The organism is Microbacterium sp. NPDC055683, from assembly GCF_053617895.1.
On the sequence record NZ_JBSHGQ010000007.1, the window covers coordinates 1 to 56,075 of the forward strand.

Consider the following 56,075-nt stretch of genomic DNA (forward strand, 5'->3'; position numbering starts at 1 on the left):
GGTCCCGGGATCCGGGGCCGGCTCGCGGCGTCTCCGCCTGCGTCAGCCGAAGGCGCGCGCAAAGCCGAGGCTGCGCGCGATGACGCCCAGCTGCACCTCCGTCGATCCCTCGCCGAGGGTGAGCACGCGCGCGTCGCGGTAGTGCCGGGCGACCGGGTTCTCGTTCATGAACCCGTACCCGCCCCAGATCTGCGTCGCATCGCCCGCGTTCGCGACGGCGGCCTCCGAGGCGACGAGCTTCGCGAGCGACGCCTCGGTCGTGAAGGGCATGCCGAGGTCGATGCGCCGTGCGGCCTCGTGCATGACCGCGCGCGCCGACGCAACCCTCGCCTGCATGCGCGCGATCGTGAACGCGATGTGCTGGTTGTCGCCGATCGGGCGGCCGAAGACCACGCGCCGTCGCGCGTGCAGCACCGCCTGTTCGAGGCAGCCCTGGGCGACGCCGACGCAGAGCGCGGCGAACGCGACACGGCCCTCGTCGAGCACGCTGAGGAAGTTCGCGAACCCGCGTCCGCGCTCGCCGAGCAGGTTGCCCTCGGGGACGCGCACCCCCTCGAAGACGAGCGGGTGCGTGTCGGACGTGTGCCATCCGACCTTGTCGTAGGCGGGCAGCGCCGTGAACCCCGGCGTCGGGACGGGAACGATGATCGTCGACAGCTCGGGCCGCCGGGCGCCGTCGTCGTCGACGCGCTCGCCCGTCACGGCGGTGACGGTCACGATGCGGGTGAGCGGAGACCCCGAGTTCGTGATGAACTGCTTCGTCCCGTCGATCGTCCACCAGCCGTCCGAGAGCACGGCGGTCGTCCTCGTGCCCCCGGCGTCCGACCCCGCCTCCGCCTCGGTGAGCCCGAAGGCCGCGAGCCCCTCACCGCGCGCGAGGGCAGGCAGGTGCGCGCGGCGCTGCTCCTCGGTGCCGAAGCGGTGGATCGGCATCGCCCCGAGGCCGACGCCCGCCTCGAGCGTCACGGCGATCGACTGGTCGACGCGCGCGAGCTGCTCGACGGCGACGCACAGGTGGAGGTACGACAGTCCCTGCCCTCCGTACTCCTCCGGCAGCGGGAGGCCGAAGAGTCCCATCCGGCCCATCTCCCGGATGATCTCGACGGGAAGGCGCCGCTCGGTGTCGTAGGCGTAGGCGGCGGGCGCGACGACCTCGTCGGCGAAGTCGCGCACACGGCGCGCGAGCTCCTGCAGATCGGGGGCGAGCATGTCCGTGCCGGGAACGGGCGTGCGGGTGGGCGTGATGATCGACATCGTCGTCTCCTTTCACGGTGCGGCGCTCGTGGCGCCGCTGCGGGCGCGCGCGAGGATGCCGCGCGCGTGTCTCAAGACCGGCTCGTCGACCATCCGGCCGTCGAGGCGGAAGGCGCCGCGGCCCTCCGCCGCGGCGAGCACGGCGCGCGCCCAGGCGACGTCGTCGGGCGGCGGGGCGAAGGCCGAGCGGATGGCCGCGGCGTGCGCGGGATGGATGGCGGCCTTCGCCGCGAAGCCGCTCGCGGCCGCGTCCTCCGCCTCCGTCCGGCAGCCCTCGATGTCGTCGATGTCGAGCCGGACCGCGTCGATCGCGGCCTTGCGGGCGGCTCCCGCGGCGAGGAGGACCGCGGACCGGGCGTGCACCGCGACGGCGCGGTAGGCGCCGCCGGGCGTGCGGCTCGAGGTGCCGCCGAGCGACGCGACGAGGTCCTCCGCGCCCCACATCAGCGCGACGACCCGGGGGTGCGTTGCGATCGCGGCGGCGTGCACGACGCCGGCGGCGGTCTCGCACAGGGCGACGACGTCGAGGTCGTCGTCGACGGTGTCGACGTCGGCGGGGCTCTCCGTCTTCGCGAGCATGACGGTGCGGTAGGGCGAGCGTCGGACGGCTGCGAGGTCGGCGGCCAGGCGCCCGGACCGCGCGTCGCACACCCGGACGATCGTGCGGTCGGGGTCGAGCGCGGAGGCGGCGACGGCCGCGCGCGCGGCGTCCTTCGCCCCCGGGGCGACGGCGTCCTCCAGGTCGAGGACGACGGCGTCGGCGCGCTCGGCGGCCTTCTCGAAGCGGTCGGCGCGGTCGCCGGGGCAGAACAGCAGGGCGGGACCGAGGACGGTGCTCATGCGGGCCTGCCCTGCATGAGGACGGCGCGGACGGCCCTCGCCACGACGACGCCGTCCTGGTTGCGGCCCGTGTGCTCGAGGGTCACGACGCCCTGGCCGGGGCGGGAGCGCGACGGCCGGATGTCGACGACGCTCGTCTCGCCGTACAGCGTGTCGCCGTGCCGCATGGGCGCGGGGAACTCGACGGACGAGAACCCGAGGTTCGCGACGATCGTGCCGTTCGTGAGCTGTCCCGTCGACATCCCGACGATCGTGGCGAGCGTGAGCATGGAGTTCACGAGCCGCTCGCCGAACTCCGTCTGCGCGGCCCAGTGCGCGTCGAGATGCAGCGCCTGCGTGTTCATCGTGAGCGTCGTGAACAGCACGTCGTCGGCCTCCGTGATCGTGCGGCCAGGGCGGTGCTCGTAGACGACGCCGATCTCGAACTCGTCGAGCCACAGTCCGCGCTGCGTGATCCTCCGCTCTCCGGTCATGGCCGTTCCTCCTCCGTCGGGGGCTCGACGACGGCGAGCCGCTGTCCTCGGACGACGGCCGCACCGACGACCGTCAGGAGGCGCACCACGCCCGCGACGGGCGCGCGCAGCACGTGCTCCATCTTCATCGCCTCGACGCTCGCGACGGCGTCGCCCGCGGCGACCTCGTCCCCGTCGGCGACGTGCACGGCGACGACGGAGCCCGGCATGGGCGAGACGAGCTCGGGAGACGACGCCCGGCGTGCCCGGCGGACGAGGGCGGGGCGCGAGATCGCGCGGTCGCCGGCCGCACCCGACACCCAGAGCGTCGCGCCGTCCTCGGCGGCACGCACCTCGAGGTCGGCGAGTTCCGCGCGCGGCACGACGGCGCGCGATCCCGCCCGCTCCACGACGACGTCGCGCTCCCGCACCGTGACGACGGCCTCGCCGTCGTCGTCCGCGTAGCGGAGCACCGCTCCCCGTGCACCCGCGAGACGCCATCCGTCGGCGCGCCAGGCGCCGTGGCCGGAGGGGACCTCGTGCACGGCGCACGCGGCGAAGGCGGCGTCGGGGACGGGATCGGCCGAGAGCGCCGGCACCGCGCGGTCGACGAGTCCCGTGTCGAGATCGCCCGCCACGACGGCGGGCAGGTCGAGCAGCCGGCGGAGGAAGCGGATGTTCGTCGTCACGCCGGGGAGCCGCGTCGCGGAGAGCGCCTGCTGCAGGGCGGCGAGCGCGTCCGCGCGCGTCGCGCCGTGGGCGACGACCTTGGCGATCATCGGGTCGTAGTGCGCGCCGACGAGCGATCCCGCTGCCACCCCCGCGTCGACGCGGACGTCAGCGGGCCACCGCACGTCGAGCAGGCGCCCGCCCGTGGGCAGGAACCCGTTCGAGGGGTCCTCCGCGTACACGCGCGCCTCGATGGCGTGACCCGCGAGCCGGATGCCCTCCTGCGTGAGGGCGAGCGGCTCCCCCGCCGCGACACGCAGCTGCTGCTCCACGAGGTCGATGCCCGTGACGAGCTCGGTGACGGCGTGCTCGACCTGCAGGCGCGTGTTCATCTCCATGAAGAACGGCTCGTCGGGGCGGGAGGCCGACACGATGAACTCGACCGTCCCGACGCCCGTGTAGCCTACGGCACGCGCCGTCTCGCAGGCGGCGCGCCCGATGGCCGCCCGCTGCTCCGGGTCGAGCAGGGGGCTCGGAGCCTCCTCGACGATCTTCTGATGCCGGCGCTGCAGCGAGCATTCGCGCTCGCCGAGGTGGATGACGGCGCCGTGCGCGTCGGCGAGCACCTGCACCTCGATGTGCCGGGGCTCGGCGACGAACCGCTCCACGAACAGCGCGTCGTCGCCGAACGCCGCCGCCGCCTCGCGGCGCGCCTGCGCGAGCGCCGCGGGCAGGTCGTCCGCGCGGTCGACCCGGTGCATCCCCTTGCCGCCCCCGCCCGCCGACGGCTTCACGAGCACGGGGTAGCCGACCTCGACGGCGCCCGCGACGAGGTCGGTGTCGGAGAGCCCCGGCCGCGCGATGCCGGGCACGGTGGCGACCCCGCGCGCCTCCACCGCCGCGCGTGCGCGGATCTTGTCGCCCATCGTCTCGATGGCGGGAGCCGGCGGGCCGACGAACACGAGCCCCGCCTCGGCGCACGCCCGGGCGAAGTCGGCGTTCTCGGAGAGGAAGCCGTAGCCGGGGTGCACCGCCTGCGCGCCGGCGGCGAGCGCGGCGCCGATGACGGCCGCACCGTCGAGGTACGACCGGCGCGCGTCGGCCGGCCCGATGCGGATGGCCGTCGTCGCCGCGCGGACGTGCGGCGCGTCGGCGTCGGCGTCGGAGAACACGGCGACCGATTCCACGCCCAGTCGATCGAGCGTGCGGATGATGCGCACCGCGATCTCGCCGCGGTTGGCGATCAGGACCCTGTGGAACACGGCGATCACATCCGGAAGACGCCGTGCCGGATGCCGGGGAGCGGCGCCTGCCCCACGACGTCGAGCGCGAGCCCGAGCACGCGGCGCGTGTCGGCGGGGTCGATCACACCGTCGTCCCACAGCCGGGCGGTGGAGTAGTACGGCGACCCCTGCCGCTCGTACCGCTCCCGGATGGGGGCCTCGAACGCGGCCTGCTCCTCGTCCGACCACGCTCCGCCATCCGCCTCGATCTGCTCGCGCTTGACGGTGGAGAGGACGCTCGCGGCCTGGGGGCCGCCCATGACGGAGACGCGTGCCGTGGGCCACAGCCACAGGAAGCGCGGATCGAACGCCCGTCCGCACATGGAGTAGGTTCCTGCGCCGAACGAGCCGCCCACGACCACCGTGAGCTTCGGCACGCGCGCGCACGAGACGGCCGTCACCATCTTCGCGCCGTGCTTGGCGATGCCCCCGCGCTCGTACTCGGACCCCACCATGAAGCCGGTGATGTTCTGCAGGAAGACGAGGGGGACGCCCCGCTGATCGCAGAGCTCGACGAAGTGGGCTCCCTTCTGCGCGCTCTCGGAGAACAGCACGCCGTTGTTCGCGACGATCCCGACGGGATGGCCGTGCAGGCGCGCGAAGCCCGTGACGAGCGTCGCGCCGAACCCGGTCTTGAACTCGTGGAACGCGCTGCCGTCGACGAGCCGCGCGATGATCTCCCGCACGTCGTAGGGGGTCTGGAGGTCGACGGGAAGCGCGGCGCCCAGTGTGGCCGGGTCGACGAGCGGCTCCTCGGCGGCCACGGTCTCCCACGGCGGCGCGAGGCTCGGAGGCAGGGTGGACACGATGTCGCGCACGATGCCGAGCGCGTGGTCGTCGGAGTCCGCGAGGTGGTCGGCGACGCCCGACACGGTGGTGTGCATCTCGCCGCCGCCGAGGTCCTCCGCCGTGACGACCTCGCCCGTCGCCGCGCGCACGAGGGGCGGCCCTCCGAGGAAGATGGTGCCCTGTGCCGCGACGATGACGGTCTCGTCGCTCATGGCGGGGACGTAGGCCCCTCCCGCCGTCGACGATCCCATCACGCACGCGATCTGCGGGATGCCATCGGCGCTCATCACGGCCTGGTGGTAGAAGATGCGCCCGAAGTGCTCGCGGTCGGGGAACACCTCGTCCTGGAGGGGGAGGAAGGCGCCGCCCGAGTCGACGAGGCTGATGCACGGCAGACGGTTCTCGCGCGCGATCTCCTGCGCGCGCAGGTGCTTCTTCACGGTGAGCGGGAAGTACGTCCCGCCCTTGACCGTCGCGTCGTTGGCGATGATCATGCAGCGCCGCCCGCAGACCAGCCCGATGCCGGTGAGGATGCCGGCGGCGGGCGCCTCGTCGTCGTAGACGCCGCCGGCGGCGAGGGGAGACAGCTCGAGGAACGGGCTGCCCGCGTCGAGCAGGCGGTCGATCCGATCGCGCGGCAGCAGCTTGCCGCGCGCGACGTGCCGCTGCCGCGCGCGTTCCGGGCCTCCCCGCGCCGCCGCGTGGAGGCGCGAGCGCAGATCCTCGACGAGGGCGGCGAGCGCGGCTGCGCGCCGCGCACCCTCCTCGCCCGTCGCGTCGACCGCCGTCGTGAGCCGATCCATGGCGCCCTCCCGTCGTCACCCGCGCGCGAGCGCGAGCCCCGGTCGCTCCAGCATCCGGCCGACGTCCCGGAGGAATCCGCTCGCCTCGCGCCCGTCGACGACGCGGTGGTCGAACGTCACGGTGACGGTGAGCACGTCGCGCAGCGCGACCCCGCCCTCGTGCTCCCACGGCATGCGGCGGACGGCGCCGAGCGCGATGATCGCCGACTGCCCGGGGGCGAGGAGGGGGATGCCGCCGTCGACGCCGAACACGCCCACGTTCGAGAGCGTGAGCGTCGCGGACGTCAGCGCGGCCATCCCGATGGTGCCGGCACGGGCCTCGGCGGCGCACCGGGCGATCGCGGCGGCGAGCGCCCCCGCGTCGAGGCGGCCGGCGTCGTCGACGCTCGCGACGAGGAGCCCGCGGTCGGCGGCGACGGCGATCCCGAGGTTCACCGCCGGGCGGAACTCGATCTCGTCCGTCTCGGGCAGGTAGGCGGCGTTGACGCCCGGCGTGCGCGGCACGGCCAGCACGACCGCGCGCGCCACGAGGGAGAGCAGGGTCGGCGCTCCCTGCTCGTCGGCGAGATCGCGCACGAGGCGCAGCGTCTCGGTGACGTCGACCTGCAGGAAGCACGCCGCCTGCGGCACGGTGAGCGCCGCCGTCATGGTCTTCGCGGTCTGGCGGCGCAGGCCCGTCGCCTTCTCACGGCGGGGGCCGGGGGCCGCCGCGGGCCCGCGCACCGCGCGGTCGAGGTCGGCGCGCGTGACGACCCCGCCCTCCCCCGTCGCGACGACGGCCGCGAGGTCGATCCCGCGCTCCTTCGCGAGCCGCCGCACGGGAGGGTAGGCACGGGCGGCGGAGCGGTCCTCGCGCACGAACGGCGGCTGCGGGAACGTCCGGGGGGCGCGCACGGCGCGCTTCTCTCCCGCGACCGCGACGGAGCCGACGAGCACCGGCACGCGCTCGGGCTCAGGCTGCGACCCCGGCTCCGGCTGCTGCTCGGTGTCGGGCTCGTCCTCGTGCGCGCGGGCCTCGGACGCGGGCGCCGCCGCTGGCGCGGCCGGATCGGTGCCGGGCGCCGCCGGCTCGTACTCGACGAGCGGGGCGCCCACCTCGACGGTGTCGCCCTCCGCCGCGTGCAGACGGCGGATGGTCCCGGCGTACGGGCTGGGGAGGTCGACGACCGCCTTCGCGGTCTCGACCTCCGCGATGACCTGGTTGAGCGCGACCTGGTCGCCTTCCGCGACCTTCCAGCTCACGATCTCGCTCTCCGTGAGGCCCTCTCCGAGGTCCGGCAGGCGGAACACGATGCTCATCGTGCGCCTCCTGCGGGCAGCGAGCGCGACGAGCGGCGGCCGAGCGCGCGGTCGACCGCGTCGAGGATGCGATCGAGGCCGGGGAGGTAGTGCTGCTCGAGCGCAGACGGTGGGTAGGGCGTGTCGTATCCCGTCACGCGCTCGGGCGGAGCCTCCAGCGCGGCGAACGCGCGCTCGGCGACGCACGCGACGAGCTCGCTCGAGACGGACGCCTCGGCCGGCGCCTCATGCGCGACGACGAGACGGCCCGTGCGCTCCACGCTCGCGACCACGGCGTCGACGTCGAGCGGGGAGATCGATCGGAGGTCGATCACCTCGATCTCGATGCCCTCCTCGCGGGCGGCGGCCGCCGCGTCGAGCGCGGTCTGGACGAGCGGCCCGTACACGGCGAGCGTGGCATCGCGCCCGGGGACCAGCACGCGGGCGGTGTCGAGGTCGGCGGTCGCGTCGACGTCGACCTCTCCCTTGGCCCAGTAGCGTGCCTTCGGCTCGAGGAAGAGCACGGGGTCGTCGCTCGCGATCGCGGCGCGCAGCGTCGAATACGCCTCCTGGGCGCTCGAGGCCGTCACGACCCGGATGCCCGGCGTGTGGGCGAAGTAGGCCTCGGGCGACTCCGCGTGGTGCTCGACGGAGCCGATGCCGCCGCCGTAGGGCATCCGGATGGTGAGCGGCATCCGCACGCGTCCGCGCGTGCGGTAGTGCAGCCGCGCCACCTGGGCGACGACCTGGTCGAGCGCAGGGAACACGAATCCGTCGAACTGGATCTCGACGACGGGGCGCGCACCGCGGTAGGCCATCCCCACCGCAGTGCCGACGATCGCGGCCTCGGCGAGCGGCGTGTCGATGACGCGGTCGGCGCCGAAGTGCGCCTGCAACCCGTCGGTGACGCGGAACACGCCGCCGAGCCGTCCGATGTCCTCGCCGAGGAGGACGACATCCGGGTCGGCGTCGAGGGCGTCGCCGAGCGCGCGGCCGATCGCGGCGCCCAGGGTCAGGGTCTCGGGCGCCAGCGTCTCGGGCGCCAGGGTCTCGGGCGCCAGAGTCTCCTCGGTCATCGCGCGCCGCCCTCCACGCTCGCGGCGAAGGCGAGGTGCTCGGCGCGCTGGCGCTCGAGCCGTCGTGTCGGCGCGGTCAGCACGTGATCGAACAGCGTCTCGGGGGCAGGAGCCCCGGCGCGGACGACGGCGTCCCGCAGACGCGCGGCGAGCGCATCGCATCGGATGCCCGCCTCCTCGCGGATCCGGTCGACGGGGGCGCCGATGCGCGCAAGGTGACGCTCGAGGCGATCGAGCGGGTCCGTGGCGCGCCACGCCGCCACCTCGGCGTCGTCGCGGTAGCGGCTGGGGTCGTCGGTCGTCGTGTGCGGGCCCATCCGGTAGGTGACGGCCTCGACGAACGACGGCCCCTCGCCGGAGCGGGCGCGCTCGGCGGCCAGGCGGACGGCGGCGCGGACGGCGAGGACGTCGTTCCCGTCGACGCGGAGGGCGGGGATGCCGAACCCCGTCGCACGCAGCGCGAGCGGGGTCGCGGACTGCACGCGCACGGGTTCGGAGATGGCGTACTGGTTGTTCTGGCAGAGGAGGACGACGGGCGCGCGGAACGAGCTCGCGAAGACCATCGCCTCGTTGACGTCGCCCTCGCTCGTGGCTCCGTCGCCGAAGCAGGCGAGCGCGATGTCGTCGCCTCCCGCGCGGCGGGCGGCCATCGCGTAGCCGGTGGCGTGGAGCGTCTGGGCGCCGATGATGATCTGCGAGGGGGCGAGCCGGTGGACGAGCGGATCCCATCCTGACAGCGCCGCGCCGCGCCACACCGACAGCATCTCGCCGAGGTCGACGCCGCGCAGCAGCGCGAAGGCGTGCTCGCGGTACGAGCCGAAGACGAAGTCGTCGTCGCGGATGGCGCGAGCGGCACCCACCTGCGCGGCCTCCTGCCCGCGCAACGGCGGCCAGAGCACGAGCTCGCCCTGACGGGTGAGGGCGAACGCCTCCTCGTCGAGGCGGCGGACGACGGCCATGTCGACGTAGAGGTCGGTGAGCACCGTCTCGTCGACGTCGCCCAGGTGCGGATCGAGGAGCGGCTCGGATCGGCGGGAGCCGTCGGGGGAGATCAGGCGGAGGGGGGATTCGAGCCCCTCGACGAGCTCGCTCCGGGGAGCGGGGATGGCGATCGACATACGCGGAACCTCCTCGTTCGCGCGGCGCTTCGTGGGCGCCCGGTCGTCCCGGGTGGGGACGGTGCCGTCCTGGTGTGGACAGGCCACACGCTACGCTCCCCGAGCAGACCGAGCAACGGGATCATCCGCCACGACGCAGATTGCTCAACTCCCCCTCGCTCTCGCCCCCTTCTCTCCGCGTTCCTCTCGTCCAACGGATATCCGTTGGACCAGAAGCCACCTGATTCCGCTGAATCCCGTGCGGTCTCGGCAAGCGGATATCCGTTGGCGACAGGTGACACCGTCGGGACCCGTCGACTCCGCCGTGCGAGCGCTACCCGCGCAGGTCGACGTGGTGCAGGGCGCGGGCGGCGTCGGTGATGGATCCGGCGAGCGACGGGTACGCGGCGAACACGCGTGCGACCTGATCGACCGTCAGTCGGCGCTCGACGGCGATCGAGATCGGGTAGATGAGCTCGGATGCCCGGGGCGCGACGATGACGCCGCCGACGATCGTGCCGGAGCCCTGACGCGCGTAGAGCTTCACGAAGCCGTCCTTGACGCCCATCATCTTCGCGCGCGCATTGGAGGCGAGCGGCAGCTTGTGCACCTCGGCGCTCACGGCGCCCTCGTCCACGGCGGGCTGCGTCCATCCGACCGTCGCGATCTCGGGGCTCGTGAAGATGTTCGCCGCGATCTTGTGGGTGTCGAACGGGATGGCGACATCGCCCATGGCGTGGAAGACGGCCGTCCGTCCGAGCATCGATGCGACCGACGCGAGCGGCATCATCGTCGTGCAGTCGCCGACCGCGTACACGTTCGGGACCGACGTGCGGCCGACCTTGTTGATCCGGATGCGCCCGCCCTCGTCGGTCTGCACGCCCGCGCCCTCGAGCCCGATGCCCTGCGTGTTGGGCACCGACCCGACCGCCATGAGGCAGTGCGATCCCTCGACGGTGCGGCCGTCCGAGAGGGTGACGACGACGCCGTCGCCCGTGTTCTCGACCGACTCGGCGCGCGACTTGGCGAGCAGCGCCATCCCGCCGCGCGTGAAGACCTTCTCGAGCACCTTCGCGGCGTCCTGGTCCTCGCCGGGGAGGACCTGGTCGCGGCTCGAGACGAGCGTCACCTTCGCGCCGAGGTTCATGTACGCCGAGGCGAACTCGGCGCCCGTGACGCCCGATCCGACGACGATGAGGTGCTCGGGCACGGCGGGGATGTCGTACAGCTGCTTCCAGGTGAGGATGCGCGCGCCGTCGGGCTTCGCGGACGGCAGCTCGCGCGGCGACGCGCCGACCGAGACGATGATGGTGTCGGCCTCGACACGGTCGAAGTCGGTGCCGCCGGGACCCGTCGACACCACGATGGCCTCGTCGCCCTCGAGCCGCCCGTGGCCCGAGATGATCTTCACGCCCGCCTCGATGAGCTGGGCTCGCATGTCCTCGGACTGCTGGCCGGCCAGCGCCAGGAGCCGCTTGTTGATCGCGAGCAGGTTGATCGCGACCTCGGGCTTGAGTGGCTTGCCGTCGCCCCCCTTCGCGTAGAACTGCACGCCCAGCTCACCCGCGTCGGCGATCGACTGGGCGGCGTCCGCCGTCGCGATGAGGGTCTTGGAGGGGACGACGTCGGTGAGCACGGCGGACCCGCCCACGCCCGTCGACTCCACGAGGGTGACGTCGGCGCCGAGCTGCGCGCCCGCGAGCGCCGCCTCGTAGCCGCCCGGGCCGCCTCCCAGAATCGCGATCCGCTGCGTCCGCTCGAAATCAAAGGCCATGCCCCCATTGTCCTCCTTCCCTGGAGAGGGCACGACCGGCGCGGAGGCGCCGTCGTTATGCTCGTGCCATGACAGAGCACGGCGCCCACCCCCTCGACCCGCCCGCCGATCCCTTCGAGGTCGCGAGCGCCGCGGCCGCCGACATCGCACGCCTCACCGGCGTGGAGCGCCACGACGTCGCCGTCACGCTCGGAAGCGGATGGGGCAAGGCGGCCGAGCTCATCGGCGAGACGATCGCGACCATTCCGGCGACGGACGTCACGGGCTTCTCGAAGCCCGCCCTGGAGGGCCACGTCGGCACCCTCCGGAGCGTCCGGACGCCGTCGGGGCGCAGCGTCCTCGTCATCGGCGCGCGCACGCACTACTACGAGGGCCACGGTGTGCGCCGTGTCGTGCACAGCGTCCGCACGGCGGCCGCCGCCGGGGCGAAGACCATGGTCCTCACGAACGGCGCCGGCGGCATCAAGGACACCTGGACGGCAGGGCAGCCCGTTCTCCTCAGCGACCACATCAACCTCACGGCCGACTCGCCGCTCGAAGGGGCGACGTTCATCGACCTCACCGACCTCTACTCGCGCCGCCTGCGCGACATCGCCCGGTCGGTCGACCCGTCGCTCGACGAGGGCGTGTACTGCCAGTTCCGCGGGCCGCACTACGAGACACCGGCCGAGGTGCAGATGGCGAAGGCGATCGGCGGCCACATCGTCGGCATGTCGACGGCCCTCGAGGCCATCGCGGCACGCCAGGCCGGCATGGAGGTGCTCGGCTTCTCGCTCATCACCAACCTCGCGGCGGGCATCTCGCCCGACCCGCTCAGCCATGCCGAGGTCATCGAGGCAGGTCGGATGGCCGAGGGCCGCATCTCCGCGCTCCTCGCCGAGGTGGTCGGGAAGCTGTGATGGACGCCCTCGCGCAGGCGCGCGCCTGGCTGGCGCAGGATCCCGACCCCGTCACGCGACGCGAGCTGGAGGAGCTCGTGCGCGCGGCGGAGGCGGGCGACGACACCGCGTCGGCCGAGCTCGGCACCCGGTTCGACGGGCGGCTCGCCTTCGGCACGGCCGGGCTGCGCGGCCGCCTCGGGGCGGGGCCCCTCCGGATGAACCGCGTGCTCGTCGCGCAGGCCGCGGCCGGGTTCGCCGCTTACCTCTCGGAGCACGTCGACGGCACGCCGACGGTCGTCATCGGCTACGACGGCCGCCGGAACTCCGAGGTGTTCGCCCGCGACTCGGCCGAGCTGTTCGCGGGTGCGGGCCTCGAGGCCATCCTCCTCCCCCGGCTCCTGCCCACGCCCGTGCTCGCGTTCGCCGTTCGCCACCTCGGCGCCGACGCCGGCGTGATGGTGACCGCGAGCCACAACCCTCCCGATGACAACGGGTACAAGGTCTACCTCGGCGGCGCCGATGAGGGGGCGCAGATCGTGTCGCCGGCCGACCGCGAGATCGCCGCGCACATCCAGCGCATCGCCGACGAGCGTGCGGTGCCCGACCTCCCCCGTTCCGGGGCGTACGAGATCGCCGACGAGTCCGTCGTCGCGGCGTACGAGATCGCGACGGCCGCCGTCGCTCCCGCCCCCGCCTCGGCCGACGGCATGCGCTGGGCGTACACGGCGATGCACGGCGTCGGATGGGAGACCCTCTCGGCCATCGTCGACCGCGCGGGGTACCCGGCGCCCGCGCTCGTCGAGGCGCAGATCGCCCCGGACGGTGCGTTCCCGACCGTGGCGTTCCCGAACCCGGAGGAGCCGGGCGCGATGGATCTCGCGTTCGAGACGGCGGCGGCCTCCGATGCGGAGTTCGTCCTCGCGAACGATCCGGATGCCGACCGGCTCGCCGTGGGCATCCCGACGGCGGACGGATGGCGGCGGCTGACGGGGAACGAGATCGGCCTGCTCCTGGGGCTCCGTGCGGCGCGCGCGGCCGCTGGCCGGCCCGGTGCCTCGCTCGCATGCTCGCTCGTCTCGTCGCCGGGGCTCGGCGCGATCGCGGAGCGCTACGGCCTCGGCTTCCACACGACCCTCACGGGCTTCAAGTGGATCTCGCGCGCGCCCGGCCTCGTGTACGGGTTCGAGGAGGCGCTCGGCTACCTGGTGAACCCCGGCACGGTGCGCGACAAGGACGGCATCTCCGCCGCGGTCGCCGTCCTCGGGCTCGCGGCCGAGGCGCGCGGGCGCGGCACGACGATCGCAGGGCTCCTCGACGAGCTGACGGCCGAGATCGGCCACGACGCGAGCGGGCAGGTGTCGCTGCGTGTCGACGACGTCGCCGTCATCGCCCGCATCATGGCGGGGCTGCGGGCGGAGCCGCCGCGCGCGTTCGGCGGCATCGATGTCACCCGCACGGAGGACCTGCTGCACCCCGCCGACGGCGGCCCGGCTGGCGACATCCTGCGGTACGCGCTCGCCGACGGCTCGCGGGTGATCGTGCGCCCGAGCGGCACGGAGCCGAAGCTGAAGGCGTATCTCGACGTGCGCGGCGAGACGGCGGACGACGCGGCATCCCGCCTCGCCGCGCTCGACGCGGCCGTGCGCGACGTGCTCGACCGGGCGGGGAGCTGACGCTTCCCGACCGGTCGAGCACCGGGCGCTACGCCGTCTGCCGGCGGACGGCCCGGCCGAGACGCGCCGCCGCCTCCTGCAGCACGGCGACGGGCTTGTCGCCGAAGGCGAAGCGCAGGTGGCGATCGGCGCCCGTGCCGGGGCCAGACGGGAAGAACGACCCGCGCTGGTATTCGACGCCCTCCGCGCTCGCATCGTCGGCGAGCCGGTCGGCGTCGATGGCGTCGTCGGCGAGACGCGGCCAGAGGAAGAGCCCGCCCTCGGGCGGCGTGATCTCGAACACGCCGGGCGCCTCCGCCTCGAGAGCCGCGGAGAACGCGTCCGACCGCTCGCGGTACAGCGCCCGCGCACGGTCGAGCGTCGCGTCGAAGATGCCGGGATCGCTCGTGAGCAGTTCGGCGATGACCGCCTGCACGAACGTCGAGCTGTGCGAGTCCTGCCGCGCGCGCAGCGCCGCGACGTCGACGGCGAGGTCCTCCGGCAGCACGAGCCATCCGAGCCGGAGACCGGGGCCGAGGGTCTTCGTGAACGTGTTGACGTGCACGACGTGGCTCGACGTGTTGAAGGGCTCCGCGCTCACGTTCTCGCCGCGGAAGCGCAGCTCGCGGTAGGGGTTGTCGGCGAGCACGAGGAATCCGTAGTGCTCCGCCAGCCGCACGAGCTCGACGCGCTGCTCGGCCGGCAGGGTGCCCTGCGACGGGTTGTGGAAGTCGGGGACGGTGTACAGCGCCGCTGGCCGCTCCCCCGCCTCCAGCAGGGCGGCGAGGTGCGCGACGTCGATCCCCTGCGCCGTGACGGGGACCGGCAGGATGCGCGCGTCCGACAGCTCGGCTCCCCGCAGGAACAGCGGGAAGATCGGGTTGTCGACGGCGATGAGGTCGCCGCGCTCGAGGAGCGCCTGGATGGCCAGCGCCAGCCCGTGGAATCCGCCGTTCGTGACGAGCACGCGCTCCTCCGCGACGCCTTCGCGCGCCGCGATCCAGGAGCGGAGGGCGGGGATGCCCGCCGTCCGCGAGTACTGCAGGGCGGGCACGCCCGGCTCCGCGAGCACGCGCGCCGTCGCGGCCGCGATCTCGTCCGTCGGCAGCGCGCCGGCATCGGGGATGCCTCCGAGCAGCTCGATGGCGTCGGCCCGGCGATCGCGCAGGGTCTGGTCTCCGAAGCCCTTCGGCACGGTGAACGCGCGGACGAGTTCGGGGCGGCGGCGCTCGACGAGCGCTGTGGGGATGGTCATGGATGCTCCCTGCGGTCAGACGGCGCCGGCGAGGGCGCCGCGATGGGCGGACGGGTCGGGGATGGCGTCGACGAGCGCGCGCGTGTACGGCTCGGTCGGCGTGTCGAGCACATCGGCCGCGGCGCCCTCCTCGACGACGCGGCCCCGCTGCAGCACGGTGACGGTGTCGGCGATCTGGCGCACGAGCGCGAGGTCGTGCGAGACGAAGAGGTAGGTGAGCCCGCGCTCGGCCTGGAGGCGGACGAGCACGTCGAGGATCTCGGCCTGCACGCTGACGTCGAGGGCGGATGTGGGCTCGTCGAGCACGATGACGTCAGGGCGCAGCACGAGCGACCGGGCGATCGCGACACGCTGGCGCTGGCCGCCCGAGAGGTCGGATGGCCGGCGCCGGGCGAGGTGCGCGCCGAGGCCGACCGAGGTCAGCGCGTCGGCGACGGCCGCGCCGCGCTCGGCCCGGCTGCCGACCGCGTACCGGTCGAGCGGCTCCCGCACGATGCGGTCGATCCGCCAGGTCGGATCGAGCGAGGTGAACGGGTTCTGGTAGACGAGCTGCAGCTGGCGACGGGCCGTCCGCAGCTCCCCCGATGCGCGGCCGTCCACTCGCTCGCCCGCGACGACCACCTCCCCGGCGTCGGGCTGCTCGAGCCCGAGGAGCAGGCGGACCGCGGTCGTCTTCCCCGATCCCGACTCGCCCACGAGCGCGTGCGTCGTCCCGGCGGCGACCTCGAACGACACGTCGTCGACGGCCGTGAACGGCCTGCCGTCGACCACGAAGCGCTTCGTGACGCCGCGCACCGCGATCCGCGGCTCGCCGCCCGTCGTCCGAGCCGCGCGCAGCGCGTCGTAGCGATGCGGGTGCAGCGCCGGCACGTCGGCCTGCAGATCGCGCGCGTACGCCGACGAGGGGGCGGCGAACACGGCCCGCGCGGGGCCGGCCTCCTGCACGGCGCCGTCCTTCAGGACGACGAGCTCGTCGGCCCGCTCGGCCGCGATGGCGAGGTCGTGCGTGATGAGGAGGAGGCCGACGCCGAGCGACGACCGCAGCTCTCCGAGGAGGTCGAGGATGCGCTTCTGGATGGTGACGTCGAGGGCACTGGTCGGCTCGTCGGCCACGATGAGCGAGGGCTCGGGGAGGACGGCCAGACCGATGAGCACGCGCTGCAGCATGCCGCCGGAGAGCTGGTGCGGGTAGGAGCGCAGGATCCGCTCCGGGTCGTCCAGACCGACGCGCGCGAACGTGCGGACGATGCGGTCCCGGCGGGCGTCGCCATCCGCTCCGTCGAGCAGCGCGGCGGCCTCGTGCGCCTGCGAGCCGATCGTGCGGACGGGGTTGAGCGCGTGCGCCGGGTCCTGCGGCACGAAGCCCAGGGTGCGGCCGCGCAGCGGACGGAACCGTCGCTCGGGGAGCGCGAGGATCTCGCGGCCGTCGAGGACGACGCTCCCCCGCACGCGCGCGGAGTCGGCGGGGAGGAGCCTCAGCACCGACCGGGCGATGGTCGACTTGCCGGATCCCGATTCGCCGATGAGCGCCAGGGTCCGGCCTGCAGCGAGGTCGAAGGAGACGTCGTGGACGACCTCGGTGCGTCCGTACGACACCGACAGCGAGTCGACGCTGAGGAGCGGCGCGGTCATGAGGTGCTCCGTTCGCGGGGCGGGTGGGAGGCGGTCATGCGGTCCTCCTCAGCCAGCGGCTGATGCGGTTGACCGACAGCACGGTCAGGACGATGACGGCGCCGGGGGCGGCGACGAGCCACGGGGCGGTCGCGTAGTCCTTGCCTGCGGAGACGAGGAGACCCCAGTCGGATGCCGGGGGCGGGTCGCCGTAGCCGAGGAAGGCGAGTCCGGCGATGACGAGGATCGACAGGCCGAACTGCAGCACGGCGAGGGTGAGCACAGAGCGCGACGCGTTGGGCAGCACGTGCCCCACGAGCACCTGCAGCGGCGTGCCGCCCTGCAGCGCCGACGCCTCGACGAACACGGACTCCTTCGTGCGGATGACCTCCGCGCGCATGACGCGGGCGAACACCGCGACCGCCGAGACGCCCGTGGCGATCGCGGCGTTGATCGTCTGGAAGCCGAGCGAGCTCACTATGACGACCGCGAGGAGGAAGCTCGGGATCGCCAGGAGCACGTCGACGATGCGGCCGAGGACGACGTCGACCCAGCGGCCCGCGAAGCCGGCGACGAGGCCGATGGCGCCGCCGACGACGACGCCGATGACGACCGCGACGAGGGCGCTCGACACCGACGACGCGGTGCCGTGCACGACGCGGGAGAACACGTCGCGACCGAGGTGGTCGGTGCCGAACCAGTGCGCGGCGCTCGGGGCGAGCAGCTTGTCGGCCGGCACTCCGTTGACGGGATCCTGCGGGGCGAACAGCGCGGGTGCGAGCGACCACGCGAGCACGACGGCGATGACGGCGAACGACAGCACCACGGTCACGGGCACGCGCGTCGCCAGCGCGCGCACGTCGAGCGCGGGGCGGGTGAGGCTGATGGCGGTCATGGGACGAGCGCCTCCTGACGAGGAGCGGGCTCGGCGGCGCGGTCGTCGGCCGTCGTCGCGCGGCGGGCCGCGGGGCCGACGAGCTTCACGCGCGGGTCGAGCAGGGGGTAGACGAGGTCGGCGAGCAGGTTGACGACGACGAACACGACGGCGGCGAGCGACACGATCGCCTGCAGCGCGGGCAGATCCTGTGTCGACACCGAGCGCTGCACGAGGCTCCCGATCCCCGTGCGCCCGAAGATCGTCTCGGTGATGAGCGCCCCGCCGAGAAGTTCGCCCACGGTCAGCGCGAGCACGGTGACGACGGGGAGCGACGACGGGCGGAGCAGGTGCTTCAGGAAGAGCGGCGCCTGCGCGAGCCCGCGCGCCCTCGCCACCGTGGCGTACTCCTGCCGGGCCTCGTGGTCGAGGCCCGCGATGAGCACCTCGGCGATCTGCGCCGACACGGGGATGCCGAGCGCGACGGCCGCGAAGAACGTCGCCCACGCCCCCTCGGGGTCGATGATGCGGAAGACCCCGAGCTGGAAGGCGAAGACCTGGATGAGCAGGAGGCCGATGACGAAGTTCGGGATCGAGAGGAACAGCGAGGGGAACGCGCGCAGCACGCCCTGCCCGTAACGGCGGGGCAGCCGCTGCGTGCCGTAGGCGATGGCGAGGGCGAGCACCACGGCGACGAGCAGGGCCGTGCCCGCGAGCACGAGGGTCGAGGGGAGGACCTCGGCGATGAGCCGCGACACGGGCAGGTTCGACCGCATCGAGATGCCGAGGTCCCCCACGAGGAACCGCGAGAGCGACTGCCACAGCTGCACCCACACGGGCTGGTCGAGTCCGTAGTAGGCCGTGATCCGCGCGATCTCCTCCTCGCTGAACCCGTTCTCGGGGTTGCGGAGGGTGTTGGTGACGGGGTCGCCCGGCAGCACGCTGATCACGATGAACGTGAACACGTAGGCGAGGACGACCACGGCGGCGGCCTGGGCGAGGCGGCGCCCCGCGTAGGCCAGGTACGCGCGGTTCACGGCCGTCACCCCTCGAGCCAGGCGGTGAAGAAGTTCGCGTAGGCGACGCCGTTGTACGTCACGCCCTGGAGCGCGGGGTTCTGCACGTAGATGCGCTGCACGATCTGCGTGAGGGGCGCGAAGTACGCCTGCTCGAGGACGTACTGCTGCAGCTCGTCGACGAGCGCCGCGCGGGTGTCGAGGTCGGTCGCCTGGGCGATGCCGTCGCGGAGGCCGTTGAGGGTCTCGTCGGTCTCTCCGACGCCGAACCAGTTCTCGCCGTTCTCGGCGTCGGTCAGGATGGACGCGACCGTGCCGACGTCGATGAAGCTGCGCGTGACCTCGTAGTTCGACAGGCTCGTGTTGCCCGACACCTTCTCGCCGAATGTCACGACGTCGTACGCCTCGATCGACACGTCGAAGCCGATCGCCGCGAGCTGCTGCGCGACGAGCTCGTCGATCGCCTCGCTCGTGACGAGGTACGGATTCGGGTACAGCGTGAGCGAGAGGCGCTCGCCGTCCTTCTCGCGGACGCCGTCGGCGCCCTCGGTCCATCCCGCGTCGTCGAGCAGCTGCGCGGCGAGCTCGGGGTCGTACGCGAACGCGTCGGAGTGGTCGGTCGCCTCCGGCACGTTGCTCTGGATGAACGACTCCGCCGCCTCCCAGTCCTCGGTGTACACGGTGGAGAGGATCTCGTCGCGGTCGATGCCGTGCTGGAACGCCTGGCGCACGAGCGTGTCGTCGAAGGGGGCGACCGACGCGTTCAGCCGGTATCCGTTGACGAAGCCGAGGTAGCGCGGGGTCGAGACGACGAAGCCCTGGTCGGCGAGGCCGCCGAGCTCCTGCGGCGGGATGTTGTAGGCGACGTCGGCCTGGTTCGACGCGATGGCGCCCGAGCGCGTGGACGACTCCGAGACGAGCTTGTACGTCACCGAGTCGAGGTAGGCCGGGCCGTCGTGCGCGAGCGCCTCGGGGCCCCAGTCGTAGTCGTCGCGCTTGACGAGGACGACGCTGTCGCCCTCCTTCCACGACTCCACGATGAACGGCCCGCTGCCGACGTCGTTCGAGAGGTCGGCCTGCTCCTCCGCCGGCAGCGCGAGCGTCTCGGGCGAGAGCAGGATCGAGCCGTGGTAGCCGAGCGTCGGGATGAACCCCAGCGTCGGGGCGTCGAACGACACCGCGACGGTCGTGTCGTCCACGGCCTCCGCGTGCTCGTACGTCTTGGGGAAGAGCCCGATCGGGTTGATCCCGTTCTCGGGATCGCCGAGCGCCCAGCTGTCGAGGTTCGCCACGACCGCCTCGGCGTCGAGCGGCGTGCCGTCGGAGAACGTCACGTCGTCGCGCAGGTGGAGCGTGAACTCGGTCGCGTCGTCGTTCTGCTCCCAGCTCTCGGCGACCCACGGGCTGACCTCGCCCGCCTCGTCGACGTACACGAGCTTGTCCGTCACGTGCCCCCAGATGTGGCCCTGGAAGCTCGAGATCGAGCTGTTGTTGGGGATCCAGCTGTCGCCGAGCGAGTCGATGAGGAAGACGATGTCGCCGCCCTCCTTCGAGTCGGCGCCGGCGGAGGCGGACTGGTCGGCGGCACCGGCGCAGCCGGCGAGGAGCGAGGCGGCTGCGGCGAGGCCGATGCCGGCGGCGAGCGCGCGCGGGAGGCGGCGGGTCATGATCGTGCGGTTCCTTCGGGTGGGGTGGAGCCTGTGGGAGGGGTCAGAAGGCCGTGCCGGGGTTCAGCAGGGCGTGGGGGTCGAGGGCGTCCTTGAGGGCGCGGTGCAGGGCGACGACGCGCGGCGGCAGCTCGAGCGCCGCGAGTTCGCGCTTCACCCGGCCGATGCCGTGCTCGCCCGTGACGGTGCCGCCGAGGGAGAGCGCGAGACGCGCGATGTCCTCGAGCGCGTCGTGCAGGGCGGCGTCGGGATGGGCGGGGTCGCCGCCCGCGGGGATGGCACGCGTCACGACGGGGTGCAGGTTGCCGTCGCCCGCGTGCGCCACGGCGGCGATGCGCACGCCGTGGGCGCGCTCGATCTCCGCGAACGCTGCGTAGACCTCGGGCAGCCGCGACTTCGGAACGGCGACGTCGCCTCCGACGAACCACTCCCCCTCGCGGAGCCCGCGACCGCTGCGGCGCAGCTCCCACAGCACGGCGGCGTCCTCCTCCGACTCGGCCGTGACGATGCCGCCTGCGGCGCGGAGGGCCGCGCTCAGCTCGGCGGTCTGCTCGTCGATGCCGAAGCCGTCGAGCTCGACGAGGACGAGCGCCGCCCCGCGTGCGCGCAGCGAGGTGCCGCTGTGCCGGTCGATGGCGTCGAGGCTCGGCTCGTCGAGGAACTCGACGACGGCGGGGCGCACGCGCGACGCCGTGATGGCGCCGAGCGCGGCGGCGCCCTCGGCGGTCGACGGGAAGAACGCGCTCAGCGTGCGACGGGCGACGGGAAGCGGCCGTGTGCGCACGGTCGCCGAGACGACGATGCCGAGCGTGCCCTCCGAGCCCGTGAGGAGCGACACGAGGTCGTAGCCCGTGACGCCCTTGAGCGAGCGGTGGCCGATGGACACGAGCTCGCCGTCCGGCAGCACGACGTCGAGGGCGAGGATCGACTCGCGCGTGACGCCGTACTTCGCGCACCGCAGGCCGCCCGCGTTCGTGGCGATGTTCCCGCCGATCGACGAGATGGCGTAGCTGGCGGGGTCGGGGGCGTAGAACAGGCCGTACGGGGCGAGCGCCGCGTTGAGGTCGGCGTTGATGACGCCGGGCTCGACGACCGCGATCTCGTCGGCCGGCGCGATCTCGACGATGCGCGTGAGCCGCTCGGTCGAGACGACGAGCTGATCGGGCGCGGCGACAGCGCCGCCCGAGAGGCCCGATCCCGCTCCGCGAGGGATGATCGCGATCCGCGCGGACGCCGCCGCCCGCACGACGGCCTGCACCTCCGCCGCGCTCGCGGGGAACGCGACGGCCGGCCCGGAGTCGGGAGCGGACGCGCGCGTGCCCGCGTCATGCGCGTAGGGCGCCGTGCCGGCGCCGGGGGCCTCGACGCGAACCCGTGCGGCGCGCAGGGCCTCGAGGAGCGTTCCGATCGCGTCGGCGGTGAGGATGGTCATGGGGCGACTGTGGCAGGGCGCCCGGCGCACTCCAACGCGCGTGTCACGCGGTTGCCGTGTGTGTCGCCGCGTTTCAGGATGCGTCGCGGTGCGTCGGGCGGTGTTGCCCCCCGGCCGCGCAGCGAGGACGCGCGGCGGCCCCGGCGTGCCGACACGCTCCACTCGCTCGACGACCGGAAGCAGCTCGCTGGACGCCGCTGACGCGGCTCAGCTGCCGATGATCGCGACGAGCTCGTCGAGGAAGCCGGCGAAGTCGGTGCCGCGGCGGATGATCCGCTGCACGTCGTCGCGCTCACCGAACACCTCGACGAACTGCTCGAAGACGGTCTGGAACGCCTCGCGGTCGCTCTCGCTGAACGCCGCGAACGCGACCACCTGCACGCGCGAGTCGCCCCACGCGATCGGCGACTCCGCGATGCCGATCGCGATGGCGGTGCGGCGGGCCGTCATGCGCATGGCGTGGGGGACGGCGAGCGCGTCCGTGAAGGCGGTCGACGACATCCGCTCTCGCTCGATGGCGCCGTCGACGTAGCCGTCGTCGATGACGCCGCGCTCGACGAGGAGCGCGCCCAGTCGCCGGATGACGGACTCCTCGTCTCCCTCGATGCCGCGCACGAACGTCTCCGCGTCGAAGTAGCGCTCCAGCTCCGTGCGCAGCCGCGCGAGGCGGCGGGCGCGACGCAGCCGGGCTGCCGCCTGCTGCACGCGGTCGACGTCGGCCTCCGTGAGGAAGGGCCGGATGCGCACGATGCGCTCCGACGGCGTCGGCGGCTCGATCGTTGTGAGCACGAGGTCGCTGTCGATCCCGCGCCAGTCGGGGTCGACGCGGGTCACGACCTCGACGACCTCGACGGCGCCGCCGAGCGACCGGGCGATGCTCGAGCGCAGCAGCTCGTGCAGCTCGTAGTAGCCGGGGCAGACGATCGTCGCCGTGAGACGCGTGCCGCCCGCGCGGGCGCGCTCGAGCTCGCCGCCGACGTGCATCGCGATGTAGGCGATCTCGTCGTCGCGGATGGCCATGCCGAGCCTCTCGGAGAGGTCTCCCGCGATCGATACCGCGACCTCGAAGATCATCGGGTAGGTGGCCTTGATCGACCGCGTCAGCGGATTGCGCGACCACGCCTGCTCCCTGGCGCGCAGCGCGAGGTTCTGCACGTGCAGCGCGAGCCGGAGCGCGAACTCCTCGCCGTCGAGCGCCACGAGGTACTCGCGGGAGACGCGCGAGACCGCGGCGCGCACGGCGGACTCCACGGCGGGGTCGATCCCGCCGGCTCCCGCCTGAGCGGTGCCCGGCACGACGACACGGGTGAGCAGGAGGGACGCGAGGTGCAGGCGGTCGCCGCGGCCCAGCGCGACGCCGAAAGCGGACTCCGCGAGCCTGCCGACGACCTCGGCCAGGCGTTCGTGCTCTGCCTCCGGATCGCCGCGGACGGCGTCCAGCGAGCGCCCCTGGAGCGCCCTGTCGACGGCGATGGAGGCGTGCAGCGCCGCGTCGGCGACGGCGAACTCGTTGACGAAGTAGCCGAGGGCGCCGAGCTCGGCGGCGAGCTCGCCCTTGAACCGGCCGAAGGCGCCGGCCGACACCGTCGTCGCGCCGACGACGCGCCGCAGCGCCTCGACGTCGAAGGCGCCGTCGTCCATCTCGTCGTGCGCGAGGGAGGACAGCAGGCGACGGCGCGCGAGCTCGCTCCCCGCCAGGACGACGCGCGGCCCCGTGCGCTCCAGGGCGAGGTCGGCGCCCGTCCGCACGAGGGCGCGCACGCGGGAGAGGTCGCCCTCGAGCGTCGCCTCGCTCACGTGGAGCGCCGCGGCCGTGTCGTGCACGTCGATGCCGTCGTCCGCGTCGATGAGCGCGTGGATGAGCCGGTGCAGCCGGTCGCGCGGCGTCCCGGGAGCCGAGGCGCCCGCCTCCTTCAGAAGCGCCGCCCCCGTCGGATGCGCCCGGTAGCCCGCGGGGCCCGACGCGATCACGGGATGCCCTGGCACACGCCCGTTGACGGCCGTCACGTAGGAGCGGATGCTGCGGGGCGTCACGCCGAGCACGTCCGAGAGCGCGGCCGCGGTCATCCATCCGCCGTCGCGGAGGAGGATCGCGACGAGACGATCCTGACGCTGCCGCGACATCCGCACCTCCTCCGCACGCGTCCGACAAGTCAACCACGCGCTCCGGCCGCGCCGGCTTTCCGCCCGGGCGGAAGAAAGACCAGTTGTCGCGCACCCGGTCGCTCGCGAGGATGAAGAGTCAGAAGGAGTCGGTCGATGAGGATCTTGGTGGTCTGCGGCGCAGGGGCGTCCAGCACGTTCGTCGCGCATCGCGTCAACCGCGCCGCGCGGGCCGCCGGGCTCCCCTATTCGGCCTTCGCGGGCGCGCAGGCGTCTCTGCCCGTCGACATCGACGCGGCAGACGTCGTGCTCGTGGGCCCGCACCTCGCCGCCTCGCTCGACGCGATCCGCTCCGCCGCCGTCCCGCGCGGCGTCGCGGTCGTGCCGCTGCCCGACGACGTCTTCTCCGACACCGACGGCACGCGCGTGCTCGCGCTCGTACGCGCCGTCGCCGAACCGGACGCGCCGGTCGCGTCCAGCTGATCCGCAAGGGAGTCACCATGTCCGCTGTCAGCCGTACCGTGAAGATCGCCTCGTCGCACGGTCTGCACGCCCGCCCCGCGAAGCTGTTCGCGGAGGCCGCCAAGAACTCCGGCCTGGCCGTGACGATCGCGAAGGGCGACGGCAAGCCCGTCAACGCCGCGAGCATCCTCGGCGTCATCTCCCTCGGCGCCAACACGGGCGACGAGGTGACCCTCACGGTCGAGGGCGAGGGCGCGGAGGCCGTGCTCGACGCGCTCACGACGCAGCTCGAGACCGACACGGACGCCGCCTGATGGCCGAGCTCCGCGGCGTCGGCATCGGACAGGGCGTCGCCCAGGGGCCCATCGCCCGCATGGCGGCGCGTCTCGATCCGCCGCGCGAGGAGAAGAGCACGCGCGGCGCCGACGACGAGAAGGCCGCCGTCGCGGCGGCCGTCGCGGCGGTCGCCGCGGAGCTCAACGCCCGCGGCGAGCGCGCGGGCGGCACCGCCCAGGACGTGCTCGAAGCACAGGCCATGATGGCCGAGGACCCGACGCTCGAGGAGGGCGTGCACGCGCGCATCGACGCGGGCAGCACAGGAGAGTGGGCGGTCCATGCCGCCTTCGCCGAGTTCGCCGAGACGCTGCAGGCCATGGGCGGGTACCTCGGAGAGCGGGCGGCCGACCTCGCCGACGTCGCGCAGCGCGTCATCGCGCATCTGCGCGGCGTGGCAGCGCCCGGGGTGCCCGATCCCGGCCATCCGTTCGTGCTCGTCGCGCCCGACCTGGCGCCCGCCGACACGGCGCTCCTCGATCTCGACAAGGTGCTCGCCGTCGTCACGACCGAGGGCGGCCCGACGTCGCACACGGCCATCCTCGCCGGCGACAAGGGCATCGTCGCCGTCGTCGGCACGGGTGAGAGCGATCTCCTCGTCGACGGCGCCTACGTCGTCGTCGACGCGGCCGCCGGCCTCGTCGTCGTCGACCCCGACGACACGCAGCGCGCGGAGGCGTCCGCACGCGCCGACGCGCGCAGGGCCGCCTCCGAGGCGCCCGTCACGCCCGGGGCCCTCGCCGACGGCACGGCCGTGCCGCTGCTCGCCAACCTCGGTAACCCCGACGGGGCCGCCGAGGCGGTCGCGCTGGGAGCGGAGGGGGTGGGGCTCTTCCGCACGGAGTTCCTCTTCCTCAGCTCCGAGGCGGCGCCCACGGTCGAGGAACAGACCGCGTCGTACACGCGCCTGCTCCAGGCGTTCCCCGGCCGGAAGGTCGTCGTGCGCGCGCTCGACGCCGGCGCCGACAAGCCGCTGAAGTTCCTCACGGACGAGGGCGAGGAGAACCCCGCGCTCGGACGCCGGGGCCTTCGCGCGCTGCGCCACCACGAGGAGGTCCTCCGCGACCAGCTCACGGCGCTCGCCGCGGCCGACGCGGCGACCGAGGCCGACCTGTGGGTCATGGCGCCCATGGTCGCGACGGTCGAGGAGGCCGAGTACTTCACGCGCATCGCACGCGAGCACGGCATCCGCACGGCCGGCGTCATGGTCGAGGTGCCCTCCGTCGCGCTCCTCGCCGACAGGGTGTTCGAGGTGACCGACTTCGGCTCGGTCGGGACGAACGACCTCGTGCAGTACACGATGGCGGCCGACCGCATGCTCGGCACGGTCGCCTCGTACCAGGACCCCTGGCATCCCGCCGTGCTGCGCCTGGTCGCCGAGATCGGCCGTGCGGGAGCCGCGCACGGCAAGCCCGTCGGGATCTGCGGGCAGGCCGCGGCCGACCCGCTCCTCGCCGTCGTCCTCGTCGGACTCGGCGCGACGACCCTGTCGATGTCGCCGCGCGCCCTCGTCGACGTGCGCGCCGAGCTGCTGAAGCACACGCTCGACGACGCCCGCCGCCTCGCCGAGGCGGCCCTCGCCGCCTCCGACGCGGCATCCGCCCGCGACGCGGCACGCGCCGCATCGTCCGTCTGACGCACCACCCGAGCAGAGAGAACACATCCATGTCTGACACGGCAACCGCGGCGAAGACGCCCGGATCGCTCCGCGTCGGAGTGCAGAAGGTCGGTACCTTCCTCTCCGGCATGATCATGCCCAACATCCCCGCGCTCATCGCCTGGGGCATCTTCACGGCGTTCTTCATCGACGTGGGATGGACGCCGAATCCGGCGCTCAACTCGGTCGTCGGGCCGATGATCCACTACCTGCTGCCCATCGTCATCGCCTACCAGGGCGGCCGGATGATCTACGAGACGCGCGGCGCGGTCGTCGGCGCCATCGCCACCTTCGGCGCGATCGCGGGCTCGGACTGGCTCATCGGCCTGCAGAACGTGGAGCTCGAGGCGGCCGGCGAGAAGCCGATCAGCACCATCCACATGTTCATCGGCGCCATGATCATGGGGCCGCTCGCGGCGTGGGTCATGAAGAAGCTCGACGCGCTGTGGGAGGGCCGCATCAAGGCGGGCTTCGAGATGCTCGTCAACATGTTCTCGGCCGGCATCTTCGGCTTCATCGCCGCCGTGTTCGCGTTCTACGTCATCGCGCCGATCGTGAACTGGATCATGAACGTGCTCGGCGGGGCGGTCGGCTGGCTGGTCGACAACGGCCTGCTTCCGCTCACGAGCATCCTCATCGAGCCGGCGAAGGTGTTCTTCCTCAACAACGCCATCAACCACGGCGTGCTCACGCCGCTCGGCACCGCCGAGTCGAGCGAGTCGGGCAAGTCGATCCTCTTCCTCCTCGAGGCGAACCCCGGCGTCGGCCTCGGACTCCTCCTCGCGTTCACGTTCTTCGGCGTCGGAGCGGCACGCGCCTCGGCCCCCGGTGCCGCCATCATCCAGTTCTTCGGCGGCATCCACGAGGTGTACTTCCCCTACGTCCTCATGAAGCCGGCCCTGCTGCTCGCCGTCATCGCCGGCGGCGCGACGGGCGTCGCGACGAACGTGGTGTTCCGCTCCGGCCTCGTGGCCCCGGCGGCACCGGGATCGATCTTCGCGGTGCTCGCCCAGACGGCGCGCGACAGCTACCTCGGCGTCATCCTCGCCGTCGTCCTCTCCGCCGCCGTGACGTTCGTCATCGCGGCGGTCATCCTCCGCGCGAGCCGCAGGCGCGACCTCGCCGCCGAGGCCGCGGGCGTCGACGGCTTCGGGGCCGCCGTGGCGCAGACGCAGGCGAACAAGGGCAAGGAGTCGAGCGTGCTCGGAGGCCTCGCAGGCGGTGCCACCGCCGTCGCGACGCGGCCCATCGAGCGCGTCGTCTTCGCGTGCGATGCGGGCATGGGCTCGTCGGCGATGGGCGCGAGCGTCCTGCGCACCAAGATCAAGCAGGCGGGCATCCCGGGCGTCACCGTGACGAACAAGGCGATCGCCGCCCTCGACGGCACGGCCGACCTCGTCATCACGCAGGCACAGCTCACCGACCGCGCGAAGCAGAAGGCCGCGGGCGCCGTGCACGTCTCGGTCGACAACTTCATGAACTCGCCGCGCTACGACGAGGTCGTGGAGCTGCTGCGCGCCCAGGCGGCAGGCGAGACCGCTCCCGCGGCCGAGGAGCCCGTCGTCGTCCCCACGACGACCGGCCCGATCGGCTCGGGGCGCACGCGTTCCGACGACGGCGTGCTCACGCGCGGCAGCGTGCGCATCCACCGCGGCTCCGCGACGCGCGATGAGGCCCTCCAGGAGGCCACGGACATCCTCGTGAGCGCGGGCGCCGTGACGCCGGCCTACGTCGACGCCATGCGCGCCCGCGAGGAGACGGTGTCCACGTACATGGGCAACGAGCTCGCCATCCCTCACGGCACGAACGACGCGAAGGACGCCATCCTCGGCTCTGCGCTCTCGGTCGTCCGCTATGACGGAGGCGTCGACTGGGACGGCGACGAGGTGACCTTCGTCGTCGGCATCGCCGGGGAGGGCGGCGAGCATCTCACGATCCTCGCCAACGTCGCGGAGCTGTTCGGCGACGACGACCGGATCGCGCAGCTGAAGGCCGCGACGACGGCGGACGAGCTGTACGACCTGTTCCAGAGCGTGAACGGAGACGCGTGATGAAGGCCGTCCACTTCGGCGCCGGCAACATCGGCCGCGGCTTCGTGGGGCTGCTGCTCCACGAGGGCGGGTACGAGGTCGTCTTCTCGGATGTCGCCGCGTCGCTCGTCGACGCGCTCTCGGCGGCGGAGTCGTACACGGTGCACGAGGCCGGGCCGGGCGGCGTCGACCGCGTCGTCACGGGCTTCCGCGCCGTGAACAGCTCGCAGGACGCGCATGCCGTGGCCGATGAGGTCGCGACGGCCAACGTCGTCACGACCGCCGTCGGACCGACCGTGCTGCGGTTCATCGCGCCGCACATCCTCGCGGGACTGGCCCTGCGCGACCCCGACGCGCCGCCGCTGCAGGTGATGGCGTGCGAGAACGCGATCGGCGCCACCGATCAGCTGCGCGCGGAGATCGCGGAGCTGGCGGGCCCCGGCTGGGACGCGCTGGAGGGGCGCGCCGTGTTCGCGAACACGGCGGTCGACCGCATCGTGCCGGGCCAGCCGGCGGGCGCGGGGATCGACGTGACCGTGGAGCCGTTCTTCGAGTGGGCGATCGAGCAGGGGCCGTTCGAGGGCGACCTGCCGAGCATCCCCGGGGCGCACTTCGTCGACGACCTCGCGCCGTACATCGAGCGGAAGCTCTTCACCGTGAACACGGGGCACGCCGCCACGGCGTACCACGGCGCCGTCGCGGGCATCGAGCGGATCGCCGATGCCCTCGCGGTGCCCGAGGTCGCCGCGGCGGTCGAGGCGGCGCTCGCCGAGACCTCGGCGCTGCTCGCGGTGAAGCACGGCTTCGCCCCGGAGGAGCTCGCGGCCTACCGCGAGACCATCCTCGGGCGGTTCCGGAACCCGGCGCTGCCCGACACGGTGCAGCGCGTCGGGCGCCAGCCGCTGCGCAAGCTGTCGCGGCACGAGCGCTTCGTCGGCCCCGCGGCGGAAGCCGTCGAGCGCGGCCTCCGTGCGGACGCGCTCGTCGCGGCGATGGGCGCCGCGCTGCGGTTCGAGGACGCCGAGGACGCTCAGGCGGTCGAGCTGCAGGGGCTGCTGGCCATGCTCGACGCCGACGCGTTCACCGCCGAGGTGACGGGGCTCGACGCGGGGCACCCGCTGTACCCGGCCGTCCGCGCCGAGGTCGCCGCCCGCCAGTCCGCCCTCGCGGGCTGAGGCGCCCCCTATCCCCCGCGCGCTTCTCGTCCAACGCCTCTCGTCCAACGGATATCCGTTGGATGAGAGGCCATCCGATTCGGCGACATCGCGTGTGCTTTCGCCAGTCGGATGGCCGTTCGGCGCGGAGGGTCGGGGGGCGCCTCGCGCGTAGGCTTGAGCGGTGAGCAGCAGGCGCGGGCGACGGATCGCCGCATGGATCGGAGGCGTCGTCGGCGGCCTCGTCGTCGTGGCCGTGGCGGGCATCCTCATTTGGAGCCAGGTGGGCGTCATGGGTGCGGAGGCCGAACCGCTCGCCTCCGTTCAGGAGGACCCGGCGATCGTCGCGGAGGACGCCTCCGGCGCGATCGTGCTCTCCCCCGCCGACAGCGGCTCCGGCGAGGCGGGCGATGTCGGCCTCGTCTTCGTGCCGGGAGCGAAGGTCGACCCGTGGGCGTACGCCGCGAAGCTCTCCGATCTCGTCGCCGAAGAGGGGATGACGGTCGTCATCACCCGACCGTGGCTCAACCTCGCGTTCTTCGACCTGCGCCCGCTCTCGGATTTCACCTCCCTCGCACCCGAGGTCGGCACCTGGATGGTCGGAGGCCACTCCCTCGGCGGGGTGCGCTCGTGCCAGCTCGCCGCCGACGCCGACGCCCTCGTGCTGTTCGGGTCGTACTGCGCGAACGACCTCGCCGATTCCGGCCTCCCGGTCCTGTCGATCTCCGGATCCGAGGACGGCCTCTCCACGCCGGACAAGATCGCCGACGCCCGCCCGCTCCTCCCGGCGGACGCCGAGCTCGTCGAGATCGCCGGCGCGAACCACGCCTCGTTCGGCGACTACGGGCCCCAGGCCGGCGACGGCACGGCGACCATCCCGGACGACGAGATGACGGCGCAGATCACAGAGCTCGTCGGGGCGCTCGCCGCCACGCTCGACTGACGGGCCCCGGGCCCCGGCTCTCCCCTCCCCTGGCGATCGGACATCCGTTCGCCGAATCCGCACCGCAGTGCGCGGTATCCCGTGCGGTCTCGGCACGCGCATGTGGTCTCGACGGGCACCGGACGGGACGGGCACCAGCGGCGCGACGGGGGCGGGAGACGACGCGGTCGCCCGCACCACTCGTCCACAGGCCCGTGCGCGGCGCGAGCTGTGCACATCCGCCCGCTGCACCGCGCATGCCGCGCTCCCCGGCGGGCACGATCGGGGCATGCCCGCTCGATCGCCTCTGCTGTTCACCCGTGCCGCCGTCGTCGCCGACCTCAGCCGTGCCGGCCTCGACGCCGCGCTCGCTCGCGGCTCCCTCCTCCGGGTGCGGCCGGGCCGCTACGCGAACGCCCGCGAGTGGCAGGCGACCCACGTCGAGGAGCGCCAGCGTCAGCTGTTCGCCGCCGCACAGGAGGACGCCGAGGTGGAGCCGATCGCGGCGAACATCACGGCCGCGGCCGCTCACGCGCTTCCGTTGTTCCGCGTCCGCGATGAACGGATCCACACCGTCAACGTCGACGGACGTGCGGCGTCGTCGACCTCGCGGTGCTTCCGGCATGACGATGCGTGCGACCCCGCCGACATCGTCCGCCTCGACGGCCGCCTGACGACGAGTCTGTCGCGCACGGTCTTCGACGTCATCCGGACGCAGCCCGCCGAGACCGCGATCACCGTCATCGATGCGGCACTGCGCCAGGTCGCCGTCGACGGCAGCGGCCGCGTGCGCGACATCGAGGCCGCGGAGCGACTGCGGGACGACATCCGGCGGCACGTCGATGCGGGCGTCGGCGCACGCGGCATCGTGCAGGCGCGACGGATGGTCGACCTCGCGCATCCGGGCGCGGACGGCCCCGGCGAGAGCGTGAGCCGGCTCTACCTCGCCGATCTCGGTTTCGCGCCGATCGAGGTCCAGGTGCGGGTGGCCGGCCCCGATGGCGGTGAGTACTCCGTGGATCTCGGCTTCGCCGGTGTGCTCGCCGAGTTCGACGGCGAGCACAAGTACCGCGAGCCGTCGTTCCTGCGCGGCCGGACCGCGGAGCAGGCGGTCATCGACGAGAAGCGACGCGAGGACTGGATCCGCGCGACGACGCGGCAGCCGTTCCTCCGTTGGGGGATGGCCGACATCGCGACGCGCGGCGCACTCGCCGACCGTCTGCGCGCCTTCCACGTCTTCGCCCGCCGAACGCCCATCCGATGACCGAGAGCACACCGGATGACGCGGAATGTGATGGGCTCTCGTCCAACGGATATCCGTTGGACGAGAAGGAGAGAGAAGGAGAAAGAAGGAGAGAGAAGAAGGGAGGGAGGGAGGGAAGGCCCGGTGGGGTCAGCGGCGCCGTGACCGCTTGGCGAAGCCGTCGGTGATGAGGTCGATGAGCTCCTCGCGCTGCTCGACGGGGAGGAACGCCGCCGCGGCCGCGTTGAGCTGGAACTGCTCGATGTCGTCGAGGTCGTAGTCGAACGTCGCGGCGAGGATGGCGAGCTCGCGCGTGAGCGACGTGCGGCTCATGAGGCGGTTGTCGACGTTCACCGTGACGCAGAATCCGAGCTGGTACAGCAGGTCGAAGGGATGGTCCTCGATCTGCGTCCCCCAGTGCGCGATCGCCCCGGTCTGCAGGTTCGACGACGGCGACAGCTCGAGCGGGATCTCCCGATCGCGCACCCAGCGCGCGAGGTCGCCGAACTGGACGAGGACCTCCTCGCCCTCCCGCGAGACGACGTCGACGTCGCGGGCGATCGCGACGCCGTGTCCGAGCCGGAGCGCTCGCCCGTCGAGCAGCGCCGAGCGGATGGACGGGATGCCTGCGGCCTCGCCGGCGTGCACCGTGACGGGGAGGAACTCGCCCGCGAGGTAGTCGAATGCGGCGCGATGCCGTGACGCGGGGAACCCGTCCTCCGGCCCGGCGATGTCGAAGCCGACGACGCCCTCCTGCCGGAAGGCGACGGCGAGCTCGGCGATCTCCCGCACGCGGTCGCTCTGGCGCATCCCGCACAGGATCTGCCCGACGCGGATGGACATGCCGGCGTCCTCGGCGAGGTCCTCGCCCTGCTCGATGCCCTCCTGCACCGCCTCGACCGCCTCCTCCAGCGTGAGCCCGCCGTCGAGGTGCTGCTCGGGAGCCCAGCGCACCTCTCCGTACACGACGCCGTCGGCCGCGAGGTCCTCCACGAACTCGCGCGCGACGCGCGTGAGCCCCTCGCGCGTCTGCATGACGCCGATCGTGATCTCGAACGTCTTGAGGTACTCCACGAGCGAGCCGGAGTCGGCCTGCGCCGCGAACCACTCCCCGAGCGCCTCGGCGTCGGAGGCCGGCAGCGCGAGATCGGTGCCCTCGGCGAGCTCGATGATCGTCTGCGGGCGCAGGCCGCCGTCGAGGTGATCGTGCAGCGACACCTTGGGCAGGCTGCGCAGCGCGACGCCTCCGACACGGGGCTCTGCGGTCTTCTGGGTCGCCATGACGGCCTCCTGGGTCTGGGGGGGGGTGATGCGGATGGCCCGGTGCCGGGCGGGCGGTCAGGCGGAGATGCGCTCGCGCACGATGCCGGCGCGCTCGGGAGCAGTATCGCCGATCTCCCACGCTCCGTCGAGGGCGTCGAGCGCGCGCGCGAACCGCGCGGGGTCGTCGGCCGAGAGCGTGAGGACGGCCTGCCCCGCCGTGACGACGTCGCCGGGCTTGACGTGGAGGTCGATTCCGGCGGCGTGCACCACGGGGTCCTCGGCGCGCGCACGCCCGGCGCCCAGGCGCCACGCCGCGACGCCGACGCCGAAGGCGTCCATCCGCGTGACGACGCCGGCGCGATCGGCGGTGAGCGTGTGCGTCTCCCGCGCCGTCGGCAGCGGGGCGTCGGGGTCGCCGTCCTGTGCACGGATCATGCGCCGCCACGTGTCCATGGCGCGGCCGTCCGCGAGCGCCGCAGCCACGTCGACGTCGGGCCGGCCTGCCAGGGCGAGCATCTCGCGCGCGAGCGCCACCGTGAGCTCGACGACGTCGGACGGCCCGCCGCCCGCGAGCACCTCGACCGACTCCCGCACCTCGTTGGCGTTGCCGACCGCGAGGCCGAGCGGCGTCGTCATGTCGGTGAGGAGCGCGGTCGTCCGCACGCCGGAATCGGCGCCCAGCGCCACCATCGTCTCGGCGAGCTCGCGCGCCCGGTCGATGTCCTTCATGAACGCGCCGGAGCCGAACTTCACGTCAAGGACGAGGGCGTCCGTGCCCTCCGCGATCTTCTTCGACATGATGCTGGAGGCGATGAGCGGGATGGCCTCGACCGTGCCCGTGACGTCGCGGAGCGCGTAGAGCCTCTTGTCGGCGGGGGCGAGCCCCGTGCCCGCCGCGCACACGACCGCGCCCACGTCCGAGAGCTGCGCCATGAGCTCGTCGTTCGACAGTGCGGCGCGCCATCCGGGGATGGACTCGAGCTTGTCGAGCGTCCCGCCCGTGTGCCCGAGGCCCCTCCCGGAGAGCTGGGGGACGGCGACCCCGAAGGTCGCGACGAGCGGCGCGAGGGGCAGCGTGATCTTGTCGCCCACCCCTCCCGTGGAGTGCTTGTCGGCGGTCGGCTTCCCGAGGGCGGCGAACGACATCCGCTCCCCCGACGCGATCATCGCCTCCGTGAGCACGCGGATCTCGTCGCGCTCCATGCCGTTGAGCAGCACCGCCATCGCGAACGCGGCCATCTGCGCGTCGGCGACGTAGCCGCGCGTGTAGGCGTCGACCATCCATCGGAGCGCGTCCTCGGGGACCCGGCCGCCGTCGCGCTTGGCGCGGATGACGTCGACGGCGTCGAAGGGCTCCGCGGTCATCGCTCCTCCAGGTCGCGCGGCCCGAACGCGTCGGGCAGCACCTCGTCGATCGTGCGGACGCCCGACACCGTCTCGAGCAGCATGCCGGGAGCGGCATGCTCGAACAGCAGCTGCCGGCACCGTCCGCACGGCATGAGCGTGCGCTTCTCCCGGTCGACGCACACGAAGGCGACCAGGTGTCCGCCGCCCGTCATCGCGAGGTTCGAGATGAGCCCGCATTCCGCGCACAGCCCGACGCCGTACGACGCGTTCTCGGTGTTGCAGCCCGCGACGACGCGCCCGTCGTCGACGAGCGCGGCCGCCCCCACCGGGAACCGCGAGTACGGCGCATACGCCTTGCGCATGGCGTCGGCGGCGACGCCCCGGAGTGCGTCCCAGTCGATGTCGGTCATCGTCATCCCTTGATGTACGGCTTGCCCGCGGCGGCGGGGCCGCGCGATTGGCCCACGAAGCCCGCGACCGCGAGGATCGTCACGACGTACGGGAGCATGAGCATGAACTGGCTGGGGATGGGCGTCCCGAGCACGGAGAGCAGGTTCTGCAGGTTCGTGGCGAAGCCGAACAGCAGCGCCGCGAGCGTCGCGCGGATGGGGTCCCATCGGCCGAAGATGACGGCGGCGAGCGCGATGAAGCCGAGACCCCCCGTCATCTGCTCGTTGAACTGCGGCACCGACACGAGGGTGAAGTACGCTCCTCCCGCGCCCGCGATGGCGCCGGCGAGGGTGACGTTCCAGAAGCGCATCGGGTTGACGCGGATGCCGACCGTGTCGGCCGCCTGCGGGTGCTCTCCCACTGCGCGCACGCGCAGGCCCCAGGTCGTCCGGTAGAGGCCCCAGGCAACGAGCGCCACGGCGACGTACATGAGATAGACGAGGAAGGTCTGGTTGAACAGCACGGGGCCGATCACGGGGATCTCGACGAGGCCGGGGATGGGCAGCCGCTCGAAGGTGGCGGGCCGGTTGAGCTCGAGCTCGTTCGGGACGAGCAGGATGCCGAAGAGGAAGCCCGTCAGGCCCGTGACGAGCACGTTCAGAACGACGCCGACGATGACCTGCTCGACGAGGTAGGTGATGGCGAACACGGCGAGCACGAGCGAGACCAGGACGCCGCCGAGCATGGCGCCGAGGAGCCCGATGAACGGATTGCCCGTGATGCTCGACAGGATGGCGGCCGAGAACGCCCCGAAGAGCAGCTGCCCCTCGATGGCGACGTTCACGACGCCGACGCGCTCGCCGATGACGCCGCCGAGCGCGCCGAAGACGATCGGCACGGAGATCGAGAGGGCTCCGGCGAAGAGGCTGATGACGGGGATGAGGCCATCCGCCCCCGCCCAGGTGAGGAAGGCGAACAGCGCGAACGCGCCGTAGGCGATCGGCACCCATGCGCGCGTCGTGCGGTAGGCGAGCGTGTCGGCCACGGCCCATCCGGTGAGCGCGACGAGAACCGCGAGCACGCCCCACAGGAACGGCGCGGTCGGGATGCTCACCTCCCCGATGGGGATGAGCGCGTCGGCCGTGCTCAGCCGGTACGTCGTCCACCCCGAGCGCGGCGCGAAGACGAACAGCGCCGCGAGCAGGACGGTGAGCAGCCCGAGCGTGATGGCGAGCTTGGGGCGGCGGACGCGCACGAGCGTGGGCACGACGACCTCCTCGGGGATCCCCGCTGCGACCTGCGACATCACGCCACCGCCTTCCGCGCCGCGCGGGCCCTGGCCCTGGCGCTCTTCTCCGACTCGTCCTTCGGCAGGAAGAAGATTGTCCGCACGAGCGGCGGCGCCGCGACGAAGAGGACGACGAGCGCCTGCACGACGAGCACGATGTCGACCGGGATGCCCTCGGACGCCTGCATGCTGTAGCTGCCCGCCTTGAGCGCGCCGAAGAGGATGCCGGCGGCGAACGTCCCCCATGCGCGGCTGCGTCCGAGCAGCGCCACTGTGATCGCGTCGAAGCCGAAGCCGGCGTCGATGTGGCTGTCGAAGCCGGTCGTCACGGCGCCCTGGATCTGGTTCATGGCGGCGAGGCCGGCGAGACCGCCCGCGAAGAGCATCGCGTACACGTAGATGCGCTTCACCGAGATGCCGGCCGCGCGCGCCGCGTGCGGGTTCTCGCCCACGGCGCGCATGCGCAGGCCGAGGCTCGAGCGCTCGAGCAGCCACCACACGAAGACGGTCGCCGCGATGACGATGAGGAAGCCGACGTCGAGGTTCGGGAAGGCCGCGCCGAACAGCGGCGCGAACTGCGCGCCCTCCGGTGTCGCGGCCGAGATGGGCTGGTTGGATCCGGCCTTCTGGAGCACGCCGGCCGTGCTGACCATCCAGTCGACGAGGTAGACCGCGATGTAGTTGAGCATGATCGTGAGGATCACCTCGTGCGCTCCCGTGCGCGCCTTGATGATCCCCGCGATGCCGGCCCAGATGGCGCCGCCGAGGATGCCGGCCGCGAGCGTGAGCGGCAGCTGGATGGCGAGGGGCAGGTCGAGGCGGAACGTCAGGAGTGCCGACAGCGCCGCGCCGAAGAGGATCTGGCCCTGCGCGCCGATGTTGAACATCCCCACGCGGAACGCGAGCGCCACGCCGAGCCCGGCCGCGATGAGGGGCGCCGCGTTCCCGAGCGTGTTCGTGAGGGGGCGGATGCCCGTGGCGACGTCCTCCGCGCGGGTGTTGTAGATCGCGCCCCGGAAGAGCGCCTCGTACCCTCCCGCGACCGACTGCCAGATGGCGGAGAAGGTGTCGCCAGGGCGGGCGAAGAAGTACCCCGCCGCCTCGCGCACGTCCTCGCTCGTCAGGGCGATGAGCACGCCGCCGACGACGAGCGCCACGACGACCGCGAGGATCGAGGTGACGACGCTGCCCCGCAGGATCTCGCGGAGCACGCGGTTGGACTGCGGCACGGCGGTGCGCGGCGTGCTCGTGTGGGCGGGGAGCGGCTGCTGCTGGTCGGTCATGCCGATGCCTCCTGGGCGCCGGCCATGAGCAGGCCGAGCTCGTCGCGCGGGGTGTCGCTCGGCACGATGCCGACGATCTTCCCGCGGTACATCACCGCGATCCGGTCGGCGAGGGCCACGACCTCGTCGAGCTCCGTGGAGACGACGACGACGGCGACGCCCTCGTCGCGCGCGGCGACGATGCGGGAGTGGATGAACTCGATCGAGCCGACGTCGACGCCGCGCGTGGGCTGCGCCGCGAGCAGCACCTTGAGGTCGCGGCTCATCTCGCGCGCGACGACGACCTTCTGCTGGTTGCCGCCGGACAGCGTTCCCGCTGCGGTGTCGGGGCCCTGGGCGCGGATGTCGAACTCGGCGATGCGGTCGTGTGCGAAGGCGTCGAGGGCGCTGCGCTGGAGCGTGCCGAATCGCACGAACTCCTCCGCGTCCGAGCGGTCGAGGACGAGGTTCTCGGCGATCGACATGCTCGCGACGAGCCCGTCGACGGTGCGGTCCTCCGGGACGAAGCCGACGCCCGCATCGAGGATCGTGCGCACGGACGCCCCGACGAGCTCCTGCCCGTCGACGGAGATGGAGCCGGTGACGTGGTTCTCGAGGCCGACGAGCGCCTCGGTGAGCTCGGTCTGGCCGTTGCCCTGCACGCCGGCGATCGCGAGGATCTCGCCCGGGCGCACCTCGAACGAGACGTCGTCGACGACGACGACGCCCTCGTCTGTGCGCACGCGCAGATCGCGGACGACGAGACCGCCGGCGCTCGGGCTGGCCGGCTTCTTCTGCACCGTCAGCTCGACGGCGCGGCCCACCATGAGCGAGGCGAGCTCGGCGTTGGTGGACGTGGGAGAGGCCTCGCCCACGACCTTGCCGCGGCGGACGACCGTGATGCGGTCGGCGACCTCGCGCACCTCGCGGAGCTTGTGGGTGATGAACACGATGCCGACGCCCTCGTCGCGCAGCTGGCGCATCATCGCCATGAGCTCATCGGTCTCCTGCGGCGTGAGCACAGCGGTCGGCTCGTCGAAGACGAGCACCCTGGCGTCGCGCGCGAGGGCCTTGATGATCTCGACGCGCTGCTGCACGCCGACGGGCAGCTGCTCGACGACCGCGTCGGGATCGACGTGGAACCCGAAGCGGGCGGCGACCTCGCGCACCTGCGCACGCGCGGCTCCGAGGTCGAGCCCGCCCGTGCGCGTCGTGCGCTCGTGCCCGAGCGCGACGTTCTCGGCGACGGTGAAGACGGGGATGAGCATGAAGTGCTGGTGCACCATGCCGATGCCCGCCTCCATGGCGTCGCCGGGTCCGCGGAAGCGCTGCGGGACGTCGTCGAGCAGGATCTCGCCCTCGTCGGCCTGGTAGAGGCCGTAGAGCACGTTCATCAGCGTCGACTTGCCGGCGCCGTTCTCGCCGAGGAGCGCGTGGATCTCGCCCGGACGGACGGTGAGATCGATGTGGTCGTTGGCGACGAGGCTGCCGAATCGCTTCGTGATTCCGCGGAGCTCGAGCTTCATGTGGGCACCCTACCGTGCAGGTGTGGACGGGGAGGAGACGCACCGCGGGGCGGCCGGGCAGACGCCCGACCGCCCCGCGGCGCGGCTGCGGTTTACGGCGAGTTCTCCGACTCGACGACGATGTCGCCCGAGACGATCTGCTCCTGCAGCGTCGCGAGCTCGTCGACGAGGCCCTCAGGGAGCTGCGACTCGAAGTCGTGGAAGCTCGACAGCGCCACGCCCTCGTTCTCGAGCGTTCCGATGTAAGGCTCGACGTCGAAATTGCCCGTCGAGCCGGTGACGGTCGCGTCGTAGACGGCCTGGTCGATGGCCTTCTCGATCGACACGAACACGATGTCGGCGAGGTCGGGCTCCTTCACCGCGAGGTCGCTGTCGACGCCCATGAGGAGCACGTCCTCACCGCTGTCGGCGATGGCCGCGGCGGCGCTCGTGTAGATCGGGCCTCCGACGGGCAGGATGACGTCGACGCCCTGGTCGAGCACGCCCTGCGCGGTCTGACGCGCGACGTCGTTCGCGTCGAAGCCGCCCGTGAACGAGCCGGACTGCGCCTCGGCGTCCCAGCCGACGACCTCGACGGCGGCGCCCTTGTCCTCGTTGTACTTCTCCACGCCGTACTGGAAGCCGTCCATGAAGACCGCGACCGACGGGATCTGCATGCCGCCGAACGTGCCGACCTTGTTCACGCCGGACTGCGCCGACCACGCCGCGGCCGCGTAGCCGCCGAGGTAGGCCGCCTGGGCGGTGTCGAAGACGAGCGGCTTGATGTTGGGCGCGTCGACCTCGCCGTCGAAGTCGTTGTCCGCCCAGTCGTCGATGATCGCGTAGTCGATCTCGGGGTTCGCGAGCGCCGACTCGACCGTGGCGGCCGAGAGGTTGAAGCCCACGGAGATGATGAGCGAGCAGCCCTGCGCCACGAGCTCCTCGAGGTTCGGGGCGTAGTCGTTCGCGCTCGTCGACTCCATCTCGGTGACGTCGATGCCGAGCTCCTCGGCCGCGCGGTCCATGCCCTCCTTGGCGGACTGGTTGAACGAGCGGTCGTTCCAGCCGCCGGCGTCCGAGATGAGGCACGGGTTGAAGTCGCTGTCGACCTCTTCGCCGCCCGTGGTCTCCTCGGGGGCAGAGCCGCAGCCGGCGAGCAGCAGGGCCGACGCGGCGAGCGCGACGCCGCTGAACGCAGCCTTCTTCGTGGTCTTCACACTTTCCTCCAGAGTGTGCGGGCCCCGAACCGTCGCAGGGCCAATATGCTCACGCTAGTCGTCTTCGATCACGCGAAACGGCCCATCCGCTCGTCCGCAACGTGATAGTTACAAAACGTCATGAGGGCCCGGGGCGACGCCCCGGGCCCTCATGCACCGCTCGGTTCAGCGACCGCCCTTGAGGACCGCCTGCTTCACCTCGGCGATGGCCTTCGTGACCTCGATGCCGCGCGGGCAGGCCTCGGTGCAGTTGAAGGTCGTGCGGCAGCGCCACACGCCCTCCTTGTCGTTGAGGATGTCGAGGCGCACCTGCGCCTCGTCGTCGCGCGAGTCGAAGATGAACCGGTGCGCGTTCACGATCGCGGCGGGGCCGAAGTACTGCCCGTCGGTCCAGAACACGGGGCACGACGAGGTGCACGCGGCGCACAGGATGCACTTGGTGGTGTCGTCGAAGCGCGCGCGGTCGGCGATCGTCTGACGGCGCTCCTTGCCCGGCTCGGGGGCGCTCGACGCCTGCAGGAAGGGCTGCACCTCGCGGTAGGCCGCGAAGAACGGGTCCATGTCGACGACGAGGTCCTTCTCCAGCGGGAGGCCCTTGATGGCCTCCACGTAGATGGGCTTCGAGATGTCGAGGTCCTTGATGAGCGTCTTGCACGCGAGGCGGTTGCGGCCGTTGATGCGCATGGCGTCCGACCCGCAGATGCCGTGCGCGCACGAGCGGCGGAAGGTGAGCGACCCGTCCGTCTCCCACTTGATCTTGTGGAGCGCGTCGAGCACGCGGTCGGTGGGGTACATCTCGACGTCGTAGTCGACCCAGCGGGGCTCGCTGTCGGTCTCGGGATCGAACCGGCGCACGATGAACGTGACGAGGTACGACTGGATGGCGGTCTCGACCGCGGGGGCCTCGGCGACGATCGACATCAGTACTTCCTCTCCATCGGCGGGTAGGTGAGCTCGCCCTTGTCGTTCTTCGTGAACACGACGGGCTTCCAGTCGAGCCGGATGTGGTCCTCCGGGTCGGGCGAGTGCGGATCGCCCGTGAGGTAGGCCATCGTGTGCTGCATGTACTTCTCGTCGTCGCGGTCGGGGTAGTCCTCGCGCATGTGACCGCCGCGGCTCTCCTTGCGGTTGCGCGCGGCGTAGGCGACGATCTCGGCGAGGTCGAGCAGGAAGCCGAGCTCGACGGCCTCGAGCAGGTCGGTGTTGAACCGCTTGCCCTTGTCGTCGACGTAGATGTTCTTGTACCGCTCGCGCAGGTCGTGGATGGTGCCCATGACGTTCGTCAGGGTCTCCTCCGTACGGAACACCTGGGCGTTGGCGTCCATCTCCTCCTGCAGCGTGCGGCGGATGTCGGCGATGCGCTCGGTGCCCTTGGCGTTGCGGACGCCCTCGATGAGCTCGCGCACGCCGGCGGCGGGGTCGTCGGGCAGCGGAACGAGCTCGCCGCCGTTCTTCACGTACTCGACGGCGCGGCGGCCCGCGCGCTTGCCGAACACGTTGATGTCGAGGAGCGAGTTCGTGCCCAGGCGGTTGGCGCCGTGCACGGAGACGCACGCGCACTCCCCCGCCGCATAGAGGCCGGGGACGACGGTGGTGTTGTCGGCGAGCACCTCGGCGTCGTTGTTCGTGGGGATGCCGCCCATGGCGTAGTGCGCCGTCGGCATGACGGGAACCGGCTCGACGACGGGATCGACGCCGAGGTAGGTGCGCGCGAACTCGGTGATGTCGGGGAGCTTCGTCTCGAGCACCTCGGCGCCGAGGTGCGTGCAGTCGAGGTAGACGTAGTCCTTGTGCGGGCCGGCGCCGCGCCCCTCGAGCACCTCCTTGACCATGCAGCGCGCCACGATGTCGCGCGGTGCGAGGTCCTTGATGGTCGGGGCGTACCGCTCCATGAACCGCTCGCCGGAGGCGTTGCGCAGGATGGCCCCCTCGCCTCGGGCGCCCTCCGTCAGGAGGATGCCGAGGCCGGCGAGCCCTGTCGGGTGGAACTGGAAGAACTCGATGTCCTCGAGCGGAAGGCCCTTGCGCCAGATGATGCCGACGCCGTCGCCCGTCAGGGTGTGCGCGTTCGACGTCGTCTTGAAGACCTTGCCGAACCCGCCGGTGGCGAAGATGACGGCCTTGGAGTGGAAGACGTGCAGGTCGCCCGTGGCGAGCTCGTACGCGACGACGCCCGCGATCTTCGTCTCGCCGTCCTCGCCCTTCACCGTGATGAGGTCGAGCGCGTAGAACTCGTTGAAGAAGTTGATGCCGAGCTTGACGCAGTTCTGGAACAGCGTCTGCAGGATCATGTGCCCCGTGCGGTCGGCGGCGTAGCACGCACGGCGCACGGGCGTCTTCCCGTGCTCGGCGGTGTGGCCGCCGAACCGGCGCTGGTCGATCTTGCCGTCGGGCGTGCGGTTGAAGGGCAGGCCCATGTTCTCGAGGTCGATGACCGCGTCGATGGCCTCCTTGGCGAGGATCTCCGCCGCGTCCTGGTCGACGAGGTAGTCGCCGCCCTTGACGGTGTCGAAGGTGTGCCACTCCCAGGAGTCCTCCTCCACGTTCGCGAGGGCTGCGGCCATGCCGCCCTGCGCGGCGCCCGTGTGCGAGCGCGTGGGGTAGAGCTTGGTGATGACGGCGGTCTTCGCGCCGGGGCCCGCCTCGATGGCGGCGCGCATGCCGGCGCCGCCCGCCCCGACGATGACGATGTCGAACTCGTGGTAGTAGACGCCGTCCTTGAGGACGGCATCGGGGTGCTGTGCAGTCACGTCTTCCATCAATCCTGTCGTCAGTTGGCCGCGGCGGCCTGGCAGACCTCGTACAGCACGCTGTCGGGGTTCTCGAACGCCCCGAACACGCCGGCGCACGGGTCGAAGGTGAACACGACGAGCGTGCCGAGCACGATCATGAGCGCCGCGACGACGATGATCACCCCGACGAGCGCCGTGCGCACGGTCTTGCCCTGCACGTAGTCGTTCACGATCGTGCGCATGCCGTTGGCGCCGTGGATGAAGGCGAGCCAGAGCATGAGCACGTCCCACCACTGCCAGAACGGCGAGGCGAACTTGCCGGCGACGAACGCGAAGTCGATCGCGTGCACGCCGCCCTCCGGCACCATGAGGTTGACGAAGAGGTGACCGAAGATGAGCACCACGAGCAGCACGCCCGAGACGCGCATGTAGAGCCATCCCCACTTCTCGAGGTTGACGCCCCGACGAGCCGGGCGCTGCGGCGAGCGGGGTGCCGCGAGATCCGCTGCGGTCATCAGTGTCCCCCTCCGAAGTCGCCGAACACGTTCATGAGGTGACGCGGGGTGAAACCGGCCATGACGACCGCCCACACGCCCAGCACGCCCCAGAAGAGCTGGCGCTGGTACTTCGCGCCCTTGGACCAGAAGTCCACGAGGATGATGCGCAGGCCGTTGAAGGCGTGGAACGCGATCGCGCCGACGAGGGCGACCTCGCCGATGCCCATGATGGGGGTCTGGTAGGTGCCGATGACCGCGTCGTACGCCTCGGGGGAGACGCGGATGAGCGCGGTGTCGAGCACGTGCACCAGGAGGAAGAAGAAGATCGCGATCCCGGTGATGCGGTGCAGCACCCACGACCACATGCCTTCGCGGCCGCGGTACAGGGTGCCCCTCGGTGTTCTCGATGTCGTCTCCGACACCCGCGGTGTCGGACGCACGGTAGCGGACAAGATCGTCCTCCTGCTCTCAGCCTTGCGAGGCGGGCGCGTGGCGGCGCCGCCGATCGCCCCTCAGGCTACTCCCAGCCGAGGACGTCGGCCATCGAGGAGAGCCCAACTGTCTCGACATCGAGAGGTCAGGGCAACCTTACCGGATGGCCGCCCGTCGCGACGCGAGACCGTAACGCCCGCCTTGTAGCCTGGGCGCATGCCTGAACCGATCAAGGACTTCTTCGCCGTCATCCCCGCGGGCGGCGTGGGCTCGCGACTGTGGCCCCTCTCCCGCGCCGAGACCCCGAAGTTCCTGCACGACCTGACGGGATCCGGGCGGTCGCTGCTGCAGGAGACCTGGGACCGGCTCCTCCCCCTCGCCGACCGCGAGCACATCGCCGTCGTGACGGGTCGCGCGCACGGCCCGAAGGTGGAGAACACGCTTCCCGACATGCCGGAGCACAACGTGTTCGTCGAGGCCGACCCTCGCGAGTCGGCCGCCGCCATCGGCCTGGCCGCGGCCATCCTGCACCGCCGCAACCCCGACGTCGTCATCGGCTCGTTCGCCGCAGACCACGTCATCAAGCGCCAGCGCGTGTTCGAGTTCACGGTGCGCCAGGCCGTCGCCGTCGCTCGCGCGGGCTACATCTGCACCATCGGCATCCAGCCGTCCGAGCCTGCCGTGGGGTTCGGCTACATCAAGACGGGCGACGAGCTCGTCGTCGACGACGCGCCGCTCGCGGCGATGGTCGACACCTTCGTCGAGAAGCCCGACCTCGAGACGGCGCGGCGCTACTACGCCGACCGCTCCTTCCTCTGGAACGCGGGCATGTTCATCTCACGCGCCGACGTGCTGCTCGAGGAGCTGAAGGCGAACGAGCCCGAGCTGCACGCGGGCCTCATCGAGCTCGCCGAGGCGTGGGACGACCCGTCCCGCAAGGAGGAGACCGTCGCCCGCGTGTGGCCGACGCTCAAGAAGATCGCGATCGACTACGCCGTCGCCGAGCCCGCGGCCGCGAAGGGGCGCCTCGCCGTCGTGCCCGGCCAGTTCGACTGGGACGACGTCGGCGACTTCGCGAGCCTGTCGAACCTCGTCGCCGACGGCGACAGCCAGCGGATGAGCGTGCTCGGCGACAACGAGAAGGTCATCGTCGACGAGTCGACGGGCCTCGTGGTGTCGCACTCCAACCGCGTCATCGCGGTCATCGGGGTCGAGAACCTCATCGTCGTCGACACGGAGGACGCGCTCCTCGTGACGACCAACGAGCACGCGCAGCGCGTCAAGGGCGTCGTGGGCAAGCTGCACGAGGGCGGCCGCGACAACGTGCTCTGAGGCCGCTGTCGGAGGCCCTCGGTAGGTTTGACGGCATGCCACGAAACCTCCGCGTCGCCACGGTCAACGTCAACGGCATCCGCGCCGCCGCCCGCAAGGGCATGGCCGGATGGCTCGACGCCGCCGACGTCGACATCCTCACGCTCCAGGAGGTGCGCGGCGAGCGCGAGCACCTCGACGCCGCCCTCCCGGGATGGACCATCCTCGAGGACGTCGCCCTGCAGAAGGGGCGCGCTGGCGTCGCCATCGCGAGCAGGCTCGAGCCGACCGCCTCGCGCACGGCCCTCGGCGACGACGCGCTGGAGTCGAACGGACGGTGGCTCGAGGCCGACTTCGAGGTCGAGGGCGAGCGGGTGACGGTCGTGAGCGCATACGTGTTCACGGGCGAGGTCGACACCCCGAAGCAGGAGCAGAAGTGGGCGTTCCTCGACGCCATGAGCACACGCCTGCCCGAGCTCGCGGCAGAGGGAGCCCATGCCGTCGTGACGGGCGACCTCAACGTCGGGCACCGCGAGCTCGACATCAAGAACTGGAAGGGCAACGTCAAGAAGGCCGGCTTCCTCCCGCGCGAGCGCGCCTACTTCGATCGCTGGCTCGGCGAGGAGGGCGCCGAGATCACGGGTGTCGACGGCACGACCGGCACGGGGCTCGGCTGGGTCGACGTCGGCCGCCGGTTCCACGGCGATGTCCCGGGCCCCTACACCTGGTGGTCCCAGCGCGGCCAGGCGTTCGACACCGACACGGGCTGGCGCATCGACTACCAGCTCGCGACGGCGCCGCTCGCGGAGCGCGTGCGCGCCTACCGCGTCGACCGGCACGCGTCGTACGCGGAGCGGTGGACCGATCACGCCCCCGTCGTCGTCGACTACGCGTTCTGACCCCGACGCCGAAGGCCCGCGGGGCCTTCGGCGTCCGCCCATCCTCGTTCACCGCGTGTTCACCTGCGCACCGCAGTCTGGTCATCCGGCACTCCTAGCGTCACCACGTGCCCTGCGACCCGGCGGGGCCGTCCCTGACACTGAACCGAATGAGGATTCACCGTGAAGATCACTCGTCTTTCGAGCCTGGCCGCCGTGGGCGCCGTCGCAGCCCTGTCCCTCGCCGGCTGCGCCGCGAACGAGGGGACCACGTCGTCGACCGGTGGCACCGAAGGCTCCGCCGCCAGTTCGATCAGCGGCACGATCGAGGCGACCGGCGCCTCCTCGCAGGAGGCCGCGCAGCAGGCGTGGGTCACCGCGTTCCAGACCGCGAACCCCGACGCGACCGTGCTCTACACGGCGACGGGCTCCGGCACCGGCCGTGAGAACTTCATCTCCGGCGCCTCCGACTTCATCGGCTCCGACCGCGCCTACACGGCCGACGAGATCGCCGCCGGCGGCTTCGGCGCGTGCACGAGCGACGACATCCTCGAGGTCCCCGCGTACATCTCGCCCGTCGCGATCGCGTTCAACCTCGAGGGCATCGACACGCTCAACCTCGACGCGGCGACGATCGCCGGCATCTTCGCGGGCGACATCGCCAACTGGAACGACGACGCGATCGCCGCGCTCAACGAGGGCGTCGAGCTCCCCGACCAGGCGATCGTGCCGGTGCACCGCGCCGACGCGTCGGGCACGCAGGAGACGTTCACCGCCTACCTCGAGGCGACCGCGCCCGAGGTGTGGACGAACGAGGCCTCCGACGAGTGGCCGCTGCAGTCGGGCGAGGGCGCCGACGGCACCTCGGGCGTCGTCGACGCCATCACGAACGGCGTCGGCTACATCGGCTTCGCCGACGCGTCCCGCACCGAGGGCCTCGGTCAGGTCGCGGTCCAGAACGGCGACGAGTTCGTCGCGTACTCGGCCGACGCGACCGCCGCGCTCGTCGAGGCCTCGCCGCTCGAGGAGGGCCGCTCGGCCCACGACCTCGCGTTCGCCGTCGACCCGGCCGCCGCTCCCGCCGGCGCGTACCCGATCGCGCTGGTGAGCTACCTCATCGCGTGCACCGAGTACGAGGACGCCGAGGTCGCGGGCCTCGTCAAGGAGTACATCTCCTACGTGACGAGCGAGGACGGCCAGCAGGTCGCGGCCGAGGCCGCCGGCAGCGCCCCGCTCTCCTCCGCCCTGCAGGAGCAGATCGCCACGGCTCTCGACGCCATCGTCGTCGAGTGACCCGCGAGGGCCTCGACAGCTCGACTCGACCATGAAGGTGCCCCCGCGCTCCGCATCCGTCCGGGATCGCGGCGCGGGGGCATCTCCGTGCGAACCACGCACCCCATCACGATCCGACCACCCGAGGAGCGGGACCGCATGACCACGACCACCACGGAGAGCGAGGCGCCGTCCGGCGCTCCCTCCGGCCCGACGGCGCGGCCCAAGGCCGTCATGCGCCTCGGCGACCGGATCTTCTCGGGAACCGCGCTCGCGGCCGGGACGATCATCCTCATCACCCTGGCCGCGGTGGCGATCTTCCTCATCGTCCAGGCGATCCCGGCCTTCAAGGCGGACACGTCCGACAACCACATCCTCGAGGGGCAGCCGTTCCTCACCTGGGTGTGGCCCTTCGTCTTCGGCACGCTGTGGGCGTCGGCGATCGCGCTCGTCATCGCCGCGCCGATCGCGCTCGGCATCGCGCTCTTCATCTCGCACTACGCCCCGCGCCGGCTCGCCGCCGTGCTCGGCTACGTCATCGACCTGCTGGCGGCCGTCCCGTCGGTGGTGTTCGGACTGTGGGGGGCCCTGACGTTCGCGCCGATGCTCGTCCCCTTCTACCAGTGGCTGAACAGCAACTTCGGGTGGATCCCCATCTTCGGAGGCACGCCGTCGGGCACCGGCAAGACCATCCTCACCGCGTCGCTCGTGCTCGCGGTCATGATCCTGCCGATCATGACCGCCATCTGCCGCGAGGTGTTCCTGCAGACGCCGAAGCTCCACGAGGAGGCGGCGCTCGCGCTCGGCGCGACGCGCTGGGAGATGGTGCGGATGGCTGTGCTGCCGTTCGCGCGCAGCGGCATGGTGTCGGGCGCCATGCTGGGGCTCGGACGCGCACTCGGCGAGACGATGGCCGTGACGCTCGTGCTCTCGCCCCTCGGCATCGTCACGTTCAACCTGCTCAACCCGGAGAACCCGACGACGATCCCCGCGATCATCGCCCTCCGGTTCCCCGAGGCGCACGACGAGGGCGTGTCGACGCTCATCGCGGCCGGCCTCATCCTGTTCATCGTCACCTTCGCCGTCAACGCGATCGCGCGCTGGATCGTGGCGCGTCGTGCCGAGTTCTCTGGAGCGAACTGATGTCCGCCGTCACCGCAGGCGCCGCACCCCGCGCGTCGCTCTCCGCAGGCCACCTCCCGCGCTGGGTGCCGTGGGCGCTGCTCGCGTTCTCGATGTTCGCCTCCGCCGTGCTCTTCACGGTGCTGAACACGAGCGGCGACGTCGCGGAGTTCAACATCGCCGGCACCGTCTTCGTGGGGATGGTCGTCTACATCGGCCTCATCGCACTCACGTCCTCCCTCGGCGAGACGCGTCGGCACGCGGTCGACCGCGTCATGACGACGCTGGTCGCGACCGCGTTCATCATCGCGCTGCTGCCGCTCATCTCGCTCCTGTACACGGTCGTCGTCAACGGCATCGCGCGCTTCGACGGGGAGTTCTTCAGCTTCTCGATGCGCAACATCGCCGGAGAGGGCGGCGGGGCCGTCCACGCCATCTGGGGCACGCTCCTCATCACCCTCGGCGCCACCGTCATCTCGGTTCCGATCGGGCTCATGACGGCGATCTACCTCGTCGAGTACGGGCGCGGCCGGCTGGCGAAGGCCATCACGTTCCTCGTGGACGTCATGACGGGCATCCCGTCGATCGTCGCCGGTCTGTTCATCTACGCGGTGTTCGCCCTCCTGTTCGGGGCAGGGACCCGCATGGGCATCATGGGCTCCCTCGCCCTGTCGGTGCTCATGATCCCCGTCGTCGTGCGCGGCAGCGAGGAACTGCTCCGGATCGTCCCGAACGAGCTCCGCGAGGCGTCGTACGCGCTCGGCGTGCCGAAGTGGCTGACGATCGTCAAGATCGTCATCCCGACGTCGATCGCCGGCATCACGACGAGCGTCATGCTCGCCATCTCCCGCGTCATCGGCGAGACGGCGCCGCTCCTCCTGACCGTCGGCATCGTCCCGAACCTGAACCTCAACATGTTCGACGGTCAGATGGCGACGCTCCCCGTGTTCGCCTACATGCAGGCGAAGTACCCCGGTCTTCCGGCCGACGCGTACTTCGACCGCGCATGGGCGGCCGCGCTCACCCTCATCCTCATCGTCATGGTGCTCAACCTCGCCGCGCGTCTGATCGCCAAGATCTTCGCCCCGAAGATGACCGGCCGCTGACGGCCCCTCGACCCGAACGACTCCACAGAAAGAGACCCAGGTGTCCAAGAGCATCGAAGTCAACGACCTCAACGTCTACTACGGCGACTTCCTCGCCGTCGAGGGCGTGTCCATCGACATCAAGCCCCGCACCGTCACGGCGTTCATCGGCCCGTCGGGATGCGGCAAGTCCACGTTCCTCCGCACGCTCAACCGCATGCACGAGGTCATCCCTGGCGCGCGCGTCGAGGGCGAGGTCCTCGTCGACGGCCAGAACCTCTACGGGCAGGGCGTAGACCCCGTGCTCGTGCGCCGGCAGGTCGGGATGGTCTTCCAGCGGCCGAACCCGTTCCCGACCATGTCCATCCGCGAGAACGTGCTCGCGGGCGTGAAGCTCAACAACAAGCGCATCTCGAAGGGCGACGCCGACGACCTCGTCGAGAAGTCGCTCACGGGCGCGAACCTCTGGAACGAGGTCAAGGACCGACTCGACAAGCCGGGCTCGGGCCTGTCGGGCGGCCAGCAGCAGCGTCTCTGCATCGCGCGCGCGATCGCCGTGTCGCCCGACATCATCCTCATGGACGAGCCGTGCTCGGCGCTCGACCCGATCTCGACCTTCGCGATCGAGGAGCTCATCGGCGAGCTGAAGAACGACTACACGGTCGTGATCGTCACGCACAACATGCAGCAGGCCTCGCGCGTGAGCGACCGGACCGCGTTCTTCAACATCGCCGGCACGGGCAAGCCCGGCAAGCTCATCGAGTACGACGACACGACGAAGATCTTCACGACGCCGTCGGTGCAGGCGACCGAGGACTACGTCTCCGGCCGCTTCGGCTGAGCAATCCGCGCGCCTCGGAGGCCGGTCCCGCTCGTCGGGATCGGCCTCCGCCGTCTCCGTACGGCGTTCGTCCCCGACGCGCCCGGGCTGCGGGGGCGGCTGGGCACCGGCCGGGAATGCCGTGCTCCCGGTGCCGGTTAGACTGTGATGGCCGGGCCGCAGTAACCCCGGGCTCCAATATTCGCCGCTGCGAGCGGCCTTCCGCCGTGAGGCGTTCTCTGCGGCTCGGCTTCACTCTTCCCGCGGCGGCCTCGCTCGTCAGTCGAGGGACTCCCGCCGCCAGAGCCGCGCCGCCGCGGTCAGGTCGACGGCGAACGCCGACAGCCGCAGCGCGCGCGTGGTCAGCTCGGATGCCCGCCCAGGCTCGGTCGGCTCGTAGTCGTCTGCGAGGTGCGTCGCCCCCGACGCCTGCACCCGGCAGAACGCCGCCGTGCGGTCGAGGGCGACGGCGTAGTCGCCCGTGAAGGCGCCGCGGAGGATGGTGTCGATGAGCGCCACGAGCTCGTCCGGCCCCGCCGGGCTGGGGGCGCCCGCGACCACGGTGTCGGCCGAGTGGAGCTCGTTCCTCCCCCGCTCGTACAGCAGCGCCGCCGTGCGCGGGTCGTCGTGGATGGCGAGCTGGACGAGGTAGAGACGCCAGAGCGAACCGGGGAGCGACCGGGCCGGAGACTGCGACCACAGCTCCGCGATGTCGTCGATGCCGTGGCTCGCGGTGAACGTGACGAGGCGCTCCACCACGCCCTCGTCGGACTCGTGGCGCACGCGGGCGAGCAGCGCCGTCGCGGTGGCGTGGGCGGCGCGCGAGATCTCCGCGGGATCGGCTCCCGCGAACAGCCGATCGAACGTCTCGGACGGCCGGCGCACCGGCTTGCTGAACTCCGCACTCATCCCCAGAAGGCTACGCGCCGCACCGCGTCGCGGGGCCGGGAGCGCCTCCAGGGGGCGCCGGTAGAATGGGAGGCGTTCAACGGCCGTGCCGGGCGAGATGCGCGAAGAACGCGTCGCCGAGCCGCTCGACGTCGTCGAACGTCAGGGTGAGGTGCTCGCCCAGCGTGTTCCCGAGGACCGACTCCGCGCGGTCGTAGCGGATGCCGCGGCGTTCCGCGAGCACCCCGTCCGCGAGCACGGACTCGACGACGAGTGCGAGCTCCCCCGACGGCCCGCGGAGGTCGCCGCGGTCGATGAACCAGCGGTCGAGAGCGAGCAGGATGCCCTCCGACGCCCGCCGCTCGCCGATCGTGTGCACGTCTCTCGCCGCCCGGAGCGTCTCGTCGAACCACTCGCGGCCGGCCCTCTCGGCGTCCGCTCCGACGCCGCGCCTGCCTCGCATGGCCCGAAGCTACCACCGCGGCCGACTAAAGTGGATGCGGGCCTATAGCTCAGTCGGTAGAGCATCGGACTTTTAATCCGCGGGTCGAGGGTTCGAGCCCCTCTGGGCCCACCATCACGAGACGTCCGCACCGGTCCTGGACCTGCCGGTGCGCAGTCCCCTACCCTGGGCGGGTGGAGATCGCCTACCTCGCCGGAATCGCGGTGCTCGTCGTCGTGACGGCGTCGGCGCGCGGCATCCGCCGTTCGGTGCGGACGCGGCGAGAGCTGCGCGACCGGCACGAGGCCATGGTGCGCACGGGCGCTCTCGACGTCCTCGCGGCGCCGTCCGACCCCCCGGGTCGTGGGTGACGCGAGGCCGGGCGCACCGGCCGGGAGCCCCTAGACGAGCTCCGCTCCGGCGTGCGCGAGCTCGGCGAGGGCGCGCTCGGACGACTCGGCCGCGACGCCGGCGACGAGCGACGTCAGCACGCGCACGTGCTGCCCGAGGGCGATGGCATCGAGCGCCGACGCGCGGACGCAGTAGTCGGTCGCGATGCCGACCACGTCGACCGACTCGATGCCGTTCTGCGCGAGCAGCTCGGCAACCGTGCCGCCGGCGTCGGTGGTCCCCTCGAAGAGCGAGTACGCAGGCTTCCCCTGCCCCTTCTTCACGTGATGCGTCACGGCAGACGTGTCGAGGCCCGGGTCGTACTCCGCACCGGCCGTTCCGGCCACGCAGTGCACGGGCCACGTGTCGACGAAGTCGGGCGCGTCGGCGGCGAAGTGGCCCCCGTTGTCGCCGTCCGCGTCGTGCCAGTCCCGTGACGCGATGACGAGCGCGTAGTCGGCGCCGTGATCGGCGAGATGCCGCGTGATCCCGGCGGCGACCGCGTCGCCGCCGTCGACGCCGAGCGCGCCGCCCTCCGTGAAGTCGTTCTGCACGTCGACGATGAGAAGCGCCCTGGTCATGCTCAGAGGGTACGCCGCCTCACGCGTCGACGCTCCCCACGAAGGGCGCGAGGGCATCGCGGATGGCCGTCAGCCGTTCGACGTCGAGCCCCGTCCGTGCCATGATCTGCTCCGGCACCGCGAGCGCCTGGCTGCGCAGCGCGGCGCCCTCCTCCGTGAGCCCGATCGCGAGGCGGCGTTCGTCGTCGGCCCGCCGCTCCCTGCGGACGTACCCCTGGGCCTCCAGGCGCTTCACGAGTGGCGAGGCCGTCGCGGGCTCGAGCGCAAGAGCCGATGCGAGGTCGCCGAGCGTGCGCGGCGACTCCTCCCACAGCGCGAGCATGACGAGGTACTGCGGGTGCGTCAGCCCGAGCGGCTCGAGCACCGGCCGGTAGATGGCGACGACGTTGCGCGCGGCGGTGACGATGGCGAAGCACAGCTGGTTGTCGAGCTTGAGCAGGTCATCACGTTCCGTCACCACTCCACCCTATCGTGGGCGAATCGTTAGTACACTAATCACTATGACCTCCCGCAGAAAGAAGCCCCTCCGCACGCGGATCCGCGAGGCAGGCGGGTTCTACCAGTGGTTCAACCGCTCGCTCATCCGTCTCGCGGGCCCTGCTCAGCTCGGCGAGGGCCGCGGCACGCCCTGTCACCGATGCGGTGCGGACAAAGCGGACCATGTGCTCGTGGACGGCGAGCTGCGCTGCCCCTGATCCGATCAGGCCGCCGCGAGGATGAGCTGGACGGCCGTCGACACGACGCCGAGGGCGCCGAACCCGAGCGCCGTCCACGCGAGCAGGCGCGGAAGCGGCGATCGTGCGTGCAGCCGCGCGCTGCCCGGATGGTCCACCCGCGTGAAGAGGTCGAGCTCGTCGGCGTCGCCGGCCGCCCGGCGCAGCTCCTCGGTGAGGGGCGCCTCTCCGACCACGTGGCCCGTCCCGAACCATCGCACGATGCCGTCATCGGGGAGCACGAACGCCCGCACGGGCGTCCACGTGCCGTCCGCGAGCCGCGCGACGACGGCGGCCGCCCCCAGCACGGCGAACGCGCCGAAGCCGATCCACGAGAACAGCTCGGTGATCGCGCCGATCACGCTGCTCGGGTCCATGACGCTCCAGGGGTACGGCAGAAGGCGCGCCACGCGGACGCGCCTTCTGCGACAGGCAGATCGATTCTAGAGGAGCGGGTCCCCCGGCGATGGCACGGCGGGGGCGCCGTCCCCGCGCGCGCGCCGCTCCGGGTCTAGAGTCGGAACCGACCACGGCAGTCCGATGAGGAGCGTGACGCATGCTGATCGTGTCGATGAGCACTTCGGTCGACGGGTACATCCACGACCGCACGGGAGACTTCCAGTGGGGCGCTCCCGACGCCGAGCTGTTCGCCTTCCATCTCGCGTTCGTCCAGGAGGCGGAGGGGGTCGTGCTCGGCAGACGCCTCTACGAGACGATGCGCGTGTGGGAGACCGAACCCGCCCTGCGCGGCACGGCGGATGAGGCCGCCTTCGCCGACGCGTGGACCGCCCTACCGAAGCTCGTCTTCAGCCGCACCCTGACCGAGGTGGATGGCCGCGCGCGACTCGCGACGGGAGAGATCGCGGAGGAGATCGCGGCATTCACGGCCGAGGTCGGCGGCGACGTCGAGATCGGCGGGGCGGAGATCGCCGGGCAGGCGATCGCCCTCGGCCTCGTGGACGAGTTCCGCGTCTTCCGATATCCCATCATCGTGGGAGGCGGAGCACCGCTCCTCCCCCACGTCGCCGATCCGATCACCCTCGACCTCGTCGAATCTCGGGTGTTCGGCGGGCGCGTCGTCTACGAGCGCTGGCGTCGCGCGGAGGCATGATCCGCGACTGCGCGGCCCCGCCCGTCAGGCGCGCGCCGCACGTCCGAACCGCGCCTGGTCGACGAGTTCGCGGAACTCCCCCACCCGCGGGACGTCGAGGAACCGGACGCCGACCATCGGAGCATCCTCGGTCGGCTCGTCGAGGGGGCCGTACTCCGCGGGCGGGACGACCGCGGCGTCGAAGAACACCACCGTGCCGCAGCCGAAGATCCTGTCGAGCAGTCCCTGCTGCACCTCGATCGACGTGATGCGCGACAGCGGGATCTCCCGGGACCGCTTCCAGATGACGCCCCAGCGGCGCTCGACCCGCAGCGTCGTGAGGGTGAAGACGGTGCACCACCACCTGCTCACCGGCACGACGAAGTAGACGATCTCGACGATCGCGATGATCGCGTGCACGACGGGCTGCCCCCAGTCGTCGAACCACGCGGCGCCCGTCGGGGCGGGCCAGAAGACCGCGACGAGCACATGCGCGGCGATGAGGACGAGCTGGAGCACGATCGTCCAGAACAGGCGCTTGGGATGCGTGCGCACGCGAGCCAGGAGCACCTCTCCCGTGTCATCGCTCATCGTCCGCTCCTCCCCTGTCGGCTGCCCCGGTCGGGGGTCAGCGTATCGGGCGAGGGGCGTGCACGTCGGCGCCCGCGCTACGAGAAGGTGAACTCGTCAACCAGGTCGGGGTCGGCGGCGAGGCGGCAGCCCGTCTCGAGCGCATCGAGGCGTCGCACCTGTGCGGGCGCGAGCTCGACCCCGAGCGAGGCCAGGTTGGCCTCGATGCGAGCGCGATTGCCCGAACGCGGGATGGCGGAGACGCCGTGGGCGCGGTGCCAGGCGAGGATCACCTGCGCGGGACTCACCCCCGCCTCCTCAGCGACCACGGCGACGACCGGGTCCTCGACCGGCCGCACCCGCCCGCCGGTCGGCCCGCCGAGCGGCGAGTACGCCTGCGTCGCGATGCCCCTCGCGCGATGCGCTGCGATGGCCGTCGCCTGGCCGACGTACGGGTGGCGCTCGATCTGGTTAAGCGCGGGGGCCGCTCCGGAGCCAGCCGCGAGGCGGTCGAGGTGCGCGGGCGTGAAGTTCGAGACGCCGGCAGACCCGACGACACCATCCTGTTGGAGCTCGACGAGCGCATCCCAGGCCCGTGCCGTTCGCTCGAACCGCTGCGGCGACGGCCAGTGCAGCAGGACGGTGTCGATACGATCCCGCCTGAGCAGCCGACGGCTCACGTCGACGGCACGGGCAACGTCGACGTAATCGACCATCCACACCTTCGTCGTCACCTGGACGCGGTCGCCCGCGGATCCCGACTGGCGGAGCGCGGTTCCGACCTCGCCCTCGTTGCCGTAGGCGGAGGCGGTGTCGATGAGCGGATAGCCGACGTCGATCGCGTGGCGGATCACCGACACGGCGTCCTCACCCGTGATCTGCCACACGCCGAATCCGAGCGGGGGCACGACGGCCTCGACTGGAGTCATGCGAGGGCGTGGAGGGAATGGAAGCGCCGCTGGTGGTACACCAGCGGAACACGGTCCTCCGCGAAGCCGATCCCGTGCACCTGGAGCACGACGATCTCATGATCGCCCGCGGGAGTGGTGCTCACCACCTCGCACTCGAGCCACATGGTGGCCTCCTCGATGAGGAGCGCGCCCAATGCGGTCTCGATCGTGTCGAGCCCGGCGAACCGGTCGCGGGAGCGCGAAGCGAGCTGCATGCACGCGTCGGACTGGGTGGATCCGAGGATGCTCACCCCGAGACGCGCGGCGCGGCGGAGAGTGGGCCACGTGGTCGAGCTCTTCTGCACGGAGAACATCACCATCGGCGGCGCATACGACACCCCCGCGGAGAACGAGGAGGCGACGATCGCGGTGCGGCTGCCGTCGACCACGGCGCAGATGGCGGCGATGCCGGACGGGAAGCGC

General features: G+C 72.1%; 53 protein-coding genes and 1 tRNA gene (1 of these 54 running past the window's edge). 19 read left to right on the forward strand and 35 right to left on the reverse strand.

Annotated features, from left to right (window positions below; translation table 11 throughout):
- Positions 1-42 precede the first annotated feature (42 nt).
- The 9 genes from ACWGPF_RS04525 to ACWGPF_RS04565 all read right to left on the reverse strand — a co-directional run bounded on the left by ACWGPF_RS04525 (position 43) and on the right by ACWGPF_RS04565 (position 11,315).
- Entirely contained in the window at positions 43-1,209 is a 1,167-nt protein-coding gene (locus ACWGPF_RS04525; protein WP_452331788.1) for an acyl-CoA dehydrogenase family protein, read from the reverse strand.
- A gap of 57 nt (positions 1,210-1,266) precedes the next feature.
- On the reverse strand, positions 1,267-2,094 hold the full coding sequence (locus tag ACWGPF_RS04530) for an HpcH/HpaI aldolase/citrate lyase family protein (protein ID WP_452331692.1): 828 nt from the start codon (positions 2,092-2,094) through the stop codon (positions 1,267-1,269).
- Positions 2,091-2,567 (reverse strand): MaoC family dehydratase, encoded by a 477-nt coding sequence (locus tag ACWGPF_RS04535; protein ID WP_452331693.1) that lies wholly within the window; start codon positions 2,565-2,567, stop codon positions 2,091-2,093. Before ACWGPF_RS04535 ends, ACWGPF_RS04530 begins: the two co-directional genes overlap by 4 nt.
- Positions 2,564-4,477, reverse strand: a complete 1,914-nt coding sequence (locus ACWGPF_RS04540; protein WP_452331694.1) for an acetyl/propionyl/methylcrotonyl-CoA carboxylase subunit alpha — start codon at positions 4,475-4,477, stop codon at positions 2,564-2,566. Before ACWGPF_RS04540 ends, ACWGPF_RS04535 begins: the two co-directional genes overlap by 4 nt.
- 5 nt (positions 4,478-4,482) lie before the next feature.
- Entirely contained in the window at positions 4,483-6,090 is a 1,608-nt protein-coding gene (locus tag ACWGPF_RS04545) for a carboxyl transferase domain-containing protein (RefSeq protein ID WP_452331695.1), read from the reverse strand.
- Positions 6,091-6,105: 15 nt separating this feature from the next.
- Positions 6,106-7,389, reverse strand: coding sequence for a dihydrolipoamide acetyltransferase family protein (locus tag ACWGPF_RS04550; protein ID WP_452331696.1), 1,284 nt, complete (start codon positions 7,387-7,389; stop codon positions 6,106-6,108).
- Positions 7,386-8,444, reverse strand: a complete 1,059-nt coding sequence (locus ACWGPF_RS04555) for an alpha-ketoacid dehydrogenase subunit beta (protein WP_452331697.1) — start codon at positions 8,442-8,444, stop codon at positions 7,386-7,388. The genes ACWGPF_RS04550 and ACWGPF_RS04555 overlap by 4 nt, the downstream gene beginning before the upstream one ends.
- Complete coding sequence (locus tag ACWGPF_RS04560; RefSeq protein ID WP_452331698.1) at positions 8,441-9,562, reverse strand: thiamine pyrophosphate-dependent enzyme; 1,122 nt, start codon at positions 9,560-9,562, stop codon at positions 8,441-8,443. The genes ACWGPF_RS04555 and ACWGPF_RS04560 overlap by 4 nt, the downstream gene beginning before the upstream one ends.
- 313 nt (positions 9,563-9,875) lie before the next feature.
- The gene (locus tag ACWGPF_RS04565) at positions 9,876-11,315 is read right to left on the reverse strand and encodes an NAD(P)H-quinone dehydrogenase (protein WP_452331699.1); all 1,440 of its coding nucleotides are present in this window, start codon (positions 11,313-11,315) and stop codon (positions 9,876-9,878) included.
- A 68-nt stretch (positions 11,316-11,383) separates the two neighbouring features.
- Here ACWGPF_RS04565 and ACWGPF_RS04570 point away from each other — a divergent pair, with 68 nt between their 5' ends.
- Both ACWGPF_RS04570 and ACWGPF_RS04575 read left to right on the forward strand, forming a co-directional pair.
- Positions 11,384-12,214, forward strand: a complete 831-nt coding sequence (locus tag ACWGPF_RS04570) for a purine-nucleoside phosphorylase (RefSeq protein WP_452331700.1) — start codon at positions 11,384-11,386, stop codon at positions 12,212-12,214.
- A complete protein-coding gene (locus tag ACWGPF_RS04575; protein ID WP_452331701.1) occupies positions 12,214-13,869 on the forward strand; it encodes a phospho-sugar mutase in 1,656 nt (551 codons plus the stop codon). The genes ACWGPF_RS04570 and ACWGPF_RS04575 overlap by 1 nt, the downstream gene beginning before the upstream one ends.
- A 28-nt stretch (positions 13,870-13,897) precedes the next feature.
- On the opposite strand, the gene ACWGPF_RS04580 is transcribed toward ACWGPF_RS04575, so the two are convergent.
- The 7 genes from ACWGPF_RS04580 to ACWGPF_RS04610 all read right to left on the reverse strand — a co-directional run bounded on the left by ACWGPF_RS04580 (position 13,898) and on the right by ACWGPF_RS04610 (position 23,827).
- On the reverse strand, positions 13,898-15,103 hold the full coding sequence (locus tag ACWGPF_RS04580; protein WP_452331702.1) for an aminotransferase-like domain-containing protein: 1,206 nt from the start codon (positions 15,101-15,103) through the stop codon (positions 13,898-13,900).
- Positions 15,104-15,118: 15 nt separating this feature from the next.
- Entirely contained in the window at positions 15,119-16,735 is a 1,617-nt protein-coding gene (locus ACWGPF_RS04585; protein WP_452331703.1) for a dipeptide ABC transporter ATP-binding protein, read from the reverse strand.
- Positions 16,736-16,769: 34 nt separating this feature from the next.
- Positions 16,770-17,609, reverse strand: coding sequence for an ABC transporter permease (locus ACWGPF_RS04590; protein WP_452331704.1), 840 nt, complete (start codon positions 17,607-17,609; stop codon positions 16,770-16,772).
- Entirely contained in the window at positions 17,606-18,625 is a 1,020-nt protein-coding gene (locus tag ACWGPF_RS04595) for an ABC transporter permease (protein ID WP_345442081.1), read from the reverse strand. The genes ACWGPF_RS04590 and ACWGPF_RS04595 overlap by 4 nt, the downstream gene beginning before the upstream one ends.
- 5 nt (positions 18,626-18,630) lie before the next feature.
- Positions 18,631-20,271, reverse strand: a complete 1,641-nt coding sequence (locus tag ACWGPF_RS04600; RefSeq protein WP_452331705.1) for an ABC transporter substrate-binding protein — start codon at positions 20,269-20,271, stop codon at positions 18,631-18,633.
- Between the two features lie 43 nt (positions 20,272-20,314).
- Entirely contained in the window at positions 20,315-21,703 is a 1,389-nt protein-coding gene (locus tag ACWGPF_RS04605) for an FAD-binding oxidoreductase (protein ID WP_452331706.1), read from the reverse strand.
- 207 nt (positions 21,704-21,910) lie between these two features.
- Positions 21,911-23,827, reverse strand: coding sequence for a BglG family transcription antiterminator (locus ACWGPF_RS04610; RefSeq protein ID WP_452331707.1), 1,917 nt, complete (start codon positions 23,825-23,827; stop codon positions 21,911-21,913).
- A gap of 135 nt (positions 23,828-23,962) precedes the next feature.
- Between ACWGPF_RS04610 and ACWGPF_RS04615 the strand changes: the two genes are divergently transcribed.
- The 7 genes from ACWGPF_RS04615 (at position 23,963) to ACWGPF_RS04645 (ending at position 31,628) form a co-directional block, all read left to right on the forward strand.
- Positions 23,963-24,289, forward strand: coding sequence for a PTS sugar transporter (locus ACWGPF_RS04615; protein ID WP_452331708.1), 327 nt, complete (start codon positions 23,963-23,965; stop codon positions 24,287-24,289).
- Positions 24,290-24,306: 17 nt separating this feature from the next.
- Entirely contained in the window at positions 24,307-24,582 is a 276-nt protein-coding gene (locus ACWGPF_RS04620; protein ID WP_452331709.1) for an HPr family phosphocarrier protein, read from the forward strand.
- Positions 24,582-26,237 (forward strand): phosphoenolpyruvate--protein phosphotransferase, encoded by a 1,656-nt coding sequence (gene ptsP, locus ACWGPF_RS04625; RefSeq protein WP_452331710.1) that lies wholly within the window; start codon positions 24,582-24,584, stop codon positions 26,235-26,237. Before ACWGPF_RS04620 ends, ptsP begins: the two co-directional genes overlap by 1 nt.
- 29 nt (positions 26,238-26,266) lie before the next feature.
- Positions 26,267-28,309, forward strand: a complete 2,043-nt coding sequence (locus ACWGPF_RS04630; RefSeq protein ID WP_452331711.1) for a PTS mannitol transporter subunit IICBA — start codon at positions 26,267-26,269, stop codon at positions 28,307-28,309.
- Complete coding sequence (locus ACWGPF_RS04635) at positions 28,309-29,463, forward strand: mannitol-1-phosphate 5-dehydrogenase (protein ID WP_452331712.1); 1,155 nt, start codon at positions 28,309-28,311, stop codon at positions 29,461-29,463. Before ACWGPF_RS04630 ends, ACWGPF_RS04635 begins: the two co-directional genes overlap by 1 nt.
- Before the next feature lie 163 nt (positions 29,464-29,626).
- Positions 29,627-30,385, forward strand: coding sequence for an alpha/beta hydrolase (locus ACWGPF_RS04640; RefSeq protein ID WP_452331713.1), 759 nt, complete (start codon positions 29,627-29,629; stop codon positions 30,383-30,385).
- Between the two features lie 268 nt (positions 30,386-30,653).
- Positions 30,654-31,628: a hypothetical protein gene (locus ACWGPF_RS04645; RefSeq protein WP_452331714.1), complete on the forward strand. Its 975-nt coding sequence runs from the start codon at positions 30,654-30,656 to the stop codon at positions 31,626-31,628.
- Between the two features lie 129 nt (positions 31,629-31,757).
- Here ACWGPF_RS04645 and ACWGPF_RS04650 read toward each other — a convergent pair whose 3' ends face one another.
- The 11 genes from ACWGPF_RS04650 to sdhC all read right to left on the reverse strand — a co-directional run bounded on the left by ACWGPF_RS04650 (position 31,758) and on the right by sdhC (position 43,560).
- Positions 31,758-32,888 (reverse strand): adenosine deaminase, encoded by a 1,131-nt coding sequence (locus ACWGPF_RS04650; protein WP_452331715.1) that lies wholly within the window; start codon positions 32,886-32,888, stop codon positions 31,758-31,760.
- A gap of 57 nt (positions 32,889-32,945) precedes the next feature.
- Positions 32,946-34,235 carry a thymidine phosphorylase gene (locus ACWGPF_RS04655; protein ID WP_452331716.1) on the reverse strand — a complete coding sequence of 430 codons (1,290 nt, stop codon included), beginning with the start codon at positions 34,233-34,235 and terminating at the stop codon, positions 32,946-32,948.
- Positions 34,232-34,627: a cytidine deaminase gene (locus ACWGPF_RS04660; protein ID WP_452331717.1), complete on the reverse strand. Its 396-nt coding sequence runs from the start codon at positions 34,625-34,627 to the stop codon at positions 34,232-34,234. Before ACWGPF_RS04660 ends, ACWGPF_RS04655 begins: the two co-directional genes overlap by 4 nt.
- A 2-nt stretch (positions 34,628-34,629) precedes the next feature.
- The gene (locus ACWGPF_RS04665) at positions 34,630-35,913 is read right to left on the reverse strand and encodes an ABC transporter permease (RefSeq protein ID WP_452331718.1); all 1,284 of its coding nucleotides are present in this window, start codon (positions 35,911-35,913) and stop codon (positions 34,630-34,632) included.
- On the reverse strand, positions 35,913-37,178 hold the full coding sequence (locus tag ACWGPF_RS04670) for an ABC transporter permease (RefSeq protein ID WP_345442038.1): 1,266 nt from the start codon (positions 37,176-37,178) through the stop codon (positions 35,913-35,915). Before ACWGPF_RS04670 ends, ACWGPF_RS04665 begins: the two co-directional genes overlap by 1 nt.
- Positions 37,175-38,683 (reverse strand): ABC transporter ATP-binding protein, encoded by a 1,509-nt coding sequence (locus tag ACWGPF_RS04675; protein ID WP_452331719.1) that lies wholly within the window; start codon positions 38,681-38,683, stop codon positions 37,175-37,177. The genes ACWGPF_RS04670 and ACWGPF_RS04675 overlap by 4 nt, the downstream gene beginning before the upstream one ends.
- A gap of 92 nt (positions 38,684-38,775) precedes the next feature.
- Positions 38,776-39,879 (reverse strand): BMP family lipoprotein, encoded by a 1,104-nt coding sequence (locus ACWGPF_RS04680; protein ID WP_452331720.1) that lies wholly within the window; start codon positions 39,877-39,879, stop codon positions 38,776-38,778.
- 165 nt (positions 39,880-40,044) lie between these two features.
- Positions 40,045-40,800, reverse strand: a complete 756-nt coding sequence (locus ACWGPF_RS04685; RefSeq protein ID WP_452331721.1) for a succinate dehydrogenase iron-sulfur subunit — start codon at positions 40,798-40,800, stop codon at positions 40,045-40,047.
- Complete coding sequence (sdhA, locus tag ACWGPF_RS04690; RefSeq protein ID WP_452331722.1) at positions 40,800-42,629, reverse strand: succinate dehydrogenase flavoprotein subunit; 1,830 nt, start codon at positions 42,627-42,629, stop codon at positions 40,800-40,802. The genes ACWGPF_RS04685 and sdhA overlap by 1 nt, the downstream gene beginning before the upstream one ends.
- 20 nt (positions 42,630-42,649) lie before the next feature.
- A complete protein-coding gene (sdhD, locus tag ACWGPF_RS04695; RefSeq protein ID WP_345442024.1) occupies positions 42,650-43,126 on the reverse strand; it encodes a succinate dehydrogenase, hydrophobic membrane anchor protein in 477 nt (158 codons plus the stop codon).
- Positions 43,126-43,560, reverse strand: a complete 435-nt coding sequence (gene sdhC / locus ACWGPF_RS04700; protein WP_452331723.1) for a succinate dehydrogenase, cytochrome b556 subunit — start codon at positions 43,558-43,560, stop codon at positions 43,126-43,128. Before sdhC ends, sdhD begins: the two co-directional genes overlap by 1 nt.
- Before the next feature lie 196 nt (positions 43,561-43,756).
- Here sdhC and ACWGPF_RS04705 point away from each other — a divergent pair, with 196 nt between their 5' ends.
- The 6 genes from ACWGPF_RS04705 to pstB all read left to right on the forward strand — a co-directional run bounded on the left by ACWGPF_RS04705 (position 43,757) and on the right by pstB (position 50,049).
- Entirely contained in the window at positions 43,757-44,872 is a 1,116-nt protein-coding gene (locus ACWGPF_RS04705) for a mannose-1-phosphate guanylyltransferase (protein WP_452331724.1), read from the forward strand.
- Between the two features lie 35 nt (positions 44,873-44,907).
- Positions 44,908-45,750, forward strand: coding sequence for an exodeoxyribonuclease III (locus ACWGPF_RS04710; protein ID WP_452331725.1), 843 nt, complete (start codon positions 44,908-44,910; stop codon positions 45,748-45,750).
- Between the two features lie 162 nt (positions 45,751-45,912).
- Positions 45,913-47,022, forward strand: a complete 1,110-nt coding sequence (locus ACWGPF_RS04715) for a phosphate ABC transporter substrate-binding protein PstS (protein ID WP_452331726.1) — start codon at positions 45,913-45,915, stop codon at positions 47,020-47,022.
- Between the two features lie 138 nt (positions 47,023-47,160).
- A complete protein-coding gene (gene pstC / locus ACWGPF_RS04720) occupies positions 47,161-48,144 on the forward strand; it encodes a phosphate ABC transporter permease subunit PstC (RefSeq protein WP_452331727.1) in 984 nt (327 codons plus the stop codon).
- Positions 48,144-49,229 (forward strand): phosphate ABC transporter permease PstA, encoded by a 1,086-nt coding sequence (pstA, locus tag ACWGPF_RS04725; protein ID WP_452331728.1) that lies wholly within the window; start codon positions 48,144-48,146, stop codon positions 49,227-49,229. The genes pstC and pstA overlap by 1 nt, the downstream gene beginning before the upstream one ends.
- Before the next feature lie 40 nt (positions 49,230-49,269).
- On the forward strand, positions 49,270-50,049 hold the full coding sequence (pstB, locus tag ACWGPF_RS04730; protein WP_345442003.1) for a phosphate ABC transporter ATP-binding protein PstB: 780 nt from the start codon (positions 49,270-49,272) through the stop codon (positions 50,047-50,049).
- 258 nt (positions 50,050-50,307) lie between these two features.
- Here pstB and ACWGPF_RS04735 read toward each other — a convergent pair whose 3' ends face one another.
- Both ACWGPF_RS04735 and ACWGPF_RS04740 read right to left on the reverse strand, forming a co-directional pair.
- Positions 50,308-50,937, reverse strand: a complete 630-nt coding sequence (locus ACWGPF_RS04735) for a DNA-directed RNA polymerase subunit beta (RefSeq protein ID WP_452331729.1) — start codon at positions 50,935-50,937, stop codon at positions 50,308-50,310.
- Positions 50,938-51,013: 76 nt separating this feature from the next.
- Positions 51,014-51,379: a hypothetical protein gene (locus tag ACWGPF_RS04740; protein ID WP_452331730.1), complete on the reverse strand. Its 366-nt coding sequence runs from the start codon at positions 51,377-51,379 to the stop codon at positions 51,014-51,016.
- 38 nt (positions 51,380-51,417) lie between these two features.
- Here ACWGPF_RS04740 and ACWGPF_RS04745 point away from each other — a divergent pair.
- Positions 51,418-51,493, forward strand: a tRNA-Lys gene (locus ACWGPF_RS04745).
- A 59-nt stretch (positions 51,494-51,552) separates the two neighbouring features.
- On the forward strand, positions 51,553-51,729 hold the full coding sequence (locus tag ACWGPF_RS04750; protein ID WP_452331731.1) for a hypothetical protein: 177 nt from the start codon (positions 51,553-51,555) through the stop codon (positions 51,727-51,729).
- A 30-nt stretch (positions 51,730-51,759) separates the two neighbouring features.
- On the opposite strand, the gene ACWGPF_RS04755 is transcribed toward ACWGPF_RS04750, so the two are convergent.
- Both ACWGPF_RS04755 and ACWGPF_RS04760 read right to left on the reverse strand, forming a co-directional pair.
- Positions 51,760-52,329, reverse strand: coding sequence for an isochorismatase family protein (locus tag ACWGPF_RS04755; RefSeq protein WP_452331732.1), 570 nt, complete (start codon positions 52,327-52,329; stop codon positions 51,760-51,762).
- 19 nt (positions 52,330-52,348) lie between these two features.
- Positions 52,349-52,786, reverse strand: a complete 438-nt coding sequence (locus ACWGPF_RS04760; RefSeq protein WP_452331733.1) for a MarR family winged helix-turn-helix transcriptional regulator — start codon at positions 52,784-52,786, stop codon at positions 52,349-52,351.
- 43 nt (positions 52,787-52,829) lie between these two features.
- Here ACWGPF_RS04760 and ACWGPF_RS04765 point away from each other — a divergent pair, with 43 nt between their 5' ends.
- Complete coding sequence (locus ACWGPF_RS04765) at positions 52,830-53,024, forward strand: hypothetical protein (protein WP_452331734.1); 195 nt, start codon at positions 52,830-52,832, stop codon at positions 53,022-53,024.
- A 5-nt stretch (positions 53,025-53,029) separates the two neighbouring features.
- Here ACWGPF_RS04765 and ACWGPF_RS04770 read toward each other — a convergent pair whose 3' ends face one another.
- Positions 53,030-53,452, reverse strand: coding sequence for a hypothetical protein (locus ACWGPF_RS04770; RefSeq protein WP_452331735.1), 423 nt, complete (start codon positions 53,450-53,452; stop codon positions 53,030-53,032).
- Between the two features lie 146 nt (positions 53,453-53,598).
- Here ACWGPF_RS04770 and ACWGPF_RS04775 point away from each other — a divergent pair, with 146 nt between their 5' ends.
- Positions 53,599-54,153, forward strand: a complete 555-nt coding sequence (locus tag ACWGPF_RS04775; RefSeq protein WP_452331736.1) for a dihydrofolate reductase family protein — start codon at positions 53,599-53,601, stop codon at positions 54,151-54,153.
- A gap of 24 nt (positions 54,154-54,177) precedes the next feature.
- On the opposite strand, the gene ACWGPF_RS04780 is transcribed toward ACWGPF_RS04775, so the two are convergent.
- From ACWGPF_RS04780 to ACWGPF_RS04790, 3 genes are all read right to left on the reverse strand, one after another.
- Positions 54,178-54,723 (reverse strand): PH domain-containing protein, encoded by a 546-nt coding sequence (locus ACWGPF_RS04780; RefSeq protein WP_452331737.1) that lies wholly within the window; start codon positions 54,721-54,723, stop codon positions 54,178-54,180.
- Positions 54,724-54,800: 77 nt separating this feature from the next.
- Positions 54,801-55,631, reverse strand: a complete 831-nt coding sequence (locus ACWGPF_RS04785; RefSeq protein ID WP_452331738.1) for an aldo/keto reductase — start codon at positions 55,629-55,631, stop codon at positions 54,801-54,803.
- On the reverse strand, positions 55,628-56,075 hold the 3' portion of the coding sequence (locus ACWGPF_RS04790) for a flavin reductase family protein (protein ID WP_452331739.1). The gene runs 89 nt beyond the window's last position; the window shows 448 of its 537 coding nt (coding positions 90-537); its start codon lies off the right edge, out of view; it ends in the stop codon at positions 55,628-55,630. The genes ACWGPF_RS04785 and ACWGPF_RS04790 overlap by 4 nt, the downstream gene beginning before the upstream one ends.

Bases quoted from the DNA above. Each gene is read 5' to 3' on its own strand.
- ACWGPF_RS04620 (WP_452331709.1), top strand. From the start codon at position 24,307: ATGTCCGCTGTCAGCCGTACCGTGAAGATCGCCTCGTCGCACGGTCTG.
- ACWGPF_RS04785 (WP_452331738.1), bottom strand. From the start codon at position 55,631: ATGACTCCAGTCGAGGCCGTCGTGCCCCCGCTCGGATTCGGCGTGTGG.
- ACWGPF_RS04685 (WP_452331721.1), bottom strand. From the start codon at position 40,800: ATGTCGATCGTCGCCGAGGCCCCCGCGGTCGAGACCGCCATCCAGTCG.
- ptsP (WP_452331710.1), top strand. From the start codon at position 24,582: ATGGCCGAGCTCCGCGGCGTCGGCATCGGACAGGGCGTCGCCCAGGGG.
- ACWGPF_RS04665 (WP_452331718.1), bottom strand. From the start codon at position 35,913: ATGTCGCAGGTCGCAGCGGGGATCCCCGAGGAGGTCGTCGTGCCCACG.
- ACWGPF_RS04555 (WP_452331697.1), bottom strand. From the start codon at position 8,444: ATGACCGAGGAGACTCTGGCGCCCGAGACCCTGGCGCCCGAGACGCTG.
- ACWGPF_RS04550 (WP_452331696.1), bottom strand. From the start codon at position 7,389: ATGAGCATCGTGTTCCGCCTGCCGGACCTCGGAGAGGGCCTCACGGAG.
- pstC (WP_452331727.1), top strand. From the start codon at position 47,161: ATGACCACGACCACCACGGAGAGCGAGGCGCCGTCCGGCGCTCCCTCC.
- ACWGPF_RS04710 (WP_452331725.1), top strand. From the start codon at position 44,908: ATGCCACGAAACCTCCGCGTCGCCACGGTCAACGTCAACGGCATCCGC.
- ACWGPF_RS04780 (WP_452331737.1), bottom strand. From the start codon at position 54,723: ATGAGCGATGACACGGGAGAGGTGCTCCTGGCTCGCGTGCGCACGCAT.
- ACWGPF_RS04615 (WP_452331708.1), top strand. From the start codon at position 23,963: ATGAGGATCTTGGTGGTCTGCGGCGCAGGGGCGTCCAGCACGTTCGTC.
- ACWGPF_RS04605 (WP_452331706.1), bottom strand. From the start codon at position 21,703: ATGACCATCCTCACCGCCGACGCGATCGGAACGCTCCTCGAGGCCCTG.
- ACWGPF_RS04545 (WP_452331695.1), bottom strand. From the start codon at position 6,090: ATGGATCGGCTCACGACGGCGGTCGACGCGACGGGCGAGGAGGGTGCG.
- ACWGPF_RS04705 (WP_452331724.1), top strand. From the start codon at position 43,757: ATGCCTGAACCGATCAAGGACTTCTTCGCCGTCATCCCCGCGGGCGGC.
- ACWGPF_RS04655 (WP_452331716.1), bottom strand. From the start codon at position 34,235: ATGACCGCGGAGCCCTTCGACGCCGTCGACGTCATCCGCGCCAAGCGC.
- ACWGPF_RS04590 (WP_452331704.1), bottom strand. From the start codon at position 17,609: ATGACCGCCATCAGCCTCACCCGCCCCGCGCTCGACGTGCGCGCGCTG.
- ACWGPF_RS04765 (WP_452331734.1), top strand. From the start codon at position 52,830: ATGACCTCCCGCAGAAAGAAGCCCCTCCGCACGCGGATCCGCGAGGCA.
- ACWGPF_RS04585 (WP_452331703.1), bottom strand. From the start codon at position 16,735: ATGACCGCGCCGCTCCTCAGCGTCGACTCGCTGTCGGTGTCGTACGGA.
- ACWGPF_RS04635 (WP_452331712.1), top strand. From the start codon at position 28,309: ATGAAGGCCGTCCACTTCGGCGCCGGCAACATCGGCCGCGGCTTCGTG.
- ACWGPF_RS04570 (WP_452331700.1), top strand. From the start codon at position 11,384: ATGACAGAGCACGGCGCCCACCCCCTCGACCCGCCCGCCGATCCCTTC.
- ACWGPF_RS04630 (WP_452331711.1), top strand. From the start codon at position 26,267: ATGTCTGACACGGCAACCGCGGCGAAGACGCCCGGATCGCTCCGCGTC.
- ACWGPF_RS04565 (WP_452331699.1), bottom strand. From the start codon at position 11,315: ATGGCCTTTGATTTCGAGCGGACGCAGCGGATCGCGATTCTGGGAGGC.
- ACWGPF_RS04525 (WP_452331788.1), bottom strand. From the start codon at position 1,209: ATGCTCGCCCCCGATCTGCAGGAGCTCGCGCGCCGTGTGCGCGACTTC.
- ACWGPF_RS04675 (WP_452331719.1), bottom strand. From the start codon at position 38,683: ATGAAGCTCGAGCTCCGCGGAATCACGAAGCGATTCGGCAGCCTCGTC.
- ACWGPF_RS04600 (WP_452331705.1), bottom strand. From the start codon at position 20,271: ATGACCCGCCGCCTCCCGCGCGCGCTCGCCGCCGGCATCGGCCTCGCC.
- sdhD (WP_345442024.1), bottom strand. From the start codon at position 43,126: ATGACCGCAGCGGATCTCGCGGCACCCCGCTCGCCGCAGCGCCCGGCT.
- ACWGPF_RS04645 (WP_452331714.1), top strand. From the start codon at position 30,654: ATGCCCGCTCGATCGCCTCTGCTGTTCACCCGTGCCGCCGTCGTCGCC.
- ACWGPF_RS04670 (WP_345442038.1), bottom strand. From the start codon at position 37,178: ATGACCGACCAGCAGCAGCCGCTCCCCGCCCACACGAGCACGCCGCGC.
- ACWGPF_RS04755 (WP_452331732.1), bottom strand. From the start codon at position 52,329: ATGACCAGGGCGCTTCTCATCGTCGACGTGCAGAACGACTTCACGGAG.
- ACWGPF_RS04660 (WP_452331717.1), bottom strand. From the start codon at position 34,627: ATGACCGACATCGACTGGGACGCACTCCGGGGCGTCGCCGCCGACGCC.
- ACWGPF_RS04530 (WP_452331692.1), bottom strand. From the start codon at position 2,094: ATGAGCACCGTCCTCGGTCCCGCCCTGCTGTTCTGCCCCGGCGACCGC.
- ACWGPF_RS04740 (WP_452331730.1), bottom strand. From the start codon at position 51,379: ATGCGAGGCAGGCGCGGCGTCGGAGCGGACGCCGAGAGGGCCGGCCGC.
- ACWGPF_RS04580 (WP_452331702.1), bottom strand. From the start codon at position 15,103: ATGACCATCCCCACAGCGCTCGTCGAGCGCCGCCGCCCCGAACTCGTC.
- ACWGPF_RS04775 (WP_452331736.1), top strand. From the start codon at position 53,599: ATGCTGATCGTGTCGATGAGCACTTCGGTCGACGGGTACATCCACGAC.
- ACWGPF_RS04735 (WP_452331729.1), bottom strand. From the start codon at position 50,937: ATGAGTGCGGAGTTCAGCAAGCCGGTGCGCCGGCCGTCCGAGACGTTC.
- ACWGPF_RS04560 (WP_452331698.1), bottom strand. From the start codon at position 9,562: ATGTCGATCGCCATCCCCGCTCCCCGGAGCGAGCTCGTCGAGGGGCTC.
- ACWGPF_RS04610 (WP_452331707.1), bottom strand. From the start codon at position 23,827: ATGTCGCGGCAGCGTCAGGATCGTCTCGTCGCGATCCTCCTCCGCGAC.
- ACWGPF_RS04535 (WP_452331693.1), bottom strand. From the start codon at position 2,567: ATGACCGGAGAGCGGAGGATCACGCAGCGCGGACTGTGGCTCGACGAG.
- ACWGPF_RS04650 (WP_452331715.1), bottom strand. From the start codon at position 32,888: ATGGCGACCCAGAAGACCGCAGAGCCCCGTGTCGGAGGCGTCGCGCTG.
- pstA (WP_452331728.1), top strand. From the start codon at position 48,144: ATGTCCGCCGTCACCGCAGGCGCCGCACCCCGCGCGTCGCTCTCCGCA.
- ACWGPF_RS04575 (WP_452331701.1), top strand. From the start codon at position 12,214: ATGGACGCCCTCGCGCAGGCGCGCGCCTGGCTGGCGCAGGATCCCGAC.